Consider the following 57671-nt stretch of genomic DNA (forward strand, 5'->3'; position numbering starts at 1 on the left):
GGTATACGGGAAGCAAATTCAACCATTGCCGATATTTTGGTTAGACTATTTGATTCTGCTACTGGTTCATTTGACCTTTATGTTTGTTTTGCAGAAAAGGGTCTCAGCCTAACTCATCCCAAAGGTTTACTCAATTTTATAATGCCAGTCAAATGGACTAATTCTGCTTTTGGAAAGGGTTTAAGAAAAGTTTTATGGCAAAGTAAGGCTGGGCAAAGAATCATATCATTTAGCGCACATCAAGTATTTAATGCATCAACATATACAGGAATTCAGTTTTTCCAAAGAAATACTAAAAAATTGTACTATGTAGAATTGAACAAAGATTTACCAAATAAATCTGATCTAGAGGGGTTCATTTCTGAATTGAGCGAAAAAGATTTCAATTCATACGACACAAAACACTTAAAAGAAAGTGCCTGGACATTAACTAGTAACAAAGTAGGAAAAGTACTTGACAAACTTTCCAACAACATAAATAGTGTCGATAAAACCTTTGCTAAAATATTCCAAGGCTTGGCTACAGGTAGAGACCCAGTGTATTATTTAGTAGATTGTAAAAAGATTGGAGAGCATATTGAAGGATATTCGAAAGAATTGGATCGCAGAGTAATTATCGAGCGACAATTTACAAAGCCATTACTGAAGGGAGACCAAGTTCACAGATTTCAAAAATTAACGCGGGAAAACTATGTTGTTTTTCCCTATGAATTCATAGAAGGAAGGGCTCGATTAATGGAGGAACAAGCGATAATAAAATCCTTCCCTAAGGGATATGAATATTTAAAGTTTAATGAAAAAATACTGAGAAATCGGGAAAAAGGTCGTTTTGATATTGATGGTTCTTGGTTCCAATTTAGTCGTGGACAAGGATTGAATTACGGAACTATTCCCAAACTTTTTTGTCCCGACATTTCATCAAACGGAAATTTCACCTATGATAAGGAAGGTGAGTTTTACGGAACTGCGACTTTGTATGGATATATAAAGAACGAATCCTCATCTCACCCTTATGGATTTTATCTTAGTATACTTAACTCAAGTGTTTGTTGGTATTTCTTAAAAAATACTGGAACTGTTTTGGCCAATGGATACTTTAGATTTAAACCCGATTATCTAAAGCCATTTCCAATTCCAGAGGTGAAAGCAGAATTTGCTGAGTTAATAAATTCTATTTGCAATTACCTTTTGTTTTTAGATTCTCAAAAAAGAGTTTTATATGATTTTTTTGAACTTTTATTAGATTCAGTAATTCTCGAACTCTACTTTCCAACAGAAATTCGATCTGCGCAAAAACAAATCATTCAACATTTAGAAGGAATTCAACCCATTTCAGATGAGATGACTGAGGAAGAAAAATTCTCCATCATCCAATCCGAGTTTGATCGGCTCTATAGCTCTAATCATCCTGTCAAAATAGCTGTGGAAACCCTTGATAGTGTGGAAGAAGTCAGAACCATTAGAGAAGCCTTGAGGAAATGAAAATACAGAAGGTCACCATTGATAAATACAAGGCTTTCAGGGAACCTGAAACACTCCACATATCCGGGAAAAATACTTTTATTTATGGAGAAAATGGTTCGGGTAAAAGTTCCTTTTACTATGCTCTTAAGGATTTCTTTCAGTCCAGCGTGGAGGACATCCCTATGGCTGAACTTCGGAATATATTTCTTAATGATGGTCTTCATGATTGTGAAATAGTGGTTGAGTTTGAGGATAACATCAGGAAAACGCTAAATGACCGTGCCAAGGATACTAATGTCCCTCAGATTAAGGATGCCAATAGGCTTAAGAGTTTCCTGACCTACAAGAGTTTGCTCTCAGTCCATAATGTGAAGTTGGGTGAAAAGATAGATGTTTTTGATCTGATAATAAAGGGTGTTTTAAAACATTACAAGTCTCAAACCATCACTGGAGGTGTGGAGCTTGGTGTACTCTGGGAAGAACTGGAAGAGGAAAGCAAGCAGAACTATGGAAGTGGTCAAAAATATTACCGAAAATCCAAAAAGAAGTGGCATGTCGAACAAAAGGCAAAGGCATTTAATGATGTCTTGAATAAGCTCTTTTTAGATAGCTCAGCCGATTACATCGGTGGTGATGTAAACACCATGCTTCAGGTCATGATGCCTGATTTGGTCATCAAATTCACCAGGCATACAGTGGTGGTAAACGATTGGGGATATATTTCCGGTGGCGCAATTTTGATAAGTACGGATTTTGAAGGTTGGAATATTGACCAGCTCAACCCTCAGTTCATTCTTAATGAAGCCCGTTTATCTGCCATTGCCATTAGTATCTTCCTTGGAGTAATCAAGAAGCAAGAGAACTATTCACCGGATTTAAAACCGCTCTTTTTAGACGATATACTGATTGGTCTAGACAATGAAAACCGGATTAAACTATTAGAAATTCTCAAAACACATTTCACTGGGTTTCAAATTTTCCTTTCCACTTATGACCGACATTGGTATGAAGTGGCAAAAGTAGAACTAGATAATGGCACCTGGAATTTTATAGAGTTTTACAAGGGAGATGATAAGCCAGCAATATTCCAGGAACAAAAACCTCCAATTGAAAGGGCGAAAGTATATTATGAGGCTTGTGATTTTCCTGCTGCTGCTAATCTGCTCAGGAAAGAGTGCGAACATCAATTTCGTGAGTTACTTTTAAAAACCCATCAGGTAGCTGACGGGATAAAAGGATTAATAAAACCACCTAATCTCGAGACACTTATTGACAATCTTAAAAAATACTATGAGAAATTGGGAGTAGTTCCACCCCAAGAGCTGATTGGTGCCTTGTATAAATTCAAGCGGATTCTTTTCAATCCCATGTCCCATCATGATATTGAGAGTCCTATTTATAAAAACGACCTGAAGGACGCATTTAAAGTGATTGAAGATTTAAGACAGCTTCAAATACCGCAACGAAATCTTTTGATTGAGAAGAACCTTCGATTTATTCTTGAAATACCTCAACTCCAATATAAAGGTGCTTTTGAGGTGGCAGAAAATGTATATCGAGTAAGTCACCAGGGCGTAGATACTATCAGTCCGATCAGGTTTCATATAAAGGTATGGAAACGTGAAGGAGTGCTATTTGCCTCACCAACTGGCAGCCCTCCTACTTCTATTACTGATCACGATAAATTGGAAAAGATCAAAGCCAACCCTGAAAGTCTAGAAAGATTGATCGCAGGTATTTACAATCCGCTCAAACGGGCTGAGCCGACCATCGAAGAGTTCATGAAGTTGATTTCTAGAGATAATATCACATTACTCGAACTAATAAATTAAATCATGTCATTCAATCCAAAACCTGAATACACCATCGTTCCCACGGAAATCAGCATCAAGGATTTTCATGAATACAAAGAAGACTTTGTTACACGACCTCCTTACCAGCGAAAGGTGGTTTGGTCAAAGAGTAAAAAGCAATCGTTGATGGATAGTCTTTTCCGTAGATTCTATATTCCGAAATTGGTGATTAGGGAAGTACGTCTATCGGATGATCGTACGGTGAATGAAATCATAGACGGACAGCAGCGAATTACCACCGTACAGGACTTTTTTGATAATCTATATCCACTGCCAAAGGACTTGAAGGACATTTCCCTTGATCTACCAGGCAAATACTACAAAGACCTGGATACAGATGTTCGTAAGTTCATTGACAAGTCATTGAAATTTCAGGCAGATGTGATCAAAAATATCGAGCAGCCGGATGATGTGTCCCATCAAATCACCGCTACCAAGATATTCTGGAGACTCCAGCAGGGTGAATCCCTGAACTACATGGAGGTAGCACATGCGCAGCTATCGAGCCTCACTAGAAACTTCATCGTCAAATATGCTGATGACCAGACTTTTGACTACCACACATATGAGCCAATAGACAACAATCCAGACAAATTGCCTTTCTTTTCGTTGCTCAGCGTTGACAATACCCGGATGAAGCACCTTCAGTTCATGGCGCGTTTTTTATTGATCGAACAGGGAGGCGGTTATGCTGACCTGAGTGATCGCAAGATTGAGGAATTCATCAACAGTGCAAGAGCTGAAAATGGGATAGGCGATTATTCTTTCGAAACGAAACCGGAAGCAGTTTCAACTATCAAAAGCCTGAAGGCATTTTATGGTATCTTCAAAGATGATCCGATGGTCGATGAAAAATCAGGCATTAAAGAACTGTCCGTGGAGTATTTCATTATTTCGATCTACATGCTCATCCGACACCTGCGCAAGCATTATATCCTTTCAGAAGAGATCAAAAATACTGTACGGGAATTCGTTTACTACTTTCATAATAGATGGAAGACATTTGATGAATCGGTAGACACTGACTTGCTCACATTCAGCAATAGAAGGCAACAAGGTGAACATGACTTGGAAATTAGAGATAGAATTTTGCGTCAAATATTCTTCCAGTATCTAGCCGATGAAAAAACCGAGCTTCTGTCAAAAGATGAAAATCGAGCGTTTTCTGAACTCCAACGAATACAGATTTATCGACGAGGCAAAGGGCTTTGCCAGCAATGCTTAAGAGAAGAAAAACCTGAAAAGGAAGCGAGAGTGAGTTGGTCAGATTACCAGGCAGACCATGTGTTTCCCCACTCCAAAGGTGGCCAGACAATGCTTGAAAATGGTGAATTGTTGTGCCGTTATCATAATCAATCAAAGGGAGCAAAATTTAAGATATGAAAGCCTATAATGCGAAATTCAAGTACGGCTTCCTTTATGATCAAGAAACTGGTAAACGGATTATTCTGGCGGAGGGAAGTGAACTGACCATTACCGTTGAAAATTCGGATGTTTTAGACCAAGACCCCTACAACCATCCTTATAATCCCCAGAAGGAGGAGGATAAGATGTCTGAACTCAAAGGAAAGGGATATAAGGAAGTCATTATCCTCAAGGAGAAATCTAAACCATTATTCTTTGAGATCAGTGCCGGATTCCGATCTAAGTCGCATGAACCTATCAAATCGCTTTTTGAAATACAGCTATTGGAAAATTTATATGGTGCAAGAAAAGAATTCGACAAGGACTATGACTTGTTAAGTTGCCACTGTGTAGTAAGCAAATGCATATTCAAGAATCTAGAGTTCTTTGAACCCATTTATGCCTATTCATTAAATGATGCCTATTCTAAAACCTATGATTTTTATTTTCGCTTATATGGCAAGCAAGCTGCTAATGCAAAGGAAAAGATTATGGAGGACTGGGATGGAGAAAAGAACTTTTTGAAGCGACTTTTGAAAAGTTCAACATCTCCTGATATTACCTTATAGTGCGATGTGTAAGTATCCCATTATATCTGGTTATGACATCCAAAGAGAACTTGGCCAAGGAGGTTTTGGCAAGGTATATCTTGGGAAGGACAAAATATCCGGAGGGCTGGTTGCGATCAAGTTCTTAAAAGACGAGAACCCAAAATCACTCAATGACCTGGTCAATGAGATCCAACTTATTGATTCTTTTGACCACCCCAATATTGTCAAGTACCGCACTCATATACAAAATGGAGAAAGCCTGTGCTTTGTCATGGACTACTGCGAGAAGGGCAATCTCCATCAGGCCATGGCTGGCACTAGCCTTGAACAAAAAGTACAATGGATCATAACAGGTACCAATACCATTGCTCAGCTCCATGAACGAGGGGTTTACCATAACGACCTGAAACCGGGGAACCTGTTAATTAGCAAATCCGGTACCTTGAAAATTAGTGATTTTGGTTGCGCCAATCTCTCCTGGGGGACACGGGTGTTTCTACCTCCTGAAATGTTGATTGACCAATACCCTTCAAATGATGATCCCCGAAGGGACATATATGCCTTGGGTGTTACACTACTTGAATTAGCTACAGGAAGTAATCCTTTCTCAGGTTTAACAAATGAGCAGATTTTCCAGAAACACCTTAGCGGTGATATCATTAAGGGAGATGTTCCACAATGGTTGCAGGAAGTGATCCTGAATGCCATTCATCGAATCCCTGAGTTACGATTTCAGAATGCGTCTGATTTTGTTGAAGCACTTTCGGCAAAGCATGTTCCCACTGTGTTGAACCAGCGCAGGTTGATAGGCGGCAGCATAAGTAATAAAATTAATGGTTTGATCGCACGAAAGAAATGGGTAAAGGTAGCCGGTCTGGTAGCAGAAGGTCTCAACAGGTATCCCGAAGATGTATCTATTTGCCAGGCAGCAGGTAATTATTATCTCAACAGAAACCAAATTGAGAAAGCACAACAAACGTTATTGCATGCATTATCACTGAATCCCCGGATAGATGTGCAGAAAGAGCTAGGGATTTGCCAATTAGAGCTTGGCAATTTCCCGCAAGCCATCAGTTTACTCAATGACCACCTTTCCCGCAGTGGATTAGATAAAGAAGCCTATAGCAGTTTGATACGGTGTTACTATGAAACGGATAGGTATGAATATGCCATTCAGTTATGTGACCAGCTTTTGGCCAATAGAAATTTAAGGTTTCCATTTCTTTACAACAATCGACTCATTTGCCAGATACTAATGGGGGTAAGTGATTTTCCTGAATTCGAGAATTCAAACAACCCATTCATCGCTTATAATCTGGCCTTGCTTCAACCTCAAAATGAGTTTTACAATGATGAGAAGGGGCCAAACCTGAAATCAAAATTACTTTTTCAGGAAGTGAGGCATGAAAGCCTGAAAGATGACATGAATAAGTTTTGGCTGGACAATTTGGATCGCAATAATCAAAAAGAAGTAAACAAGGCCATAGCAACAATCGGCAGGACCGGCTATCAAAATGATATTGAATTTGGAAATACCAGAGTAAGCCGTAAACATGCCATTATTATCAATCAAAAAAATGACCTATGGATTTATGATTTGAGTAGTACCGGAACATGGGTAGATGGGAGTCGGGTAAAAAAACGTGCCCCATTACTTTATAATTCAAAAATTGAGTTTAACGGATTTTTTGGGAGGTTTATTTACTCGCTGGACAAAGTAATATGAAAAAGAAAGCTGGATAATGTGATTCCTACTGGGGCGATATTGTCAGAAAGGGATGAAAGGGAGGGGTACGATCAATATACAATGTAATAGTACTTGGAGATTTTAATGTCTCCAGATTGGTTGTCATAAATTAGATAGTAATAGCTCGGCAAGCTACTCAATTAAGTGGTGTTTTTTAGTGATACTTAATTTCAAGTGAATTTTCAATTAGAATATCAATATTCACGTACCTATAGTTACTGGGCATAAAACTATTCCTATATTTTTTTACTAATATTAGTTCATCAGAGGAAATATCACTTATTAAAGTTGGATACGCTGGGTCATCTGCAATTAATACTACTTGTTTTAAACTTTCGTCTTTTATTTTATTTGTTATTTCAAAACAATTCATTTTTTCCGTTCTTACGTAATAACAATTAATTATATAATTTTCGATTTCAATAAAATCTGTATCAAATGAAAAACTGTAAAAACTATGATGTTTAGATATATAAATCGTAAATTCTATGAAAATTTTACCTTCAAAATTTTTTTCACATTCAAAATGCCCAATATAAGGAACTATATATTCTAAAAAAATTGATACTTTTGCGGACTCATTGAATTCTTTGATACTACTTTCATTTTCTAAAACTGCTTTTGTTTTTCTGATTTGAATATCTAGAAAAATCCCATCTGCAATTATATTTACACATGATTTCTGTACATTTATGGTTTTTAGAAATTTCAAATAAGTCTGACGATATGAGTCTGTTGCCATGGTGCTTGCTTCATAAAAATCCCATGCTTTAACAATATTAAGCTCATCCAATTCGTGAAAACCTTCAATCCATATATTTTCACCTGTTAAATTTCTTATATGCTCAGAAATAATCTTACAGCATAGTTCGGGATATTTTGTTATTTGAATTTCTGCAAACCGAATTATGCTCCATCCCTTATTTAAAAAATAATCATTTCTTTTTTCATCATCAATATGAATTGGTTTTTTGCTTATATACGCATAAGGCTCATCTATTTCGATATCAATAAACAAATTATGTTCTGCATAATGAAAAACATAGTCCGGTTGGTAAGGGAATTTTCTTCCATCATTTATCACAACATCTTTTAGAATGTGTGATTTGAAATATTTTTGAAGTTTCTGTTCAAAGAAGCTTTCTGTAAAACCAGTTTTGCTATTTGGGTAGTCAATCAGTTTTTGCTCCGTAACTGGGTTTTGAGAATAAAATATAAGCGGATACTCTTTCGGATTATTCATTATTTATTAGAATTAAATTTCTATCTTCAAATAACACCTACTCGTATATACTTGATAGTTTAAGGTTGTAAAAAATGATATATTGTGTAACCCTTATAAAATTGTCTTTTTATCAATTTTTAATATTACTGATTATTTCTCAAAAATCAATACAGTTTTTGTACTTGAAGAAATTTTTCGGGATAATTTAGGACCAATTGCATATCCAATTTTCCGCCCCTGTGAGAACATTTGGAATAAAGATTACATCGCTAACCTCCCATAGATAGTTGATCACGTTGCCCCATTGCCAAAAGTTGAAATTCTGAAATACGGACAAATCGGACTACCTATAAAATGAGCAGGCCCACAACCAGACCAAAAATCAAAGAAAATATAAATCAAATGGAGAATGCTGAAGGCCTGGCAGACTTGGAAATGATGGAGGCACAAATAAAGTAAAAAATATGCCTTATTTCTAATTTGTGTTACAAATTGGTTACAGGAATAAATAAAAAATGGCTACATTTCTGTAACCATTTGATTTTCAGGCTCCTCCTCTTGGGCTCGAACCAAGGACCCTCTGATTAACAGTCAGAATATTATCTATTTTTATACTTATGGTTTATTAGTGCTAAATATTGATTTACAGTATTTTAAAGGCATTATTTAATTGTATGCTAATTGTTAATTTATGCAAATTAGGATACATATTTGTGCAAATGGTGTGCAAATGCTTATCTTTGACAAAAGCTACTTCGACATGAGAACAACGAAAGCCAAAGAAGCGGTAAAGGTGAGCTTGTACCTTGATACCAGACGCAAAAAAGACAACGGATTATTTCCGGTGAAAATCAGGGTTTACGATTCTTCCTTAAAAAAGGCCCGGCTTTACACCACCGACTTTGAACTGACAGAAAAAGACTTCGACCGAATTTTCCATCCTGAAAAAGGTCAACGGTTCAGAAAAGAGGAGACGGAGATTAAAGATGATCTGAACGACCTGAAATTTTTCTATCAGGAAAAGATCCAGGCAATCAAAGCATTTACTTTCGAAGCACTTGAAAATTCCCTATCCATTAGGACGGGAGAGCAAAATAATGCCTTTTATCATTATGAATGCGTGATTATGGATTTGAAGGAGCAGGATAGATTTGGCACAGCTTCCAGCTATGAATTGTCCATGAAGTCCCTGAAGAGGTTTCTAACAAAAAAGAGAGGTAAGGAACCAAAACAGCTTTTATTTCAGGAAATAACGGTGAAGTTTTTAAACGATTATGAGGCTTGGATGATTAATGAAAAGGAAAAAAGCCCATCTACGGTTGGCATCTATTTGAGAGGGTTAAAGGTAGTATTTAACAAAGCCATCGATCAAAATGCTATCGACAAAGAATTATATCCCTTTGGCATTAAAAAATACCAAATACCTGCGTCAAAAAACACTAAGAAAGCATTTAACAGCAAGCAGTTAGAAACTTTATTTAAGGCAGTTCCAAAAACTGATCACCAAAAAAAGGCAAAAGACTTTTGGTTTTTTTCTTTTGTCTGCAATGGAATGAATATAAAGGACATCCTTTATTTGAAGTGGAAGAATATTGAGGAGAATCAAATCATTTTTGTACGAGAAAAATCTAGGCGAACCAAAAAAGCCAACAGTAAACCCATACAGGTTCCTTTAATAGGTTTTGCCAGAACATTCATTGAGAAGTTTGACAATCCAGAGAAGAAAAAAAACGATTTTGTTTTTCCAATCCTAAAGAGCCACATGACTGAGCAAGAAAAATTTAGGGTTAAAAATAATTTTATCAAATTTTTAAACCAACATATGAAGCAACTAGCGGAAAATAATGGCCTGATCGGGAACGCTTCCACCTATTGGGCTAGGCATTCTTTTAGTACCTCAGCGATACGGAAAAAAGCAAGTATTGAATATGTGAGTGAAGCCCTGGGCCATTCAGACTTGAAAACCACCAAAAATTACTTTGCCGGTTTTGAAGACGAGACTAAAAAGGAGATATTGGAAGATATCACGGATTTTATGCGGTAAAAAAAGATTGTAAAAGGGGCTCATTTCATTCATTTTATTCATTAGCTCTCTATTTGATGCAAATAAAATAGATTTAAAATTTTTTCCAAACCAAAAAATCGTATTGGTTTTTATGAAATAATCAGTATTATTAAATTTTGACTGAAAGTTGATTTTAATAGGGTTATCCAACCCAAACTGGTTGCATAACCCTGACTCAAACAGGTTTATACACAATAACCAGCAAGCGTAAAAGAAGGGCTACCTAAAATAAAAGAGAATATAATTTTCAATGAAAGACAGAAATAAAATACCTGCCGTTTTTAAGGAGGACTTGCAAAAGTTGCTCCAGTCAATTAATGAAATGGAACCGATTGAGAAAGGAGAAAGACTTTGCAAAGTTTGTTCTAAGGTTATTTCATTGGAAAATATTCAGTTAATTATTCCAAGACAACCCAATACTTTTGATTTCATCTGTAACAGCCCCGTTTGTGTGGAAGAGTATAACCGTAAAAAAGAGATAAAAAAATGATGGAATTTCTAAAATATCTAATCCCATTCATTGGCGGTGTTGTATTCTCCACATTGATTGTAATTTGGGTTTTAGCGGATACCATTGCTAAACTCGCAATTATAAAAAGCGAAATTCTTAAGTTTTTTGGATGGGCTGGCAAGGGAGTTAGAAAGTTTAGCGTAGAGCAGGAATATCAAGGAACAATCAACAGTATAATCCAAGATCACAATAAGAATTTTGAAAATCCAATTTTACCAAATTGCAAAATTGAATGGGTAACTGCTGAAAATCAACGAAACATCTTGAAAGAGGGGGAAGCAATCATTTGTTTGAGTTTCGACAAGAAAGACCATAACCTTAACTTTTATAATGCCACTTTAAATTTTGTCCAAACTGGATTAATAGCAAAAGCAAAAGACTATTTGAACAAGTCATCATCTATGGCAATTGACTTACTTACAACTCACATTATTTTAAGAAACAACCGGAAAGAAGTACTTACAACATTCCGTAAAAAACTAAAAGAATTTGATGATGAAACAAAAAAGGAGTTTGAAACACTTGCTCCAACAAACGACAAAGGACTTTTTCTAAATATTCTTTTACCCGAATTTCATTTTTACGGTGAACTCATTGACACTTTACCACCAAGTTCTGAATACAATATAGAAGCAAATGGTTTATTACATTGGTTCAAAGAATTGGCAACAAGAGAATTTGACGATAGAACCAATCTAAAATACATATCCAAGAACTTAAAGGTTGGAGTAATACTCGTTGGAAAAGATGAAACTTGGGAAAGTCAAGGTCCAGCTGCATATACAAAATGGGCTGATTATTACGCAACCGAGAATTACAATTCGGTTTATGTTTTGGCAAGAGGCAGCAACGGTTATGAAAGAGCAACAACTGTTATCAAAATTCTAACCCATTCAAAAGGATTTGACCAAATAAACAAGAACCCGACAATTAAATGTTTATCAGCAGAAGGTCAGGAATATATAGTTACTTGCTATTCCCTCAGACCAAACAAAGCAACGATTGCATATTTGGCTTGGGAAAGTTTCAAAGAGTATAATTCAAATGGAAGTTTAGTTCCTGCAATTGTAGACAGCGTTCAAAAAGAAACGGTAGTTGTAAATGTTTTCGGATTGAAGTTTGAACTTCCGAACAATTTGTTTTCTGATATTGAAATTTCAGATGCGAGAAAAGTTTTTAAAGTTGAAGATGAACTGTATTTGAACATTACAGAGTTCGACAGCGACAAACAGCATATAGTTCTATCAAACAAGGGAACTGTTTCCGACCCGAAACATTTTATTGAAGCCGTATTAAATGCAGACAAAGTTTACACTTGCAAAGTTGAAAGAATTCAGGTTGATAAACAGGGATTGCAGAGAGGATTGAAAGTATCAACCCCTGAATTAAAGCACTGGGTTTATATTCCAAAGTTTAAAGCAACACCAAGTAGATTTCTTGACCTTACAACCAAGTTTCCCTCAGGAACAGAGGTAAGCGTAATAATTGACAACTATTCTTCTTTTTCTTCCAATTTCGTGGGCTATTTAGAGACATTAACTGACCCATGGGAAGGCAGCACTTTCAAGAAACTACAGTCATATGATATTTTAAATGTGACAGTAAAGCAGATTAATGAGTTCTCTGTCATTTGTGAAATTGAAGAAGGTCTTGAATGTGGATTTTTAAAACAGGAAATTTCGTGGACACCTGAGGAGTGCAACACATCCAAATTTAAAGTTGACGATAAGATTGAAGTAATAGTCGTTGCAATTGATACTGACAAAAAGCGAATTGATGTTTCGATTAAACGACTTTCCAAAACTCCTGAATTAGAATATTTTGATGAAAATGGCAATAAAGTTGTTGATGTTGAAATTGTAAAGGTTGTTCCCGGAAAAGGCATAGCAGTAAAATATCCAGGAAGCACAAATACTGGGTTTATTCATTGGTTTGAAATCGGTTATGGATCAGTCGGCAGGTTTGAAAAAATTTACAAACAAGGTGATAGGATAAAAGCTGTAGTATCAGAATTTGATGCTGAAAAAAACAGTTTGAAATTTAGTATCAAAAGACAATTCACTCACCAATTTGATGAATGGGCAGCAGCAATTGATGATAACGCCCCACTAAAAGGAAAAGTAATTGGCTACTTTGAAAATGCGGCACATATTGAGTTAACTCAAAAAGGCTTTACCGTTCAGGCATTTATTTTAAGAAAGTCAGTTTCAAATTTTGCCTTTGTGGAAAGTGAAGATTTACCCTATTACTTGCCAATTGGAGAAAGTTTTCACTTCTACATTTTTGAAATAAATGAAGACCGCAAAACCATTTCATTGGTAAGAACAGAATATTTAGAACAATCCGAAGAACCAAACTATGGCGAAAAAATCAAAGTAAAGTATGTAAAGGAAAACCACTCAAAAGGTTACTTCTATTCAGATGAATTGGAGGGCTGGACAATTGTTCCTGAGAAAGACATAAAGCTAGGTTCTACAATAGAAGTAATACCAATTTCACATTCGACAGGTGAATATGAAATTTCCTGACAAAACAAGAACGCCAGCTAGCATCAGGCATTTGGCTAAATGGCGGGTGACGTGGTTAATTGAACATTCTACCTCGCATCAACTTTTTTAGTGTATAGACAGTTTTGTGCTCCGAAATCCGCCACTGTGCCAAGCGCCAAAACGTTAGCATGCATAGGTGAAACACCACAATAAGAAAGAACACTAATTTTGACAGCCGAACCCGCTTAGCCTTTTAAACAGAGTAGGGAACAATTTTAAATAAAAAGAAATGAAAAAAGCAAGTTTAATTTTAAGTACAGTATTGATGACTGCAATGGATGACTGCAATGAAGGTAACATCCTGTGGAGGGGATGACTCCAATGAAAGAAGTAACCATAGGCACACAAGTGTGGATGTCCGAAAACCTAAATGTGGAGAAATTCCGCAATGGTGACACTATACCGCATGCCAAAACGGACGAAGAGTGGAAAAAAGCGGGTGATAATGGTGAGCCCGCATGGTGTTATTACGATAACGACCCATCCAATGGAGAAAAATACGGCAAACTATACAATTGGTATGCGGTAAATGATCCACGAGGTTTAGCTCCAAAAGGCTGGCATTTACCCAGTGATGAAGAGTGGACAACGCTAACGGACCTTTTAGGCGGTCTAGATGCGGCAGGTACAAAAATGAAAAGTAAGAGTGGTTGGGAAGATGAGGGCAACGGCACTAACGAAAGCGGTTTTTCAGGTCTTCCGGGCGGTCTCCGTTACAGCCTTGGCACTTTCGATGGCATTGGCGGCTACGGTCGCTGGTGGAGTTCTACGGAGGACTACGCAGACTATGCTTGCTTCCGCTCCCTGGGGTACAGCAATGGTTATGCATTCAGGCACATCTTCAATAAGGAAGAAGGGTTCTCTGTTCGCTGCCTCAGGGATTTAACGGAAACAAGCCCTCGGTGCAAATCCTGATCCTTTTTTTTCTATATTTCTGATTGCTTAAACTAAATGTTTACTATTTTTGGTTAGATTCCCGCCAACACTCGGTGTATTTTGAATCGCAGGTAATAAGAAAATCGAAGCAATGGAAAAAAGGAGAGGCGAAATAGTACGTTGGCAAGGCAATGGAACAATCAACCGGATCACTATTCACTATTTTTGCCTTTTCAAAACATCTAAATGTTTCACTACCCACAATACCCACCTTAGATTTTTGCATCGAGTGATTTCTGGATCAATTCCTCTTCCCGGAATACCTGTACGATCTGGATTTTTCCAATACAACTTTCACTGGGAAGGGCAAACCAAAAATACTTGATGATGTATGATTGATAAGAAAAGCCTGTCGGAGCGAGATATATGTACCAAATTCATTACGCCTGCCATTGAAAGAGCGGGATGGGATAAAACCACACAATTGTTGGAAGAAGTGTCGTTTACTGATGGGAGAATTTATGTCAGAGGAAAATTAACGGCTAGAGGAGTAAGAAAGCGCGCAGATTATATCTTGTATTACAAGCCGAATATACCGATCGCCATTGTTGAAGCGAAAGACAATAAACATTCCGTACGGGCAGGAATTCAGCAAGCATTGGAATATGCCAAAATTTTGGATATTCCGTGTGTGTTCAGTAGTAATGGAGATGGATTTGTATTCCATGACAGAACAGCAATTGACGGGAAAATTGAAACGGAAATTGACAATGACAACTTCCCTACTGCGGAACAACTTTGGCAGAAATACAAGAAATACAAGGGCATTGAATCGCCTGAAGCCGAAAAAGTAGTTGCGCAGGAATACTATTTCGACGGAAGCGGAAGAAGCCCCCGGTATTACCAGCAGATTGCCATTAACAGGACGGTTGAAGCGATTGCCAAAGGGCAGGACAGAATTCTATTGGTCATGGCCACCGGAACCGGAAAAACGTACACTGCATTTCAAATCATTCACCGGCTCTGGAAAAGTGGGAAAAAGAAAAGAATTCTATTTTTAGCGGATCGAAATGCGTTGATTGACCAAACCCGCCGAGGCGACTTTAAGCATTTTAAGGATAAAATGACGGTGGTAAAACACCGCATGATTGACAAGAGCTATGAAGTGTATTTAGCTTTATACCAAGGTTTGTCTGGTGCTGATGAACAAGCAAATGCTTACAAACAATTTTCGCCTGAATTTTTTGATTTGATTGTCATAGATGAGTGCCACAGAGGAAGTGCAAAAGAAGACAGTGCCTGGAGAGAAATTCTGAGTTATTTCAAGAAAGCGACGCATATTGGCTTGACTGCAACGCCCAAAGAAACCGACCATGTATCAAACAGCGAATATTTTGGTGAGCCTCTTTACACGTATTCATTGAAACAAGGAATTGATGATGGATTTTTGGCTCCCTATCGGGTGGTGCGTGTAAATTTGAATGTGGACGCAGAGGGCTGGCGACCGGACCGGGGGAAAAAAGACAAGGAAGGCAATGAGGTTGAGGACAGGGTTTACAACCGAAAAGACTTTGACAGAAATCTGGTAATTGAAGAACGCACCCAAACAGTAGCACGAAAGCTAACCGAATTTTTAAAAGGGTATGATCGTTTTGCGAAAACCATTGTATTCTGCGCCGATATTGACCATGCAGAACGAATGCGGTCTGCTCTTTCAAATCTGAATGCAGACTTAGTGGCTCAAAACTACAAGTATATCATGCAAATTACTGGTGATAATGATGAAGGAAAACGAGAACTCGACAATTTCATTAACCCTGAAGAAGTTTACCCAGTGATTGCGACTACTTCTGAATTAATGACCACCGGTGTAGATGCCCAGACTTGCAAGGTTATCGTTTTGGATGCCGAAATCAAATCCATGACCAAGTTCAAGCAGATTGTAGGTCGAGGAACCCGGATCAACGAGGAGTTTGGTAAAATGTATTTCACCATTCTCGATTTTAGAAATGTAACAGACCTTTTTGCCGATAAAGATTTCGATGGAGATCCCATCCGAGTCAAACCAGTGGCGGAGGAAACAGATCTAAGCGGAATTGTGGATGAAGAAGAAAATTTTGATACACCTGTCATCGATGAAGAAACAGGGGAAGAAATAGCGGTCAAACCGGATATTCGATATCCCGCACCACAAACACCGACCGGTAGAGTTCACGAACCCAGGCAAAAGGTCTACGTAAATGGTGTGGATGTTTCGGTATTGATTAGCCGTGAAATGTATTTTGACAATGATGGAAAACCCATCACCAATAGCTTAAAAGACCACACCAGAGATTTAATCAAAGGTAAATTTGCCTCTTTGGATGATTTCCTGAACAGATGGAATAGCACAGACAAGAAGGCAATCATTATCAAAGAATTGGAAGACCAAGGTGTGCTGGTGGAAGCCCTGCGGGATGCGGTAAATAGAGAGGTTGATTTATTCGACCTAATCTGTCATGTAGCATTTGAACAACCACCGCTTACCCGAAAGGAAAGAGCGAATAATGTGAAGAAACGTGACTACTTCACCAAATACGGCGAAAAGGCTAGAAAAGTGTTGGAAACGCTGCTCGACAAATACGCTGATGAAGGAGTGACCAACATTGAAAGCATGGACATTCTGAAAGTGAAGCCACTCACCGATTACGGTTCTGCATTGGAAATAGTAAATGGGATTTTTGGAGGGAAGAAAAAGTATGTGGATGCAGTAAAAGAATTGGAACAAGAACTTTATAAAACAGGAGCATGATCAAAGAACTTGGACAGCTGAAAATCGTGGATTTGAGAAGTGTATGGGGGCATGAAGCACTACACTTTACAAGATGGCTAGCTCGAGAAGAAAACATCAATATTTTGGCTGATGAATTAGGGGTGGAGGTTGAAAATTTAAAACCAGAAGAATCTGCCGGAAGATATTCGGTGGATATTTTAGCTGACGAGGTAAATACTAAAAGAAAGGTGATCATCGAAAACCAATTGGAGTCAACGGATCACAAGCACCTTGGGCAACTATTGACGTATGCTTCTGCTCATGAAGCAAGTATCATTATTTGGGTGGTGAAGGATTATACAGAGGAGCATAAGCAAGCCATTGATTGGTTTAATAGACATATGCCAGAGGATATTTCGTTCTTTTTGGTTAAAATTGAGCTTTGGCAAATTGGCCATTCAGTTCCGGCACCAAAGTTCAATATTATTTGTCAGCCTAACGCTTGGGCTAAAACCATAAAAAAAGCTGCCAACCAAGAGAAAGGAAGTCCCTCAGATTTGAAATTGTTACAACAACGTTTTTGGCAGTCGTTGAAAGAGTATGTAAATGATAAGCCAGAAAAAAACAATGTTAATTATGGTAGAACTCCCAGACCTCAACACTGGTATGACATTAGTTTTGGCACATCAAAGGCAAACCTGGCTTTGACATTTAATTCTCGATCAAGTCAAATTGGCTGTGAACTTTACATTAAAAGTGATGAGGACATGTTCAACAAAATCCTTCTTGATAAGGAAAAAGTGCAATCAGAATTAGGATCGGATCTTGAATTCCAAGATTTACCGGACAGTATGGCTTTTCGAATAATAAAAACGCATGAATGCGACTTATTTGATGAAAATAAGTGGAACGAATACTTTGAGTGGTTAAACACTCAAGCAGCCAAATTTCAAAAAACGTTTAAAAAATATTTTTAATGGCAAACCTCAAAGGAATCATAGACAGCATCCGCAAAATCATGTGGCAAGACACCGGATTGAACGGTGATGCACAACGCATTGAACAGTTGGGATGGATGCTGTTTCTCAAAATATTCTCCGACAAAGACAAAGAACTGGAAGTACTCAATGACGAATACGTAAGCCCAATTCCTGATGAACTGCATTGGGAAGCCTGGGCAGGTGATGATGAAGGCATGACGGGTGACGAGCTGCAACAGTTCGTTGACCAAAAGTTATTCCCCACACTCAAAAACCTAAAGGTGGGCATGAGTGATGATTTAGCCAATAAAAGGGCGTTGATTGTGCGTGAAGTGTTCGAAGGCAACAACAACTACATGAAAAGTGGCATCAATATCCGCAAGGTATTGAACAAGCTCAACGAGATTGACTTCAACATTGCCAAAGACCGCCATGCTTTTGGCGAACTCTACGAAACCATTTTGAAAGAACTGCAAAGTGCGGGTAAAAGTGGGGAGTTCTACACGCCCAGAGCCATTACTGAGTTTATCTGCGAAATGATCAATCCACAATTGGGTGAAAAGATTTTGGACCCAAGTTGTGGAACGGGCGGTTATTTAACGGCTGCCATTGAGCATTTGAAAACCCAGGCCAACAGCATAGAAGAACGGGAAAGCATTGCCAAAAACATCATTGGTTGGGAATACAAACCGCTTCCGTATTTGTTGGCAACCACCAACCTGATTTTGCACGACATGGAAGTGCCCAACATCAGCTTCCGTGACAGTTTGGACCAGCCGCTGAGCAACTACACCGAGAAAAACCGGGTGAATGCCATTTTGGCGAACCCGCCTTTTGGAGGCATTGTAAGCAATAACAACGAAAACAACTTTCCGCAGAACTTCCGGACCAAGGAAAGTGCCGACCTCTTTTTGGTCTTAATGATTCACTTGCTGAAAAATGGCGGGCGGGCAGGTATTGTATTGCCGGACGGCTCCCTGACCGGTGATGGCGTAAAGCAACGGGTTCGTCAACGACTCCTGGAAGAATGCAACCTGCACACCATTATCCGCTTGCCCAACTCCGTGTTTCAGCCATATGCCACGGTAGCCACCAACCTCTTGTTTTTTACCAAAGGCACGCCCACCAAAGAAGTGTGGTACTACGAACACCGCCTGCCCGAAGGACAAAAAGCCTACAACAAAACCCGACCTCTGCAGCTCAAAGAGTTTGACCCCATCAAAGCCTGGTGGAACGACCGCAGGGAAAGCGAGCGAAGCTGGAAAGTGGACATCCAAACCATCATTGACCGCAACTATGACTTGGACATTAAAAACCCCACCCAAAAAGAAGAAATTATTGAGCATTCGAGTTCAGAATTGATGACCATGTTAGATGGTTCTTTTGATAAGAGCCATGAATTACTCAACCAAATAAGAGCAGCCGTACAATGAGTTGGGCGAAAAAAACAATCGGAGAACTGTGCCTAATAGAAAAAGGCAAAATCGGAATTCAAAAGGCAACTCCCGGAGAATTCCCTCTTGTGGTTACAGCAGAAGAAAGATTGTCCCATAACGAGTATCATTTTGAAGGACATGCGGTGGTGATTCCTTTGGTTTCTTCAACAGGTCACGGACATAGAAGTCTAAAGAGGATTCATTTTCAATCGGGGAAGTTTGCCGTAGGCAATATTCTTTGCGTTGTAATGCCGAATGACGAAAACATTCTTAGAGCTGACTACCTATACAGATTTCTTGACCTAAATAGAGAAAAGGAATTGGTTGGCCGTATGAGAGGTATGGCAAATGTGACTTTGCCAATGAAAGAAATTGCTCAGATTGAAATTCCTGTACCTCCCGTTGAAGCTCAAATTGACTTTGTAGAACAGTATTCAACATTAGAAGAAAAAAGTAATGATTTGGGAGTAGAACTCACCCACCAACTAGATTTAGTAAAGCAACTCCGCCAGGCCTTTTTGCGGGAAGCCATGCAGGGGAAATTGGTGCCACAAGACCCGAATGATGAACCTGCTTCAGTGCTACTTGAGAAAATCAAAGCCGAGAAAGTCCTTCGGCAAGCTCAGGGCACGTTGAAAAAACAAAAACCAATGCCAACCATCACCGAAGAGGAAATTCCTTTTGAAATTCCCGATAATTGGGTTTGGTGTAGGTTGGGGGAATTGTGCAACACTATCACGAAGGGTTCATCACCCAAATGGCAAGGAGTCAATTACGTTGACACCTATGAAAAAGGCATTCTTTTCATTACAAGCAAAAATGTTGACTCATTTAAAATTGATTTGTCTGATTCTTCATATGTGGAAGCAAAGTTCAATGAAATAGAACCAAGGTCAATGCTAAAAAAAGGGGATTTACTCACAAACATTGTTGGAGCGTCAATTGGACGTACAGCACTCTTTGATTTGGACCTTGTCGCAAACATTAATCAAGCTGTTTGCATACTACGAATTGAGCATGAATATGTTGACAAGCCTTACTTGTTGAACTTGATGAATTCTGAATTTGTGATAAACCTGATGTTGGAAATGCAATTTGCTCCCGGTCGTGCAAATTTGAGTATGTCGAATCTTGCAAATTTTCCTATCCTACTTCCCCCACTCTCCGAACAACAACGCATAGTCGCCAAGTTGGATGAGTTGATGCAGTATTGTGATGAGTTGGAGATGAGTATCAAAGAAAGTCAGCAGCAGAATGAGTTGCTTTTGCAGCAGGTGTTACGGGAGGCGTTGGAGCCGGAGGAAAAGGAGGTTGAAAAGGTTTAGGTATGAAAAAACTTTACTCAACACCTGAATATAAAAAACGCAATACCAAACGGGCAAAAGACCGTTTGAAGCAACAACTATTGAGTAAAGAAAAGGCTAAGGCAAAAAGACGAGCAACAGATGGAGTGCCTATTGCCGTGCAAAGAGAGCGTAGGGTTATCAGTAAGTTCGAGAGTTTACCTGCACCTCCAAACTTTTCATTTGTAGAAAATACAGTTGCCGTTCTAGCATATTTGGAAAGAATTCAAGATAAAATCAAACAAAGAATACCAATCCTGATTAACCTAAAAGACATTACCAATCTTACCAATGACGCAATTGTATTGTTGCTTGCGATTGTAAAAAACCCAACGATTACAAACGGAGTACCCATTAAAGGGAACTATCCCAGAGATGAAGAATTAAGAAAAATTTTTCAGGAAAGCGGAGTTTTTGGTGCTAATGGAAATGATGGTGAGCATAAAAACTACATTCTCACAAGACAGAACAAAAAAGCCGAAGGCGGTATTGCCAACGAATTAATAAAAAGAGCAACCTTAATCGTATTTGGTCAAGAAGCTAGATGTCCTGGAGTTTACCGTGCTCTAATGGAAAGTATGGCAAACACCTGTTATCATGCAAAACCCGCACAGATCGGTCATGAAACTTGGTGGTTAACAGTTTATCACGAAAGAGCATTGAACAAAGTCTCTTTTGCTTTCATTGATATGGGCGTTGGAATATTCAAATCATCGAAAATGAGTGGTTTTAGAAATCAACTATCGACATTTTTTGGCATTACTGATAATCGAGATGTACTTAAAGAAATTATAAATGGCCGTAAAATGTCAAGCACAAAAATCCCATACAGGGGAAAAGGATTACCTAATATTTACAAAGGCTTGGAGCGGAACTATTACAGCAATTTAAAAATCATTTCGAATGATGTAAAAGCAGACTTGAGTGCAGACAAATTTGAAAAACTATCAAAAGAATTTAGCGGAACGTTCCTTTATTGGGAATTAAACAATACAAACAGATGGACAAGCTAATTATTAAAATCGCAGACGACTATACCACCATTCCGGGTGTACGTGAGGAAATCGAAGGAGATTTCCCTGGAGAGGAGTTCTTAGAAAAGATTCTTCTTCCAAAATTCAAACAAGCCCTTTCTGAAAAGAAGAAATTGCTTATTGATTTAGATGGCACTGCTGGTTATGCCACTTCCTTTCTTGAAGCTGCTTTTGGTGGACTTGCAAGGGAATACAATGATTCAAAAATCGTATTGGCCAATTTAGAGTTCAAATCGGATGAGGATCCTTTCTTGGAAGATGATATAGCCGAATACATAAAAGAAGCCAACGACAAATGATAAGATACTTTATTGGAGGTATTTTGGTAATTGTAGGCGTTGTAATCGGAATGGGATTGCAGCATTATTACCCTCTCTTTTCATTTGAGGAACAAATTGACATTGTTAGTTTAGCAACATTGGTGGTTACAATTTTCTTGGCCGTATACATTCCAGTCTTTCTTGAGCGCAACATGCATAACAAAAGAAGTGAAAAGGATGTGATTATACGCAAGATTGAAGGGTTGCAAGCTACAATTCGGACTGTCAATCATACTGTTGCTGAGTGCGTTCAGAAACAGGCTGTTTCTACGGCAAATACCTACCGACTTATTAGCTTGTTCACAGCCATTTCAAATGAACTGGATACGATAATTACGTTATCAGAACATTGTGGTAAGAACAAATTCAAAGATGACTTTGATGAAATCAAAAAATGTCGATTCCAATATCGAAAAATGGTAACAGGTGGTGACTTTCAGAAAAAAGGTTTTAAATACACAATACTTGACAAAAAGGAGGAAGAGAAAATTTATCACAAGTTTGACAAAGCATTATGTGTACTAATTTTTAATATAAATGGATTATAGCAATGTAAAACTTAAATGGATCTTACAGATAGTACATTCAAAACCACCGAAATAAGATGTCAGTACGATAGCTGGTAGATGGAAAATAAAATTTAGACTAAAATTTAAGGTGGAATCGGTAATCTATACTTTTGGGTCCTTTCACTTTCCCGCCAGTCACTTATTATTCTCCCTGTTTTTTCTTAAATTTAGAGGGGATAATGATACGTTGAAATGAAAAAAGTATTTGACATAGGGGGCAGGGAGGTACGCCTCACCGAAAAGGAATTCCGTTTTGCAGAGCATTACCTTTGTTCATTCAATGCTGCGGAAGCAGCCAAGGAGGCAGGTTACAGCATGAATTGCGCACGGCAGCAAGGCCATGAAAACCTGACAAAACCTTACATCAAAGAATACCTTCAGTACCGCGCTAAGCCTCATTTGGAAAGCCTGGAGGTCACCCAGAGAAGAATGATTAAAGAATTGGCCACCATTGCATTTTCCAACATGGGTGATTTTTTAAATCCGGATTGGTCGCTCAAAGACCTGAAACAATTAGATTCCGAAAAAACAGGAGCCATTAAAACAGTTCAAAACCAAGCGAATGGATTTGGTCTCCAATTGTACGATAAAATTAGAGCTTTGGAAATGCTTTTGGGATTGGTTACGAATGATGAAGCCTAACCCATTAAACGCATCAGGTTTAAAACACCTGTTCAAATAGCTTCTTTTTGATTTAATTTCGAAAAACTGATAATCAGTAAACAATGTGGGAAAACTATATAAATGAAATCAATGCCACCCTTGTAAGGTTTTTCAACAAGGATTCACCAGATCTCCCCACTTATTACGATATTCAGGAATTGGTTGCCATAGGAAAAGACTCCGGTGAAAGGTCACTGATTTTATCGCATTTAAGTTTTGCTTTAGATGATTTAAAAGCAAATTGGTTTGAATATTTTGATCCGGAACATTGGGACAAATCTGAAAATTATGATTGGGTCGAAACGGAGTTTTTAGGCCATTTTGATTTATTTAATAACCTTGACGCTTTGTTTGAGGATGTAAAAAAAATTGGCAGCCCACTGAATTTTGAAATGTACATCGATCGGTATTGTCGCAATCCAGAAGAGAACCAAAACTTAAATCGTGATGATTTAATCCCTCCTAATGATAATAAATTCAATACAATGCCCATTGAAGATGTTAGAAGTTTCTTTAAAGTGTTGATCACAAAAAAGAATCGGGATGGGAAATTCTGGATGAATGAATCAGAATTCGAAACCTTTATTAAGAGATCCTTTGGTCTTCAAAAAAATTTAGATAAGCCGATAATCAATATTGGTCGTATGGGTAAATATGCTCTGGTAAAATTATTTTGGAAGTATTATGACCTATGCCAAAAAGAAGACATTGCTCCCAATAGACTTCGGAAACCTTACCTTGAATTATTGAAAAATGCCTTCGATACTAAGAAATTTGATGATTTGAGAATCGATAATTTCAAGAAATCTAGGAGTGATTATGATTGGGGTTTGTAATTTGATTATCAATTTCAATATTTTTTTTTACCCTATTTACCTTTGTTTTTACCCTATTTACCCTGAGCTAAAATCCATTTTTTAACCCCACTAAATTTGTTCCAACAACTTAAATCAATAAGTAATGGAACAAAATCAAATCAACTTCGAATCGCTACCTAAAGCGGTGGCCTCTCTGTTTGAAGAGGTAAAACAAATCAAATCCCTAATTTTGGAATCGGTCGCCACCGACACTGGAGACAGGCTAATGACCATCCAGGAAACAGCTGAATTTCTGCATGTAAAAAAACAAACGCTTTACGCTTATGTGTCAAAAGGAGTGATACCCCACCATAAACGAGCGGGGCGGTTGTACTTTTCTAAAAATGACCTGATCCAATGGATTAAAAAGGGCAACAAACGGTCCTTTGATGTGGAGGAGGAAGCAAAAAAAATCATTTCCAAAAGGAAAGGAGGAAGTCATGGATAGGGAACCAAAAACTTCCTCCTTAATTGTCAAAGCTACTCGACGGGATAAAGATACGCATTTTAGCGGCCTAATGGAAAAAATACCATGGGTAATTTCTCTGCCTATACAGCCTATAACCTTCAATCAATTTATGGAATTAATGGCCTTGATAGGTATGGTTTTTTGCCTGCAAACCTTCATGGATTGGGCCTATCCATATATCCAGAAAATGTTCATTTACATTAAAAAGCTACTTCGACATGACAACGATAAATAAAGAAGGCATCAATGCACATTTCAAAGAACTGCAAAAAGTTGCAGATCCAAAACCACATGGGAAAATACTAAAAAAAATCCTGGCAGATGTGAAGACAGTGGACTTCGAAAAAAGAGCCAAGGCAGAGTTGGAAAATAAATTAAAAAATCCTGGATTAAGTAATAAACAAAAGGAGCGTATTATAAAGGAACTTGGTAATTTCAAGCTGCTTGAAAAGCATTTCCTAATTATTACGATAGAGGAAATTATCAACCTAACAAGGCGTAAAAACTGGGGAATATGTAAAAACCAGGATTTCATTTATCTATTCAATGGGGCCTATTGGAAGAGTATTGACAAAGAAGAATTTCAAAAATTTCTAGGTGAAGCCTCAGAAAAAATGGGTGTAGGAAAATATACGGCAAAGTATTTCCGGTTTAGGGAAAACCTATTCAAACAGTTTCTCGCTTCCGAATACTTTCCAGCTCCGCTAAAGCCGAAAGATAGCGTATGCATCAACCTACTGAATGGAACCTTTGAAATCACAGACAAACCCCATTTACGCCCATTTTGTCCAGGTGATTTTATCAGATACCAATTGCCATTTGCTTATGATCCGAAGGCCACTGCTCCAAAATTTATGGCATTTCTGGACAGGGTTTTACCAGAAAAGGACAAGCAAGCAGTATTGGCAGAATGCCTGGGATATATTTTTGTGCCGCATAGTCAATTGAAGTTAGAAAAAGCATTATTCCTCTTCGGGAGTGGTGCCAATGGAAAATCTGTTTTATACGAAATCATCAAGGCACTATTGGGAAATTACAATACCAGTGAATTCACTTTGCAAAGCCTGACCGATACCTCAGGATATTACCGTGCGATGATCGCGGACAAATTGGTCAATTATGCCAGCGAAATAAACGGAAAGCTAGACAGTGCAAAATTTAAATCATTAGCTTCCGGAGAGCCAATGGAAGCCAGGCTTCCCTATGGCCAGCCCATGATTATCGAGGATTACGCCAAGCTGATTTTCAACACCAACGAGCTTCCAAAAGACGTGGAGTTTACCAATGCTTTTTTTCGCCGCTTTGTTATTATTCCCTTTCAGGTTACCATTCCGGAAAATGAGCAAAATAAAAACCTTCACAAAGAGATTATTGAAGGGGAACTTCCAGGCGTATTTAATTGGGTTTTGGAAGGACTCAATAGGTTATTGGAACAAAAGAAGTTTTCCGATTGCGCCTCCATTGACCAGGCCCTTGACCAATTCAAGACCGAATCCGATACCGTAAAACGATTTTTGGAAGAGGAAGGCTACAGGTCTGATCCGGATAATAAAACCCTTTTGAAAGAGCTTTACCGTGAGTATAGGGAATATGCCCTGGATGATGGAAACAGGGTTTTGGCAAAAGGGAATTTTAAAAAGCGTTTGGAAGCCCTTAAAATATTCATCAATCGTGAAAGCCTGGGAATTCAGGTTTTTATTTCAAAAAATCAGGAATTCAATGGAAAATCTCCGATTTGACAAAATAAGGTCCCGAGTAAAATATTGCCCCTGTGGCAAATCCAACAGGGATGGGAAATTTGTGCCTTATGAAGGATTTGAGGATAAGGGGTATTGCCATTCATGCGGTGAAACATTTTTGCCGAAAATTGAGAACGATCATGATGGACAAAATGTGAAATTTGTTTCATTTCCCCCGAGACCCATTTCTTTTGTGGATCCTTCTGTTTTGGAAGCCAGCCTAAAAGGATACGATCAAAATAATTTTGTGCTATTCCTGCAAACCAGATTTGGAAAAGCTAATGCCATGAAAGCAGTGGAGGCTTACAAGGTAGGCACCTCCAAGAGATGGCCTGGTGCGAATATCTTTTGGCAAATTGACCCGGAAGGAAAAATCCGAAGTGGAAAAATTATGCTGTACAACCCTTCCACCGGTAAGAGACAAAACAAGAACTCCTGGGTGCATTCGGCTTTAAAGGAGGTAGATTTCAATTTGAATCAATGCTTATTTGGAAGCCATTTACTAAAGTACGATTCGTATAAGCGTGTTGCCATAGTCGAAAGCGAGAAAACCGCCATTATCGCCAGCATTTTGAAGCCCGAATTCATTTGGTTGGCCACGGGTGGAAAGAATGGATTACAGCCAGACAGGTGCGGAATATTAGCACACAGGAAAGTGTTTCTTTTCCCTGACCTTACCAAGCCAGGTGATAAGCCAAATTGCTTTGAAATGTGGACCGAGATGGCAAAGGGACTGTCTGAAGAAATAGCGGATGCTTCATTTTATGTCTCCGATTATTTGGAAACCAATGCCACCGAAAAGGAGCGGAACCAAGGATTGGATATTGCAGACTATTTCCTTAAATGGGAATGGGAAGGTGAAAAAAATGAAGAAAATGAAGTGATTCAAAATCATTTTATTGCAGAGGATGGCAATCGCAATGAAAGAAATGAAAAAGATGAAGCCTTAAAAAAAAACCTTTTTCTGAGCCGAGTGAAGAAAGGAAGATTAGAGATGCTGAACGAGCAATTATCCGAACTCAAATGGAAATTGAGCGAGAGGAGACAGCGATCCAGCTACTTAAAGACGAGATTAGAAATTGTGAAATTCCAGGCGAAGCAATACGAGCAAATAAGGAGATTCTTAAAGAATACAGGCAGAAATATGGGTATTAAACGACCCACGACATTTTTAAAAACTCCGGAATTTACTGTTAAATACTGGAAAAATGGTGAAAGTTGAAAGGTTATTCCCCAAATATGAGGTTGAATATAAAACTGTGTGATGTTATTTACCAATAAATATAACCGAATATGGAACATGAAAGCTAAAATCCGGTTAAAATTACTAGATTAACTAATATTTGCATGGCGAATAAAGTGCACTGTTTAGGTTAGCTGTAGGCAGTCTATCATTGAGAATGGGCTCTTGATCATTTTTTGTTTAACTGCCTTGATTATTCTGCATAGGTATAAGTCACGAACAAAAAAAAAAGTTTCTAACTTCGCATTATGGCGACAAGAATTCACGTACGACCCGAAATGTTGACTTGGGCTATTGCTCGCGCAGGGTTTGACTTGCCCGAATTTGTCGAAAAAAATCCTAAAGTCGCAGAATGGATTGATGGAAAAAAGCAACCGACGGTAAAACAGTTAGAAAATTTTTCCAAAAAAGTGTTTATACCCTTCGGCTACTTGCTTCTTCCAGATCCTCCAAACGAGGAATTACCAATCCCATATTTCAGAACCAATGGTGGAGGTAGTGATAAGATTCACATTAATGTCTATGATACGATTCTGAATATTCGCCAACGACAAGAATGGTTGATAGACTACCTAAGAGATAACGAGTTCAAAAAACTTGACTTTGTTGGCAGATTCAATGAAAACTCTGATGTCGAGACTATCGTGGCTGATATTAGAAGAGAGCTTAATCTTGATGAGCAATGGGCAAGTCATTTTGCAACTTGGGAGGAAGCAAGAAAACATTTAGCCAATACAATTGAAAGCATAGGGGTGGTGATAGTTTTCAATGGAGTGGTTGAAAACAACACCCACCGTCCAATTCCTGTAGATGAATGTAGAGGGTTCGTGTTAGTTGATGAAATTGCTCCTTTCATGTTCATAAATAATTCTGACTGGAAATCTGCACAGATGTTTACGATGATTCATGAAATTGCGCACATATGGACTGGTGAGAGTGCTGGATTTGACTTTAAAAATTTTCTTCCAGCAAATGATCCGATTGAGATTTTAAGCGATAAAGTAGCTGCCGAGTTTTTGGTTCCGCAGAAATCATTTCTTGAAATGTATACTCCGCAGAAGGGCTATCAAGCAATCGCAAGACACTTTAAAGTAAGTGAGATAGTAATTGCAAGAAGGGCATTGGATCTTGGCGTTATATCCAGAAAGGAATTTTTCGCATTTTACAATGAATACAGTCAAAGAGAATTTATTAAGAAAGAAAACCAAGGGTCTGGAGGAGACTTTTTTGCAACTGCCAACTGGCGGGTAAGCCTAAGTTTTGCGGCGCATGTAAAGAATGCGCTAAATAATGGCCAACTTTTATACAGAGACGCTTATCGTCTTACGAATTTGAAAGGTGATACTTTCTCCAAATTCCTATCTACTCAACTTTAAAAATATGAAAAGTGGAGTACGTTCTAGATAGTAATTTTTTCATTCAAGCACACCGAAGCACTTATCCTTTGGATGTTGCACAAGGCTTTTGGTTAAAACTTAAAGAGTTAGCGAATTTGGGTTTAGTTGTGAGTATAGACAAAGTGAGAGATGAGCTGTACGATAAGAATGATTTATTAGAAGACTGGTGTAGGGCAAACCTGCCTCAAAGTTTCTTCAAAGATTCTTCCGAAGTAATTGCGGAGTATACAACAGTTGTGTCGTGGGCACCGACCCGTATCCCTCCTTATATGCAAAGTGCTTTGAATGATTTCATGGATGCTGATCGTGCCGATGCATTTTTAGTAGCCTATGGACTTGCCGATTCAGCAAATAGAACTATAGTAACTCAAGAGGTAAGTAGCCCGAATAAGTTGAATATTATCAAAATTCCAGATAGTTGTGAAGCGCTTGGTATTAAATATCTCAGCACCATCGAAATGTTCAGAGATATCGGAACAACGTTCTAGAAAGGAAAAACCAATCGAGGACAAGACCTAAAAATACATGCCCTTCGGAACACATTTCTTAGCCTGAGCGGCACAAAAATCTAAATTATGCACTTATTTCGAGGAGACAAACTAGCGAACAAACTAACGGACCCGAAAAGGTATCGATTTGACGGAATAAGGTCAAAGGCATTTGGTAAAGGAGATCCTGCATACATCCAACGAACAGGCTTAGTGGAATCGTTGAGACAACACATAAATCCAGAAACGCTTGACGATAGGGAGTTTTATCACAAAACCGACTTTATTTCGTTTTCAAGAAGCAGTGATAGGTCGATGTTTTGGCTTAGAGACAAAAACTCTATCGAAATAATAAAATCTAATGAATTTGATGAAACAAGATATTTGTTCATTCTCGAGGTTGAAGATGAAAAGTTAGTCGAACTTGAACCTGGAATTTATTTATATGCATTTGCATGTAACCCAAAGCTCAGAAAGATGAATTCGGATGATATAATATCAAATTCTGTACTTCATTTGACTTATTCATATAACAACTGTGAGATTTGTAAAGGGTCTTTTTCTGCCCACAGAATTATACTAATTGATACGGTAAAATTTTTGATGAGTAAGGATTTGCCCGAAAAATTTCAAGGTGCCTTAAATAATGCAATTCTGGATAAAGAATGGCTAATTCTCCCACTTGACAAAATGAATAAAAAGGTAAATTTTACTTCTATTCCACGGGCTAATTTTTGGAAGGTGGAACACTTTAAAGAATTGTGAAATATATGAGTAATTGAGTGGAAAGCAGGGTGAATATCGACAAGAAAATAAGACCGCAAAACGGCGGCACAAACTAAAAGGAAAATTATTGGATTAAAAGACCACTTGCCTATAGGTTGCCAAAGATTGAATGGGGAAATTTTTACGTTTGATAACCTCGGGTATGACCCCTATGCAGATATTTGACTAAGTTAAATTCGGATTTTTCTGCCCGATAAAAAAGACCAATAATGAGGCAACGAAATAGGGTTAAGGCCCTTTTTTTGTGCAAATGGTGTGCAAATGAAAAAGCCACCCCGAGAAAAAATCTCGTAAGTGGCTTATTTTCAGGCTCCTCCTCTTGGGCTCGAACCAAGGACCCTCTGATTAACAGTCAGATGCTCTAACCAACTGAGCTAAGGAGGAATTACACTATTTCAATTTAAATTTCCAATAACCCATTCTTGAAGGACCCTTCCCGAATAATCGGGATCAGATGCTCTAACCAACTGAGCTAAGGAGGAATAGTTGCCATTTAAGGGCTTTTCCCTAAACGAGATGCAAACATAACAGCTTACTTAATTTTTTCCAAATATGGACCCAAGGATTTTTCAGTAATTTTATCTCCTTTCATTCTTTCGCTTCAATACCAGATACTTAAATTTCAAACCAGGTAACCCATAAATAACAAAATTCCAAGTCAGCCATTTCACACCTCATTTCTTTTAATTTTTAAATCCCAGCCCTTTTTTTTACATGAAAAAAGTATAAATTTGCCAATTCATTGAAGGAAGGAATGTCCAGAAAAACAATTCTTCTCCAAAATTGAGGAAATTTCTTTTCTAATCTCGGGGTGTAGCGCAGCCAGGTAGCGTATCCTGACAAAGGTCAGGAGGGTCGATGGTTCAAAACCCGGATTGAGATTGAAATAATGAAAAGTAATTAATAAATCTCGGGGTGTAGCGCAGCCAGGTAGCGTGCTTGCATGGGGTGCAAGAGGTCGTCGGTTCAAATCCGGCCACCCCGACGAATGTTGAGCCAGGCTGGTTTCCCAGTCTGGCTTTTTTTATGGAATATTATGTTTACATACTGTACTCCGCTTCACTGGATCGTTTCTACGTAGGCCAGACCCAGGATCTTGAAGCGCGCCTTCAGCGTCATAACTCCGGGCGGAACAAATCCACCAAAGCAGGTGTCCCCTGGGAAATGGTCCTTTTTGAAACCTGCGTGGACAGAACTGAAGCTGTCAGGAAAGAAACAAAGATCAAAAACCTGGGAGGTAAACGATACCTTCAAATGATCGGTAAAGTTTTCAACCCAGAGCAGCCAGGTAGCGTGTCCTGACTGGGGTCAGATGTTCAAATAGAGCGAACCCTGACCCAAGTCAGGGCACCCCGACGAGAGTTGAGTCAGGCTGTAAATTCAGTCTGGCTTTTTTTATTCCATACCAACAGTCAGGTAGCGTATCCCGACTGGGGTCGGGAGGGTCGTGGGTTCAAATCCCGCCACCCCGACGAGAGTTGAGCCAGGCTGGATTCCCAGTCTGGCTTTTTTTATGAATTTCTTTGCATACATATTATATTCCCCCTCCCTGGACCGCTATTACGTAGGCCAGACCCAGGACCTTGAAGTGCGCCTTCAGCGTCATAATTCCGGCCGGAACAAGTCCACCAAAGCAGGTGTCCCCTGGGAAATAGTTCATTTTGAAACCTGCGTGGATAGAACTGAAGCTGTCAGGAAAGAAACAAAGATCAAAAACCTTGGGAGTAAACGATACCTTCAAATAATCGGTAAAGATTTCAACCCTCAGCAGCCCTATCCTGACTGAGGTCAGATGTTCAACTAGAGCGGACCCTGACCTAAGTCAGGGCACCCCGACGAGAGTTGAGCCAGGCTGGATTCCCAGTCTGGCTTTTTTTATGGAAAATTTTGTATACATACTGTACTCCGCTTCACTGGATCGTTTCTACGTAGGTCAGACCCAGGACCTTGAAGCGTGCCTTCAGCGTCATAATTCCGGCCAGAACAAATCCACCATTAGCTTAATGTCTTCAATGCTGGTAATTTCTTTTTTTTCCTGCATCAGAAAAAGGATTTATACAGTTCCGGGTTCCAGAACATGGTGAAATAAAATGCGGCAAAACCAACAAAAGAAATGATAAGGGCCCAAACCCATGCGGGAATCGCATTTGGGGTCTCTGAGCCTCTAATCATAAAGAAATCGTTACGCTCACTTCCGTACGAATTTACCGTAATTGGAATTTGTTGGTTGACGACTTCCCCTTCCTTAATTCCGAGAACGGATATATCCGGTCCGTTTCTTACTTCAAATGGAATTGTTTTAATCCCCTCCTTACCTGAAGTGGATTTGGCGAGGATTTTTAGCGTATGCTTTCCGTCCGGGATTTTCGTCGTGTCCAAAACAAATTTCACAGGGGGTGCAAATTCCGCAAAAGGCTTGGGATCCGAATCAAGAAATATTTTTACCGTTCTGTTATCTTCCATGGCTTCAATTTTATTATTCCAAGACAATGTTTTTGATATGCCCGGGCCTGTTTTCCTTGGGCTTAACAAGATATTTGATGCTGAAAAACAAGGTAAAAGCAACTATTACCGCAGCAGACCAGGTGATCAGATAGTCTGCATTACCCTGGGGCCCTTGTCCGTGGGTAATGTCCTCCAGCATTTTGGGCTGGTTTGATTTACAAACCTCACATGCAAAACTTACAGGTGCATAAATGAAAAGGACAAGGCTGACCAAAATGGTTTTTACTTTTCCCATCATTTCCAGAAATTATTAGCCATGGCAATGGTTTGGAATTCTGTGGCTATTACCTGCGATGAAGCAATCAGTTGTGCAGTATCCTCTGCATAGTCACTTCTGAGTTTTTTACGGGTTTCGCCATCCGGTTGGATGGCGGCAATTGATTTACGAGCAAGTTTAATGGCCAGATCGCGGCCTTCCTGAGGGGTACCGGTGATCAATGATTCCAGATAAATTTCTTTTGTTTCCATGATGATTATTATTTAAGTGAATTTACAAATGACCTGATTTCTTTTACCTCGTCAATAGTGACAGCATCGGCAGCATTTCCCCAGCTTGAGCGTTCATGGTTAACAATCGCCGCAATTTCCTCATCAGAAAGCGTCTCCTGAAAGCCTGCCATTACCCCAAATTCTGGTCTGGCATCATAGCCCTCCATGATGATTCGGATCAAAGTTTCGGGATTTTCATCATTGACAATGGTGCTTCCGGCCAAGGGAGGAAAAGCTCCCGACAATCCGCTCCCATCAGCCTGATGGCAGGCGGCACAATTATTCATATACAAATTCTCGCCATCCGGAAGCAACTCCTCGTCTGAATCGTCGAAAGATTCGTTCTCTTTAGAGGAAGGTATGAAGCTTACAGAAGTATTTTGAGGCATTTCGGCTTGCTTCAGAGATTGAAGATAGGCCACCAGGTTCAAGGCTTTTTGGGAAGCAACCACCTTTTTCGTTGATGAATTTAGGAATTCTTGTGGAACAGGAACCAAATGGTCTGTATCCCGTATTTTCGACTCTTCTTTAAGGTCGAATAACCATGGATAGGAAGGCATAATGGATTCCTTGACTACAATTCTTGGATTATAAAGGTGAAGTAAATGCCATTCCATTCCAGATTGCCTTTGCCCCACGTCCGTGAGATCGGGACCGGTTCTTTCACTTCCCAAAAGTGATGGAGATTGCCTCCATAGATCCTGCCTTTGCTTGCTGTAGTAATAATCGGAAGGGATGGAAGGCCGTTTGCCCCAGGTATTGTCCATTTCTATATTTCTCACCTGTTGTGTGTGGCATGACATACAGTTTTCCTGTACATAAATGTGCAGGCCTTTTAATTCCTCCTCCGAGAAGGTCTCCATACTGGGGAGGGGCTGGGTTTGTTGGATCTGAAAGGCAGGTACCAGGGCAACAAAAGTACTCAGCATCAAAAATCCGAATAGCGCTGTGCCCACCAGGAGTTTATGATTCTTATGAAAATCTAACATTTCAAATTCAGTTAAAAGGTGACTGTTTTGTTCTTTGGGCCTGGATAAATTGTTTCCCGATTTTCCGTATCTGGCCCATTTATTTTTGGATGTAGCATTGGATTTCTTTGATTTCCAGTTATATAGAAGAAATTATAGGCAAAAAGCAGGTGGGAGATGAACATAAGCGTTCCACCGATAGCCCTCCAAAGCCAGAAAGGTTGCATCAGGATGACGGATTCAATAAACGGTTTACCTTCTATCCAACTCAGTCCCTTCATGGTTCCCCCAACCATCAGAGATACCATGTAAGCAAACAGGCCAATGAATGCCATCCAGAAATGCATCCCCACCATGATTTGCTTAGGTTCTCTGCCTGTTATTTTAGGAAGAATGGCGTACACGCAAGCCCAAAGGATAAAGGTGATGATGCCGTACATGGTCATATGCGAATGGGCCACATTAAAGTCTGTAAAATGCCATATGAAATTTGTGAATCGAAAGGCTTGCAGACTCCCCTGGGCGGATCCGACAAAATAAAATACTACTCCAACCAAGAAGAAAGGTAGTACATAGCTCTTGGTAATTTCATTCCAACTACCCCTCATGGTCATCAGGAAGTTGGTTGTTCCGGCTACTACCGGTATCAGCATACCGGCACTGAATACGATGGCTACCGTCTGTAGCCACCAGGGCAAAGGGCTAAAAACAAAATGGTGGGTACCAATGAGTGTATAAAACAACATCTGGGTCCAAAATGCCAAAACTCCCAGCGAATAAGAATAAATCGGCTTGTTAAGAGATGACGGAAGGTAATAGTAAATTAGGCCTAAGGTAAAGGTCATAAACCACATGCCCACACCCTGGTGCATGTAATATCCCTGGATCACGGTCTCTCCCAAACCATCCTGATACATGGGTAGATAGCCGATTATAACCAGAATTATGGTCCACCCCAGACCTCCCAATAGGTACCAGTTTGACACGTAGATTTCATCTATTTTTCGATGGGCCACCGTTTGGTAGAAATTGTAGAACGTCAGGACCATCCCAATGGCAAAAAGAAGGGCCACCGGCCATATATATTCTCTGTATTCACCTCCACCGTTGTTAACTCCAGACATTAACAACAGGCTGCCTATTGCAACACTGCTGTTCATCAACCACCAGGCATACCAAGCAAGTTTATAACTGTATAATTTGTTATTGGAAGTCCTTGTGATCACAAAATATCCCAATCCGATCATGGCAAGGGAAGCCCAACCCCAAAAAACCGCATTGGTATGTACTGGCCTCAACCTTCCAAAGGAAAGCCAGGAAATAGCATCCATTTCGGGCCAGATAAATTTCAACCCCAGGTATTGACCGATTAGCGTACCGAATACCAGCCAGAAAACAGCCGCTCCGATATACCAGGTAATCATTTTTTTCAGGTGAAAGGGTGTATCAATGGTGATGGGGGACTTTTTCTTTTCATCTACAAGGGGATTGCCAGGCTCATGAGTTATCGCTGCAATGATACCCCTGCTGTCATCCACTTCCAGATTGCTTCCCAGTTCATCGCCGGACAATCGATAGGAAACTGCTTTCTTGCGTTTTTCCAAAACGCTGTCAATCTCCGTTTCGTCCATTTCCAGAAGCCTTTCACCGAATTCAATTTTCTTATTTCTTTCAGTCCTGGTTTGAAGCTGGGTGAAATAGGCCGAAGCCTTCAGGGTCAGGATGAATATGGCGATGACAAGCACTATTACTACCAGCAAAATAGTGCCTATTATTCCAGGGCTTGACAGCCAGTTCGAGGTATCTGGGTTTGGAGTAGGTTGAGCGAATACCACCTTTGGAAAAAGGACAAAAATAGCTAATAGACTGATATAAAACTTTCTGATATACATTTTGGATAAAATTATCGGAAATAGGTTGAAATTTTTTTTATCTGATCAAAAGGGTCTTGCCTGATTTTAAACCAGTGGCCAATTCAAGAATAGTAGTACTTTCAAGCATCTCTCTAAGTTCTTCTCTTATTTTGACAAACTTATCATGCATAGGACAGGGTTGACTACTGTTACATTCCTCAAGACCAAGGCCACAGCCTATGTAAATATCCTCACCATCAATGGCTGAAACGATTTCACTGACTTTAATTTCCGCTATCCTTTTTATGCTAATGATAAAACCTCCATACGGTCCTTTTCTGGACTCCAGGATTTTCTTTTTAATCAAGGAAGTTAGGATTTTGGCCGTAAACGCCTCAGGAGCATTAATTCCTTTGCTCACCTCTCCTATTTTAACCCTTTCACCCTCCAGCGATCTGGTGGCGATATAGATGATGGCCTTGATACCGTATTCACAGGACTTGGAAAACATGATATTGGTCAGTTATTTTAACAAAAATAGCAACTTTTTCTATTTACGACAAATTTATCGTAAATAAAACTGCTTCCTTTCCAACCTAAATCGCCAAGGACCAATTTAATGAGGATAATAACCCCGGTTAAAACCGCATTGATTACATAAAAACAGCTCATTTCCCTAATTTCCGAAGAACCTGTATTTGCTATTAAAGCGATAGCTCCTTCAGACGAGTGTAATGTTTTGGAATATTGCATGGCTAAAATAGATAGCGCAACAGCCTGGGCCGGGGTCAATCCTATGGACCACTTCATTTATGCTCGAATTCCTCCATTGTCCGCGAATTAAAAACCAATCTATTTGGGTTTTCTTCGCAATGTTCCGGCCAGGAAATTACCCCCCACTACTCATCCATTTTTCTACCGCTTCCCGGTAGGATTCACCAATGGAAAACTCCTGATCTCCTAAAAATAGGCTGTTTTTGCGGATGGCGGTAATTTCGGACAGGGCTACCGCATAGGACTTATGGATACGAATAAATTTATTTGGTGGCATTACCTTTTCAAACTCCTTAAAGCTCATCCGCACCACAAGGGGCTGAGCGGCACTTTTAAGGTGAAATTTGATATAATCCCCATAGCCTTTCAGCCAAAGGATATCATCAAACCTGATTTTGAACTGACTGTAATCTACCTGGGCAAAAAAATGGTCGGCAACAGGCATAGCTTTGGAAGTAGGGGAAGGGCCCGTTTTCAATTCATGAAGTTCCTTCGCCCGGTGGCAGGCTTTTACAAAGCGCTCCAAAGCGACGGGTTTTACCAGGTAATCCACCACATCAAGGTCATAACTGTCTACGGCGTATTGTTTGTAAGCAGTCAAAAAAATGACCATCGGTTTTTTCTGGAGACTGGATATCAGTTCCAAACCTGACATGCCGGGCATTTGAATATCGGTAATCAACAGATCTACTGGCTGTTCACGCATGGCCTCCATAGCCTCAAAGGCATTGCTGCAGGTCGCTACTAATTTTAAAAAGGGCACCTTTCTGATGTTGTCCTTAAGTAATTCAAGGGCCAGGGGCTCATCGTCTATGGCGATACAATTGATCATGGCTTAAAGGTTAATTGTAGGTTGACGGTAAACCAACCATCGGTTTTTTCAATGCTGAGGCTGTGGTTGCTGCCATAGAGCAGCTCCAGCCTTCTGCTCACATTGGCCAGGTCTATCCCTGAAATAGGGTCCCTGGTCTCCTCCTGGTTACTATATTTATTTTTTACCGAAAAATGGAGTTGGCTATCTTTTGTTTTTAGGCTTATGTAGATGGCGGGATCGGGGATCATTCCCGTACCATGTTTCAGGGCATTCTCCACAAAAGGAATAAGGAGCATGGGCTCGAGGCTATGCCAGTCTTCTGTGGCCTGCAAATCTGCCACCAGTTTTAAGCGGCTTCCGATCCGTTGTTGCTGAAGGTCCATATAGCTTTGCAAATATTCCAACTCAGTTTTCAATGGTACCTTTTCCTCGTCAGTCTCGAAAAGCATGTACCGCATCAGGGAGGAAAGCTTCATCAAAGAGGGTTCCAATGCCTCACTTTTCATGCGTGCCAAGGCCACCATATTATTCAGTATGTTCAAAATAAAATGGGGGCTGATTTGGGAACGAAGAAAGGCCAGTTCGGTCTTTAAATTTTCCTTTAGCCTTTCGTTGGCCATGCTATCCGATTTGATCTTGTCTGACACAGCCCTGAAGGCTATGGCGGCCAGTACCACAAAAATAAAGGGAAATCCATTATAGAAGGCCGACCTGTAAAAAACAAAAGATAAATCCGGTAACAGTAAGCCAAACAAGAGCCTGTGAAAATATATGACAAGGAGGAAAAAGCACAAATGAATCAAAAAGTACCAAAGGAATTTTTTATGGTAGAGCAATTTTGGAATCAGGATGAGCGTATTCAGGTAGAAAAGCAGGACCCAAAAAACACTCGTCAGGGTATTCAAGCTGAGAAATTCGCCACTATGGACGGAACGAGACCGGTCATCCTGATACCCCTGCTGGAAAATTACAGGTAGCAGAAAAAAGATAGACCAGGCCAGGACATGGATGATGGCGGTTTGGTACTTTTGAAAAAAAGTTTTTGGGCTTCTCATTCGGTTGGGTTGGTATTTAGAGGCAAGATAACGAATAGTAAGATAAGCATTTTGATGCATTTTTTTGGCGCAAACCTGGCGGATCCCCGGATGGTACCTGCAGTAAAAAAAGAAACCGGTCTGTTTAGACCGGTTTCACCAGGGCAGTCAATGTTTGATAGCCGAAGTTTCAGTGGTTAACCTACCGTAAAATGTTGGAGATAGGTCTTTTTTCCATCCTTTATGCTGATGGTGTATTGGTCTTTGATGGCTTTTTCAAAATTGAAAACCTTGTCAAAGCTTCCATCAACGCTTGCTGATTCTCTGAAAACTTCGTCTTTGTTGCTATTGGTGATTTTTATGTCCACCTTTTTGAGGTCCTTGTCTGATAAAGTGAAAATTACTTTATCACCAACAACCTGAAAAACAGATGAATTGATTTTCTCCTCTTTTTGGGTGATGGCTATTTTATCCCCTTTGAGCTCCAGGGTATAAGTCACACTGGCCTGAGGGTTGTCCACCGTAAAGTAATAGGTGCCTGCTGCCAATTGTTCCAGGTTAAACTTTTTTGCATAGTCGTTGTCGTACACGGTGGTATAAAACAGGGTATTGGCTGTTTGGTCTGAGATTTTTATGGTAGAGGACTTTGAATGGGAGTCTAGGCTAAAGTACAGGTTCTTACCTTCGTTGCTACTGATCAGGCTGTTGGGGGGTACTGGTGTCATGCTGGTCAGGGATACAAGTACAAAAGCTGCTATTGCGGAAATTTTCATTAAATTTTTCATGTTTTTACAATTTTAGGTCTGCCAACTGACAGACTGATGATGAATGTATTACATGACAAACATAAGGAGTATGAAAGGCTTAAATCCGGGAAGGAGATAAACCGGGGAAAGTTTGCGATGAACTCTAAAAAGTTTGCGGTGAAAGTTTCTGCGAATCTGCTGTGGATAGGAAAAAGTACTTTTTTCCCAGAGATAAACCCAAGGTATTAACCCCATTTATCCGGATATAAGATGAATCACAAGTGGTGTTGCTGGAAAAATAGCATTTTCTACGGATGGTTTTTTCCCTATTTTTAGTCGATGGAACATTTGTCCAAATAAATTTGGAGGCTAATAAACAAAAAGAAAATTTCATTGATGTACGAAAAGAGCGTTGGGCTGACAAAAAACCGACCTGTCCTGAATTTTCTCAGGAGGTGTGCGGCAGGATGGCGGGAGGAAGGATTTTTTTGTCTTGAATTTTTTGTTTCTTTTTGTTTCAAGACAAAAAGAAAGAGGAAAGAAGAATCAATTCACAAGATAAAGGTCTAATTTATAAAACCAGGATAATCTAATTAAGCAAACTAATGATTAAAAGACAAGTGAAAAATATTTTTTCAAAATTCGATTTGATTTAGGTATTTAATATATTCCTATCGGTTTTTAAAAGGGATAAACCGGGAAAATCTTGCGGTAAAAGTTTTTGCGAACCTACAGAGGATAGGATAAAGTACTTTTATTCACCAGGGAAAACCCCAATGTTTTAACCCAAATTATCCGGATTCAGGCCGGAAAATAATTAAGATACCCTAATTTTTTACCTGGGCAGGTGGTAAAAATGTCCATCCTCGGCTCCGGCCAATACCTCTGGAATACCATCATTGTTCCAATCCACAAAGGTAGGACTGGTGGTGTGTCCGGCCAGCATTTTATCCGTTAAAGTGCCTTTGTGTTCGAATACTACTTTGTCCGGGTTTTGACTGATATTCTCAAATAAAGATACGTTCAGGCTGTTGACCAACAGGTCCAGGTCCCCATCATTGTCATAGTCTACAAAACTGATTTTCCTTCTGCCGCTGCTTCCCGCCTCAGCGATATTTAACCTTAAAAGTCCGTTTCCGGTGTCCTGTACTTCATTTTTATTATTGAAAGTAGCTCCATTTTCTCCATAAAAGATTCTTTTTCCGGGCTGCAGGATGGTTTCACCCGCTTTGCTGTCGCCCTGATACCAGGTCAAATAACCATCCTGGTCCAGCATGATCAGGTCCATGACACCATCCTCATTCCAGTCAATGGCATAGGGAGTGGTCCGCCATTGACTGACCAGTTCGTCCGCTTCCGGCTTCCACCAGTTCCAGGCAGGGTAGGGTGGATCCTGTTTGCCCCAATCTACCTTCACAGGCTGGGGCGCTTTTAGTTCTGTGCCGGTATTCCGGATCCATTCCACCTTACCCCAGATGGAATTGAAAATGATATCCTGATGACCATCTCCATCCCAGTCGGCAACTGAGAGGGTGGTATAGCCCCACTTGGCTTCCGCCGGACCCTGAATGGAGCCATTCTCTCCGGCCTGTATGCGAATGGCTTCGCCATTGACTTCCAATAATTCGGGTTCAGCCCAACTTGGATTGGGTCCCCCAGTCAGGTTTTCTATAAAGGCAATGTACCCGGCGGAATTTCCAGCGATCAGGTCTTCATCTCCGTCATTGTCCCAATCCACGCTTACCGGAGTGACCAGGGCTCCGAATTTTAAATGATCCGCCTGTTGACGGAAATACCGGGGTGAAGTAAATTCCGGGATGCCATGATGCATTTTTCCGGTATTTCGTATCCAGGCTACCCTTCCGTCTTCATCTCCTACGATCAGGTCCACATGGCCGTCCTGGTCCCAGTCTACGGCAACTGGAATGATCATCTCCAGGTCCATTTTGATAGGGCCTTGCTGGTTTTCCATAAACACACCGGCGGCATATTCGGGTTTTTCACGGGTACCCACATTTTCAAAGTAAGTCAACCGATCTAAAAATTCTCCACAAATCAAGTCCAGGTCCCCATCCCCGTCAAAATCGGCCAGGTTGGGAGAAGGGGCACCGTACACATCTATTTCTTTTCCCCTGGCCTGGAGTCGTCCCCGGTTATGGTATTCCCCGTCTTTGTTCTCCAATAGGTATACATAGCCATGCAGGGGACCGTTTACCCAATTCCCCGTGCTGTCGTAGGCATTGTCCCAGCCATAGTCTGACCAGTCGTCCATACCCACCAATATATCCAGGTCTCCATCTCCATCGTAGTCGGCCATTTTCCATTGATTAAAACGGGGGTTTTTCCCCAAATCCTTGGTGAGTTCCTCGACTGGAAACAATGCCTCTGGAAGGGAATCCAAGGCAGTCAGAAAGTTCCGGAGTACAGCCCCTGGAATGGTTACCTTAGGCTCTCCCAATCCGGTATGGGAAACCTGAACCTTGGGAATGGCATCTCCCAATCTGACGGGCGGAGCAAAATCAGGAAAAGCCGCTCCGCTGGTATTTTCGAAAAAGTAAAGCCCGTTAAATGGCTTATCCGGACAGGAAACCAGCAGGTCCATGTCTCCATCCCCATCGTAGTCCATGGGCAGGGGCCAGGCCCAAAGCCCCACTCCCAGAAAGGAGGTGGCATCCGGACGGTTGTAATTGACCCGGTAGAATTCAGAGTCGACTTCAGTTCCTATTGTCTGCGGTTCCTGACAGGCTGAGCCCAGCATCAGGGTGGAGACAAGAAGTACGAGGCAATTACGAAAGGAGGTTGACATAAGAGAATCTTTTAACCGGGGTATCAATGAAGAGAATTTTAAAATGCGTTTTTTATATGCTACCACGGTAGGAGTAAAATGGGCCATTATCCCCTACCCATATAAGGCATACCATTGGCCATCAGGGTAATCCAGGGGATATTGGTGTCCAGCGGCAAGCCCGCCATGTACACCACTGCCCGGCCTACCTCTGTTACATCCATGGTGGGTTCTATCTTGTGGCTCCCGTCAGCCTGCAGGATACCCTTTTCTATCTTTGTGGTCATCGCACTTCTGGCATTGCCAATATCGATCTGCCCACAGACGATATCATGTGCTCTGCCGTCCAGATTGGTGCAGCGGGTAAGACCGGTAACGGCGTGTTTGCTTGCAGTATAAGCCACTGATAAGGGCCTGGGAATCTGTGCGGATATGGAGCCGTTATTGATGATGCGGCCGCCTCTGGGCTGCTGCTTTTTCATCAACCTGAAGGCCTCCTGTGTACAAAGAAAAGCTCCGGTCAGATTGGTGTCAATAACCATCTTCCAATCGGCAAATGCCAGCTCTTCTAAAGGTACTGATGGGGCATTTACCCCGGCATTGTTAAACAGCAGGTCCAGCCGGCCAAAGTTTTTTTCGGTCTTAAGAAAGAGTTGCCTGACATCGGCGGGGTCGGTGATATCTGCGGGGCAGACCAGGTGAGTGTTCCCGGCACAAAGTTGGGCTGTTTCTTCCAGTTTTTCTTTTCTTCTTCCGGTGAGTATCAGGGTCCACTGTTCTTCAGCCAGGGCTTGAGCCACTGCTCGTCCTATTCCCGAACCGGCACCGGTGATGATGGCAGTTTTGGTTTTTTGAGTCATGAATTTTGAAGTTGTATGTTTTCTTCCCGGACATAGTTCCGGATAATTTCCTCCACATCCCTGTCGGCTGTAAATCCAAGTTGATCTGCTTTTTGGGTATTGAAATGGGGAGGCCAGGTCAGGACGATACTTTGGAGAAAGTCATCCGGCTTGTGGTTAAGGAGTTGGGTTATTTCCGGACCCGCTACTTTTTCCAGGCAGTCGATCATGTGTTGCACAGAAACGGTAAGACCCGGCAGGTTAATGGTCCGGTCCTCACCGATCACTTCAGCCTCCAATGCGGCCGCATGGATCAGGTTTTTTACCACTTGTTTGGGAGACAGAATCCAGAACTCGGAGGCAGGATCTACCGGATAGCTGGCTTGCTGCCCGTTCAGTGGTTCGCGGATAATACCGCTTAAAAAGGAGGAAGTAGCGGCATTGGGTTTTCCGGGGCGCACGGTAATGGTGGGTAGCCTCAGGCAGCGGGCATCTACAAATCCCCTGCGGCTGTAGTCATTCATCAGCAGGTCAACGATAGCCTTTTGAGTGCCATAGGAGCTTCTGGGTTTGGGGGCGGTGTTTTCTGTAATGACCTGATGGACATCTCCACCAAAAATCCCGCAGGAACTGGCAAAAACGATGCGGGGCTGATGTCCCAGCTCCCGGCATTTTTCCAACAGGTGCAATGAGCCCCTAAGGTTGACCTGCATGCCCAGGTCAAAATTCTTCTCTGCTTCCCCGCTTACCACGGCAGCCAGGTGGAAAATCAAGTCAGGTTTTTTTTCCAGTAGGGGGTCCGTTTGTGCGGGGTCCCCAAAATTTCCGGTTATACAGGAAAAACCTGGGTTTTCTTTCAATGCCTCAGGAATGTGGAGGTCAAAAAGACTGATGGAAGCATTCGGATTTTTTTGCCGGTATTCCATAGCCAGCCGGCTACCGATAAATCCTCCTGCACCGATAATCAATACATGCATGGTTAATGGGTTAATTTTAAACTAAAGGTATTATCCAGGTCAGCAGCCAAACTTGCAACATCCCTGCCAACGATATGATGGCCAATAAAAAGGTCCATGTTTTAAGGGCTTCTTTTTCGGTAAGCCCACTCATTCTGGCCACTACCCAGAAGGCACTATCATTCATCCAAGATACAAAAAGGGAACCAAATCCCATAGCCATCAACAGGTAAACAGGATGATAGGGCAGGTCAAAATTGTTTCCCAGCAAGGCCGTAATGATGGCTGCACTGGAAATCATGGCTACTGTGCCGGAACCCTGAGCGGTTTTCAGCACAGCGGCTATGAGCCAGGCCAGGGGCACCAGGTGCAGATCAAGTCCTGCTGTGGCCTGTTTGATGGCATCCCCAATACCGCTTTGTCCGATCATGGCTCCGTATGCCCCGCCTGCACTGGTAATCAAAATGATCAGACCGCCTATTTCCAGTGGTTTTCCGATTTTGGTCCAGAGGTCATTTGCACCAAGGTTTTGGGATCTGGCCCATAAATACAGGGCAAGACCCGTACCGGCTGCCATGGCCGCATTCTTATTTCCTATTAGGGCCAGTCCCTCCGGTATTTGACCCGTAATGGCTTCATACAAAGAGGCGGTTCCTATCAGAATGATGGGAAGAATGATGGGTGCGAGAGACAGAGAAAGTGACAGCTCTTTGGCAACTTTGGGTGAATCATTTGAATGGATCCTTACTGGAATATTGAGCCTGCGGTTCATCTTTTTACCTACCCAGATTACCAAAATTGCGGGTAAAATACCCAAAGCCAGCCCTGTAAGGATCACGATTCCCAGGTCTATGCCCATGGTTTCAGCCATAATCAACGGTCCCGGAGTGGGAGGCACAATGCTGTGTGTAATGGCAGCACCTCCCCCTATGGCGGTGACATACAAAACGTAGTCTTTTCCTGTTTTTAAAGCCAGGGTGATGCCCAGTGGTATCAGCAAAAAGAACACCGTGTCCAGAAATACCGGCACAGAAAGGATAAAACCGGCAAGCATCAAAGCCAGGGAGGCCCGTTTTTCTCCCATCGTTTTAAGAAGCTGGTTGACGATGTTTGCTGCTGCCCCACTTTCCATCATGGCCGATCCGATGATGGCTGCCAGGGCGATGACCCATGCAATATTGCCTGCCATGGTACCCAGCGCTTGCATGGGTGACTCGAGCGCTGCTACCAAGCCACCTTCTGCTATCAGATCAGGGCTGAGCAATCCTACATACACCGCTGCCAATACCAGTGCAATAAACGGATGAAACCGCCATTTTGAAATCAGCAATGTTACCAATCCAATACTGGATAGCAGGATGACAAATGGCCAATAAACGGCATGGAAAATTGAAAACATGCTTTAATTAAAGAAAAATTTCTTGGATTTAAACCATTTTTATGTTTTGATACAGGTTTTTTTTGAAACGGAGAAATGGATAGGAAATCGAGCCTGCCTGAGACAGACAAGCATGACGAAAATGTTACATGGTGGAATGCCTCGATAGCACCGACAGTTATCGACGGGAAGCATGCGGGGTGCTCCTGGTTTACGATCGGGACAGGCTATCCCGATCTTCGTCGCTCCAGGACAAGCTGAAACATCTGAAAGAAATTTATAAAGACATGAATTCTTTGCTTGCTTCCTTTGTTTTAATCGGATATATTGACTGGTGAACAAGCAGTAATTTTGTAATCTGGATTGATTTTTTGAAAATCGAAAACATGGAGCAGTTGAAAGAAGAAGATAAGATAAAGAAAGCTTTTAAGGAAAGAGACTGGGCAGAAATAAAAAGTGCAGATTCCTGGGCAGTATTCAAAGTCATCAGTGAATTTGTCGAAGGTTTTGAAAAGTTGGCCAAAATCGGACCTTGTGTGTCTCTTTTTGGATCCGCCCGAACCCAGTCAGACAACCATTATTACCAGGTAGCAGAAGCCATTGCAGGCAAATTGGTAAGACATGGCTATGGGGTGATAACAGGGGGAGGCCCGGGGATCATGGAAGCCGGAAATAAAGGTGCCCATACCGAGAAAGGCAAGTCTGTGGGTTTGAATATCCTATTGCCCTTCGAACAATTCAATAACATCTATATCGACCCTGACAAGTTGATAACCTTTGATTACTTCTTTGTCCGAAAGGTGATGTTCACCAAATATGCCCAGGGTTTTATTGTACTTCCTGGCGGTTTCGGCACCCTAGACGAATTGTTTGAAGCGTTGACCCTGATCCAGACCAAGAAAATCGGCAGGTTTCCTATAGTACTGGTGGGAAAGGGTTATTGGGGGGGACTCATTGACTGGATCAAGGAGGTGGTGCTGAGTGCCCATCACAACATCAATAAAGAAGACCTGGACCTATTTGCCCTGGTAGATACTGCGGATGAGGCGGTAGCTGTCATTGATAATTTTTACAGCAAATATCTTTTATCTCCAAATTATTAAGCAATTGGACTCCAAACACCTTAACTATTTATATTTTCTTATCGCCATACAGTTTGTACTGATCGGATATTTGTTTTTCAATCCAGTTGGCAAGGAAAAAGAATTTCAAGCTTCCGGCGACAATGTGGCTGAAATAAGGGAAGCTCAGGCGAGTCAACTTCCAAGGGTAAAAATATTCGACCTTCTGGAAGCACCCGAATTTGCCGGCGAAAAAGTACCCATGGAAGACCCTGAAGTCTATGAACGCTACGAAAGAGAAGTTTATGTCAATGCCTATTGGGAATCCAATACGCTTTTGATGATGAAGAGGGCCGGTAAATTCTTTCCATTCATTGAGCAAACCCTGAAGGAAAATGGCATACCAGAGGATTTTAAATATGTAGCCCTGATAGAGTCCGGCTTGATGAATGTAACTTCCCCTGCGGGGGCCAAGGGTTTTTGGCAGTTTATGAAAGGTACCGCAGGTGATTTTGGTTTGGAAGTAAGCAGGGATGTAGACGAAAGGTACCATTTTGAAAAATCAACCCTTGCTGCCTGCAAATACCTCAGGTCATCCTATGGAAAGTTTGGTAACTGGACCAGTGTAGCGGCCAGTTATAACATGGGTATCGCAGGAATTACCCGAAGGAAAAATCAGCAGCTGAGTCCAAATTACTATGACCTGTACCTGAATGAAGAAACCAGCAGGTATTTGTTCAGAGCACTTGCACTGAAAGAGATTTTTGAGCATCCGGGCAAATTCGGCTTTGAGCTGCAACAGGATGACCTGTATGCACTTCCTCCCCTGAAGGAGATTGAAGTCTCAGAAAGCATCAGTGACCTGGCCGAATGGGCAAGGTCCGAGGGCAGTAATTACAAAGAAGTGAAAATCTATAATCCATGGCTGATAAACAGGCAGCTCAGTGTGAGGAGAGGCCGAACTTATGTCATAAAACTACCTGTTTAAGAAAAAGTTATTGAAGGATAAAAATTTATCAGTATCTTAACAGGCAATCCTTACCTACATGAAAAAGCCTGTTATTCTGCTGCTCATTTTCGCCGGGGTACTATTTGCCCTGTTTCAGCTATTGCCCTTGCTCGTAAACAATTACCTGAACAACAATGCCGAGAGGATTGTCCGCAACATGATTACCCGGACAAACGATTTTGCCGGGCATGAGGTGCATTTTGGTAATATCCAATTAGATTACGACTACAGGGGAACATTTTTAAAAATGGAATCAGTCGATATCATGCCGGGGGAAGGCCTGGAGGATGTTGAGAAAATCAAATTTCATTTAAGCTTTGAAGAGGCCAGCCTTACGGGCTTTCGCTGGGTGGATTTTTTGTTTTTTAACAGTATCAAATTAGACTCGGCTTATATAGAAAATGTCCTCTTGGAAACGGTAACTCCTGATTGGGAAGAATTAGGTAAAGATGAGCTGGAAGGGGGTAATGAAGGTAAGGATTACCAAAATATAGGGTTAAATCACTTGCGGGTAAATCAGGTATCCTTCGAAAACAAGGATGCTGCCACGGATTCTGTGAGATTGTCCATCAAGGATTTATTTGTTTTTGCAGATGGATTTAACCTCAGCAGGGAAGATAAAGAAAGTCCGGAGGCCCTTTTCTCCGTAGACAATATAGAAGGTTACATGGACGAGGCCCAGGTGCATGTCAACGAGTACATGAATACGATCAGTACGAAAGATCTTTCTTTCAATACCACGGATCAGAGGATGGTAATTGAGCAGGTCTCCTTTCATAACAAACTGGATAAATACGAATACATCAATAAATTTGAGAAGGAAACCAACTGGATGGAGTTGTCCAATGCCCGGCTACAGGTAGAAGGGATGGATTTTCAGGAATTTTTCAGAAAAGGCAGGATTATGGCAGCTAGCCTTCACCTGGACCAGATGGAACTGGAGGTATTCAGAGACAAAAGGAAACCCGAGGATACCACCAAACGGCCTAAAATGGTCCATGAAATCCTTGGTGAATTGCCCAGGCAGCTAGATTTAAAGACCATATCCATCGATGGGGCCTATATTGCCTATGAGGAGCGGCCTGATACCAAAGCCCCATCCGCAGGCAAAATATTTTTTGATCAGGTCAATGGGGAAATAACCGGGTTTTCTAATGTCAAGGATGAGAGCGCTGACAACGATACCTTGAAAATTCTGGCCAAGGGTCGACTAATGGGGACGGGTCTGATAGACATGCAGGCCAATTACCTGATCAATGATGAAAACGGCAAGTTTTTTATGAAGGGGAAGGTGGGAGGAATGGTACTTGCCCCACTCAATGATCTGATCATGCCTGCCACCAGAGTGGCCTTAAAAAGTGGTAGGTTAAACGATTTGTATTTCGATATAGAAGCCGACGAACTGGAGGGTACCGGGGAGGTGATTGTCAAATATGAGGACCTGGAAATTGAGATCCTGGATAAAAACTTCGAAAGGGACCAGAATATTTTCCGAAAACTGGGTGCATTTTTAGCCAATAAGGTGGTGATCCGGTCTCAAAATCCCAATAAGTCGGGTAATCTCAGCAAAGGGGATGTTTATTTTAAGAGAGCGCAGCATAAATTTATTTTTCATTATTGGTGGAATCTGGTATTGAGTGGATTAAAATCAACCCTTACCGGTGAATCGGAGGAGGAAATGAGAGAAAAATGAGCGGCCTTGCTGAAAGTGAACCTTATGCCCCTTTTTGAGTTTATTTGATTTGGATTAGGGGCTTTAGCTTCCTAATGCTTAATTTTGTTCTTTCGATTCAACTATTGCGCAAACCTTTACCTATGTCAGCAGAAAACCAATCCTCACAGGACCACATAGAAATATTTGGTGCGAGGGAACACAACCTCAAAAATCTGGACCTGGCAATTCCCAGAAACAAGCTGGTAGTCTTTACAGGATTAAGTGGAAGTGGGAAAAGTTCGCTGGCATTTGATACCATTTATGCGGAAGGACAGCGGCGCTACATGGAAAGTTTTTCTGCCTATGCCCGTTCATTTTTAGGTGGTATGGAGCGGCCAGATGTGGATAAGATCAATGGTTTGTCTCCGGTTATTTCCATTGAACAGAAAACCACTTCCAAAAATCCAAGATCCACGGTAGGCACGGTAACGGAGATTTATGACTTTATGCGCCTGCTTTATGCCCGCGCAGGTGAAGCTTTCTCCTATCTCTCCGGGGAGAAAATGGTGAGGCAAACAGAGGATCAGATCATAGATCAAATTTTCCAGGGCTTTGCAGGTAAGAAACTATCTATCCTGGCACCTGTGGTAAAAGGCAGAAAAGGGCACTACCGGGAGCTTTTTGAAACAGTAAGGAAGATGGGCTATTCCAAGGTTCGGATTGATGGATTGCTTGAGGAGGTGCAGCCTAAAATGCAGGTAGACCGCTATAAAATACATGACATTGAGGTGGTGATTGATCGGGTAATTGCTGAGGAGGAGGACAGGTACAGGATTAGCCAATCCCTGAAAACTGCCCTGCAAATTGGCAAAGGCATCATGATGTTATTGGATGAATCCGGCAAAATAGATTATTTCTCCAAATTCCTGATGGATCCGAAAACAGGTCTCAGTTATGATGAACCGGCGCCAAATGCCTTTTCTTTCAATAGTCCCTACGGGGCCTGCCCCACTTGCAATGGACTGGGAATCATAGAGGAGATCACCAGGGAAAGCGTGATTCCGGACCCCTCATTGAGCATCAGCAGAGGAGGGATTGCTCCCCTTGGCGAATACCGGGATATCTGGATATTCAAGAAAATTGAGGCCATACTCAAGCGCCACAAGGGCAGTCTGGCCACCCCCATATCAAAACTTGACGATAAGGTCGTCCAAACCCTGCTTTACGGTGACAAAACCGAAGTCGCAGTAGATTCCGTAAAGTATCCCGGAACCAAGTGGACCACCACTTTTGAAGGCATACTTAATTTTTTGCAAAAGCAGCAGGAAGGCGGCTCTGATAAAATACAAAAATGGATCGCTGATTTCACCAGCAGCCGTACCTGTCCTGATTGTGAGGGATATCGGCTGAAGAAAGAAGCCCTTCACTTTAAAATGGCAGGAAAACATATTGGTGAACTTGCACAAATGGATATCAGTACTTTAGGAGTCTGGTTTTCTGATCTGGAGGAACGGATGACGGAAAGGCAAAAAATCATCGGTGCGGAAGTCCTTAAGGAGATACGAAAGCGCATTGGCTTTTTACTAGACATAGGCCTGGATTACCTTTCCCTGAACCGACCCCTGCGTACCCTTTCCGGAGGTGAGGCCCAACGGATTCGCCTGGCTACCCAGATTGGCACCCAGCTGGTGGGGGTGCTTTATATCCTGGACGAACCCAGTATTGGATTGCATCAAAGGGACAATGTAAAGTTAACGCATGCCCTGAAAGACCTCAGGGATTTGGGTAATTCGGTGATCGTGGTAGAACATGACCGCGACATGATGCTCGAAGCCGACCACGTGGTGGATATCGGACCCGGGGCAGGCAGGCATGGAGGACAGATCGTGGCCAGTGGTACACCCCAGCAACTCTTATTGTCTGACAGCTTAACAGCCAAATACCTCAATGGGGAACTGAGTATACCGGTACCTGGGAAAAGAAGAAAGGGAACAGGCAAAAAATTACAATTAAAGGGGGCTAGCGGGCATAACCTCAAACGGGTCAATCTGGACATTCCTTTGGGAACCATGGTCTGCGTCACGGGGGTCTCCGGGTCAGGCAAAAGTTCTTTGATTCATGAAACCCTTTATCCCCTGCTCAACAGGCAATTTTACAATTCCAGGAAGGAACCCCTGCCCTATAAGGAGATCAGGGGATTGGAACATTTGGACAAGGTGATAGAAGTAGACCAGTCTCCCATTGGCAGAACCCCCAGATCCAATCCGGCCACCTACACAGGAGTTTTTACCGATATCAGGGCACTTTTTACGGAACTTCCAGAGGCCAAAATCAGAGGATATAAACCCGGGAGGTTTTCATTTAACGTAAAGGGAGGCCGCTGCGAGGATTGTGGAGGTGGAGGAATGAAGTTGATAGAAATGGATTTTCTTCCGGATGTGCACATTCCCTGCGAGACCTGTAAAGGTAAGCGGTACAACCGGGAAACCCTGGAAGTAAGGTTTAAAGGTAAATCAATCGCTGATGTACTGGACATGACGGTGGAGCAGGCAGTGGAATTTTTTGAAAATCAGCCTAAGATATTAAGGAAGGTCAAAACCTTGCATGAGGTAGGTCTGGATTACATCACCCTGGGCCAACATGCCACCACTTTATCCGGAGGTGAAGCGCAACGGGTAAAATTGGCCACGGAACTTTCGAAAAAAGATACCGGCAAGACTTTTTACATTCTGGATGAACCCACTACAGGCTTGCATTTTCAGGACATCGGGCACTTGCTGGAGGTGTTGAACAGGTTGGTAGATAAGGGGAATACCGTTTTGATCATCGAACACAATATGGATGTGATCAAAGTGGCTGACCATATTGTGGACCTGGGACCTGAGGGGGGAGAGAAAGGTGGAGAGATATTATTCAGTGGAAAGCCCGAAGATATGGTAGATCACCAAAGCAGTTATACAGCCAGGTTTTTGAAGCCGGAGTTAACAGGAAAAGTAGATGTAGAGGCTTGATGCCCGTTTTTTAAAATTAATGTTAACATAAAATTAATTTTCCGAAGATAATTTTAAAATTTCATAATTTACATTTCTACGGGAGTTATGATTTTTAAGTCAACTTTGTGGCGTTATTCAAACTGACTTACTAATCTATTACTCATTATGAAGAAAATTTTCAAAGGATTGACCGCTTTGGTACTGGCAGTAAGTTTACTTGCCGCTTGTGGAGAAGAGGAACAACCCAACAATTTTGTATCGATAACGGGAATACCGGCTACTGCCGTGATCGAAGCAGGTGAAACCGTAGGCCCGGTAACTGCCAGCATTTCTGCTAACGATGGTTTGGCCACTTTGGTGATCCGAAAAGATGGATCCACTCTTGAAACCATAAATTTTAATGGAGAAACTTCTGCAAGCCATGAATTTTCCTATACTTCTACCGATGAAGATGCCAACAGCAATGTGGTTTTTGAGTTTGTGGCTACAGATAGCAATGGAGACACGCAGACGGTCACACACGTACTTACAGTAGGGGCTGTGGCGACTACCATTAGAATTGCCGAAAATATTGAAGAGGATGCGGTATGGGAAACAGGAAAAACCTACATCTTGGGTGGTAGAATTACTGTAACCAACGGAGCTACGCTGACCATCGAACCTGGAGTGGTGGTGAAGGGAGAAACTGGCTCAGGAGCCAACGCAACAGCCTTGGTCATTGCCAGAGGAGCTAAAATCAATGCAGCAGGAGAGCCAGATCAGCCCATTATTTTTACTGCAGTGGCTGATGAAATCGAACCCGGCATGGTAGCCAGTCCAAACATGGATCCGGATATTGATGGCCTTTGGGGTGGTCTGCTTGTCTTGGGAAAGGCCCCCAGTTCTTTCGCTGGTGATGTGTCGGAGATACAAATTGAAGGCATTCCTCCTTCTGATACAAATGGACTTTATGGGGGAGATGATCCTGAAGATGATTCCGGAGTATTGAAATATATCTCCATCCGGCATGGCGGAGCCAATATAGGAGAAGGTAATGAAATCAATGGCCTGACACTGGGTGGCGTAGGCTCTACTACAATAATAGAGAACATTGAGGTCATTGCCAATCAGGATGATGGTATTGAGTGGTTTGGAGGTACTGTTAGTGTGAAGAATGCAATTGTATGGAATTCAGGTGATGATGCATTGGATACGGATCAAGCCTGGTCCGGTACGATGGATAATTTTATCCTGCTCTGCGGTGCCAACACCGACCATGCCCTGGAGATTGACGGTCCCGAAGGATCATTCAATGCTGCCCACACCCTCACAAATGGAACCGTAATAGGGCATCCAGCTTCTGAGTTAGGTGATTTTCGTGACGGTGCCAGGGGTACATTCGAAAACATATATTTCTTTGGATTTCCCGATCCGGCCGAAACTGATGGAAGGGGGGACTTGTCTTTAAGTGGAGATGTAAGCCTTGCCAACTTCGAGAACGGTATACTGAATTTTAACAACCTGGAAGTTACCCTGGCAGCCGGTGTGACCCTTGAAACCGTTTTCCGAAACGGTACCCATGAACATGCCAGTGAAGTGGCTCTTGGAGAGAACACTGTAGGAGCAGACAAATCAGCATTTGAAGGCTGGTCCTGGGCTGCTGTTGCAGGACAATTAGACGATTTATAATCACTGAAAACCAAATCATTTTTTAAAAGGGATGCCTCAGGCATCCCTTTCCTTACTTTTTATCATTACATCGCTGTATTTATTAAAAACAAAAAAATGAAAAGATTAATCTTAGGCTGGCTTTGCATGGGAATGATTTTCCTGTCTGCAAATGTGTCAGCCCAAAATGGTACCATCAGAGGGACCATATTTGACGCCGGGACCGGTGAACCTTTATTTGGGGTAGCAGTTTCTGTGGTAGGCAGTCAGACGGGAGCAGTTACCGACTTTGACGGGGATTTTGAAATTCCTATAGCTCCCGGAACTTATGAATTACAGGCTTCATTTATCTCCTTCAACGTCCTAAACCTGAAGGATGTGCAGGTAAAGTCCGGTGAAGTTACTGTTTTGGATAATTTAAAGATGGAGGAGTTTACCTCTGATCTGGAAACGGTGACCATCTCAGCAGAAGCTATCCGGACCACCGAAGCAGCTTTAATGACGGTAAAGAGAAATGCGGCCCAATTGATGGATGGGATTTCTGCGTCTTCTTTCCGACAGATTGGTGATGGTAATGCCGCTGCGGCCATTAAGCGGGTGACAGGGGTTTCCATTGAAGGAGGCAAATACGTTTACATTCGTGGATTGGGAGACAGGTACACCAAGACAGTACTCAATGGGGTAGATATCCCGGGGCTGGACCCTGACAGAAATACCATACAGATGGATATTTTTCCTACCAATATCATTGACAATATCATTGTGTCCAAGTCCTTTACCAGTAACCTGTCCGCAGACTTTACGGGTGGTGTGGTAGATATTGAGACCAAGGATTTTCCGGAGGAGAAAACCATGAGGTTTTCCCTTAGTGGAGGATACAATCCTTCCATGCATTTCAATGAAAACTTCCTGACAGCCTCAGGCAGTACTACGGATTTCCTTGGTTTTGACAATGGATACCGGGCAATCCCTACCAAAGGAGAAACCGATATTCCGCAATTTGGGGATGTTATCGGTAGTCCTTCCGGAGAAAGAGGTCAGCTGTACCAACGCATCTTAAGGGATTTCAATCCGGAATTTGGAGGGAGAAAAGAACAAAACCTGGCTAATTTTAGCATGGGATTCTCACTGGGCAACCAGGTAGGGCTGGGTAGCAATAAATTGGGTTATAACCTCGCCATTACCTATAAAAATACTTCTGAGTATTATAAAGATGCTCAGTACAACCTCTATGGAAAGCCAAGAGGTAGTGGAGACTTTGCCCTGGAGCCACTGGAACAATCCATGGGAAATTTTGGGGTAAACAATGTATTATTGGGAGGCCTGGCTGGACTGGCCTATAAAACAGACTTTTCAAAATACAAACTAAACCTGATTCGCCTGCAGAATGGCGAATCCAAAGTGGGTGTTTTCGATTTTGTCAATACCAATTTGGGAGCGGTCTTTGAAGCTGATCAGTACAACATAGAATACAGCCAGCGTTCCCTGACTAACCTGATGCTCAGTGGAGCTCATTTTCTTCCTGGAGGTGATTGGGAGGTCCAATGGAAGGTTTCTCCAACCCTATCCACGATTGATGATCCGGATGTACGGGTACTCAGGTTTCGCAGGCCAAACAACACCATTTCTTCAGAAGTGGGTTTGCCCCAGCGTATCTGGAGGTCCCTTGAGGAGCAAAACCTGGTGGGCAAACTGGATTTGACCAGAAATCATACCTTATTCGGGAAATCGGCCAGGTTGAGGTTTGGATCTTCCTTGACTTACAAGCAAAGGGATTTTCTTATCCAGGATTTTCAATTTTCCACAGGGAATACCACTTTTACGGGCGATCCCAATGAAGTAATGAATGAAGAGAATCTTTTCTCAGAAAACAATAGGAATGGTGTTCGCTACAACCCATTGTTTATCCCTAACAATCCCAACAGGTTTGACGCCAATTTACAAAATATCGGCATTTATGCGCACAGCGAGTTTTCACCCATGGAAAACTTAAAAGCCATCGTAGGCTTAAGGGCGGAAAAATACGAGCAATATTATACCGGTTCCAATCAGACCCAAACCATTGTTTTTGATAATGAAAAGGTCTTGGATGATTTGGATTTGTTTCCCACGATCAACCTGATCAGCAATCTGAAGGAAAACCAAAATATCCGATTATCCTTTTCCAGAACCATCGCAAGGCCATCTTTTAAGGAAATGTCCTTTGCGGAAATACTGGACCCCATTACCGGCCGGACTTTTATTGGTGCACTATTTCAGGAAACAACCAATGGAGGCGCCGAAGTGCTTTGGGATGGGCAGCTGGAAGCCACCAGGATAAATAATTTCGATCTGAGATGGGAGCAATTTCTTCCTGCCGGCCAGCTTTTATCCTTAAGTGCTTTTTATAAAACTTTTGATCAACCGATAGAAATGGTGCAGTTTTTATCAGATCCGGGTTCCTTTCAGCCCAGGAATGTGGGTAACGGTACCGTTGCCGGAGTGGAGCTGGAGTTGAGAAAATCACTGTCTTTTATGGATCCAAAGTTGGAAAACTTCTTTTTCACTTTTAATGGCACCCTCACTTCGTCCAGCATTCAGATGTCCGCTTCTGAGTTGCAGTCCAGAAGACTAACCGCCAGGGAGGGGGAAGTCATTTCTTCTACCCGGGATATGGCCGGTCAGGCACCCTATATCATCAATTCGGGCATTGCCTATAACAATTACGTATCAGGTCTGGAAGCGGGATTGTTTTACAATGTGCAGGGCGCTACCCTCAATTATATTGGGTTTGGTAACCGTACAGATACCTATACCGTCCCATTTCACGCCTTGAATTTAAGTCTGAACAAGACCTTTGGCGCAGAAGAAAGGGTACAGGCTGGCTTCAATGTTCAAAACCTGCTCAATCAGTCAAGACAGGAAGTGTTCAGGTCCTACAATGCTGAAGACCAGATTTTTTCCAGTCTCAACCCCGGTACATTGATCAATTTGAATTTCGCCTATTCGTTTTAATTCATTTAATAAACCACATGCATGAATATCCCTTCAAATAGGAGGGATATTTTTTTTGTTTTAATGTTAATAAATTGTTAAATTTAATTAACGTTGAATTAATATATACTCCAATGCGTGGTTTTAGCACATGTGTACTCTGGTTTTTTCTTCCTTTGCTGTGGCATGCCTCAGCTTTGGCTGGAGGGAATACGGATACGCACGGGGCGGTTCCCAATACCGGTAAAGCCTGGGTGGACTCCTGGAGGACTGAAAGTGAGCGGTTTGCGGATTTATATGAACTTTTGGAGAAAGATTTCAGGAAATTCGGGAACAGCGAAAAAATGGTCAAAAATATTTTTTACCGTGCGCACCAAAAATTATTTCACCGTTACCAACAGTTTACCCTGGACAAGGATGCCCTTGACCAGGGACTTTACGATTGTGTGAGCGGTTCCCTGATTTTGGCCACCTTCCTGGATTATTTTGGTTTTGCTTATGAAGTGAAGGAAACCACCTATCACGTTTTTCTGCAAGTTGAAGTAGAAGGCAAGCAATTGTTTTTGGAGGTTACCGACCCTCAGGGAGGCTTTATTGCCGATCCGGATGAAAAGGAACAATATCTGAGTGATTTTGCCAGGGAGTCTGGTAGTCAGAAATTATGGGAGGTAGATAAAATGGATCAGTCCCTTGGCACTCCACATATTTACCGATCCATAGACCTACAAAACCTGCTGGGACTGCAATATTTCAACCAATCAATCCGGTATTTCAAGGACGGCAATCCCCTCGCAGCCTACCAGTTTTCCATTACTGCTCTGAAGTACCATGATACCGAAAGGATCCGGGAATTCAGCTGTTTTTTAAAGCAG

49 protein-coding genes and 2 tRNA genes (2 of these 51 only partly in view) are annotated in these 57671 nt (G+C 41.4%); 35 read left to right on the forward strand and 16 right to left on the reverse strand.

The window, feature by feature from the left end; all coding sequences use genetic code 11:
• The 5 genes in view from GL182_RS01535 to GL182_RS01555 are tightly spaced (at most 4 nt apart) and all read left to right on the forward strand, a layout consistent with a single transcriptional unit that may run on beyond the window.
• Nucleotides 1-1482: the final stretch of an Eco57I restriction-modification methylase domain-containing protein gene (locus GL182_RS01535; RefSeq protein WP_163377800.1), read on the forward strand. It extends 2178 nt beyond the left edge of the window; 1482 of the gene's 3660 nt are visible here — the last part of the coding sequence; its start codon lies off the left edge, out of view; its stop codon occupies nt 1480-1482.
• Complete coding sequence (locus GL182_RS01540) at nt 1479-3296, forward strand: AAA family ATPase (RefSeq protein WP_163377801.1); 1818 nt, start codon at nt 1479-1481, stop codon at nt 3294-3296. The genes GL182_RS01535 and GL182_RS01540 overlap by 4 nt, the downstream gene beginning before the upstream one ends.
• Nucleotides 3297-3299: 3 nt before the next feature.
• Nucleotides 3300-4700 carry a DUF262 domain-containing protein gene (locus tag GL182_RS01545; RefSeq protein ID WP_163377802.1) on the forward strand — a complete coding sequence of 467 codons (1401 nt, stop codon included), beginning with the start codon at nt 3300-3302 and terminating at the stop codon, nt 4698-4700.
• Nucleotides 4697-5290 carry a hypothetical protein gene (locus GL182_RS01550; RefSeq protein ID WP_163377803.1) on the forward strand — a complete coding sequence of 198 codons (594 nt, stop codon included), beginning with the start codon at nt 4697-4699 and terminating at the stop codon, nt 5288-5290. Before GL182_RS01545 ends, GL182_RS01550 begins: the two co-directional genes overlap by 4 nt.
• A gap of 4 nt (nt 5291-5294) precedes the next feature.
• The gene (locus GL182_RS01555; RefSeq protein WP_163377804.1) at nt 5295-6998 is read left to right on the forward strand and encodes an FHA domain-containing serine/threonine-protein kinase; all 1704 of its coding nucleotides are present in this window, start codon (nt 5295-5297) and stop codon (nt 6996-6998) included.
• Between the two features lie 175 nt (nt 6999-7173).
• Here GL182_RS01555 and GL182_RS01560 read toward each other — a convergent pair whose 3' ends face one another.
• Entirely contained in the window at nt 7174-8262 is a 1089-nt protein-coding gene (locus GL182_RS01560; protein WP_163377805.1) for a hypothetical protein, read from the reverse strand.
• Nucleotides 8263-9004: 742 nt separating this feature from the next.
• Here GL182_RS01560 and GL182_RS01565 point away from each other — a divergent pair.
• The 19 genes from GL182_RS01565 (at nt 9005) to GL182_RS01655 (ending at nt 30300) form a co-directional block, all read left to right on the forward strand.
• Entirely contained in the window at nt 9005-10288 is a 1284-nt protein-coding gene (locus GL182_RS01565) for a tyrosine-type recombinase/integrase (RefSeq protein ID WP_163377806.1), read from the forward strand.
• Between the two features lie 271 nt (nt 10289-10559).
• On the forward strand, nt 10560-10799 hold the full coding sequence (locus tag GL182_RS01570; RefSeq protein WP_163377807.1) for a hypothetical protein: 240 nt from the start codon (nt 10560-10562) through the stop codon (nt 10797-10799).
• Nucleotides 10796-13348 carry a S1 RNA-binding domain-containing protein gene (locus GL182_RS01575; RefSeq protein ID WP_163377808.1) on the forward strand — a complete coding sequence of 851 codons (2553 nt, stop codon included), beginning with the start codon at nt 10796-10798 and terminating at the stop codon, nt 13346-13348. The genes GL182_RS01570 and GL182_RS01575 overlap by 4 nt, the downstream gene beginning before the upstream one ends.
• A 333-nt stretch (nt 13349-13681) precedes the next feature.
• The gene (locus GL182_RS01580; protein ID WP_163377809.1) at nt 13682-14284 is read left to right on the forward strand and encodes a fibrobacter succinogenes major paralogous domain-containing protein; all 603 of its coding nucleotides are present in this window, start codon (nt 13682-13684) and stop codon (nt 14282-14284) included.
• A gap of 352 nt (nt 14285-14636) precedes the next feature.
• Complete coding sequence (gene hsdR, locus GL182_RS01585) at nt 14637-17036, forward strand: EcoAI/FtnUII family type I restriction enzme subunit R (RefSeq protein WP_163377810.1); 2400 nt, start codon at nt 14637-14639, stop codon at nt 17034-17036.
• The gene (locus GL182_RS01590; protein WP_163377811.1) at nt 17033-17974 is read left to right on the forward strand and encodes a DUF4268 domain-containing protein; all 942 of its coding nucleotides are present in this window, start codon (nt 17033-17035) and stop codon (nt 17972-17974) included. Before hsdR ends, GL182_RS01590 begins: the two co-directional genes overlap by 4 nt.
• Nucleotides 17974-19410 (forward strand): N-6 DNA methylase, encoded by a 1437-nt coding sequence (locus GL182_RS01595; RefSeq protein WP_163377812.1) that lies wholly within the window; start codon nt 17974-17976, stop codon nt 19408-19410. Before GL182_RS01590 ends, GL182_RS01595 begins: the two co-directional genes overlap by 1 nt.
• Entirely contained in the window at nt 19407-20738 is a 1332-nt protein-coding gene (locus GL182_RS01600) for a restriction endonuclease subunit S (protein ID WP_163377813.1), read from the forward strand. The genes GL182_RS01595 and GL182_RS01600 overlap by 4 nt, the downstream gene beginning before the upstream one ends.
• Nucleotides 20739-20740: 2 nt before the next feature.
• Complete coding sequence (locus GL182_RS01605) at nt 20741-21769, forward strand: hypothetical protein (RefSeq protein WP_163377814.1); 1029 nt, start codon at nt 20741-20743, stop codon at nt 21767-21769.
• Nucleotides 21757-22089, forward strand: a complete 333-nt coding sequence (locus GL182_RS01610; RefSeq protein ID WP_163377815.1) for an STAS-like domain-containing protein — start codon at nt 21757-21759, stop codon at nt 22087-22089. The genes GL182_RS01605 and GL182_RS01610 overlap by 13 nt, the downstream gene beginning before the upstream one ends.
• Complete coding sequence (locus GL182_RS01615) at nt 22086-22658, forward strand: hypothetical protein (RefSeq protein WP_163377816.1); 573 nt, start codon at nt 22086-22088, stop codon at nt 22656-22658. The genes GL182_RS01610 and GL182_RS01615 overlap by 4 nt, the downstream gene beginning before the upstream one ends.
• A 213-nt stretch (nt 22659-22871) precedes the next feature.
• Nucleotides 22872-23321 (forward strand): terminase small subunit, encoded by a 450-nt coding sequence (locus tag GL182_RS01620; RefSeq protein ID WP_163377817.1) that lies wholly within the window; start codon nt 22872-22874, stop codon nt 23319-23321.
• A gap of 83 nt (nt 23322-23404) precedes the next feature.
• Nucleotides 23405-24178 (forward strand): hypothetical protein, encoded by a 774-nt coding sequence (locus GL182_RS01625; RefSeq protein ID WP_163377818.1) that lies wholly within the window; start codon nt 23405-23407, stop codon nt 24176-24178.
• A gap of 124 nt (nt 24179-24302) precedes the next feature.
• Entirely contained in the window at nt 24303-24647 is a 345-nt protein-coding gene (locus tag GL182_RS01630; protein ID WP_163377819.1) for a helix-turn-helix domain-containing protein, read from the forward strand.
• Nucleotides 24648-24886: 239 nt separating this feature from the next.
• Nucleotides 24887-26407 (forward strand): phage/plasmid primase, P4 family, encoded by a 1521-nt coding sequence (locus GL182_RS01635; RefSeq protein WP_163377820.1) that lies wholly within the window; start codon nt 24887-24889, stop codon nt 26405-26407.
• Nucleotides 26388-27629 carry a DUF6371 domain-containing protein gene (locus GL182_RS01640; protein ID WP_163377821.1) on the forward strand — a complete coding sequence of 414 codons (1242 nt, stop codon included), beginning with the start codon at nt 26388-26390 and terminating at the stop codon, nt 27627-27629. The genes GL182_RS01635 and GL182_RS01640 overlap by 20 nt, the downstream gene beginning before the upstream one ends.
• Before the next feature lie 269 nt (nt 27630-27898).
• Complete coding sequence (locus GL182_RS01645) at nt 27899-29026, forward strand: ImmA/IrrE family metallo-endopeptidase (RefSeq protein ID WP_163377822.1); 1128 nt, start codon at nt 27899-27901, stop codon at nt 29024-29026.
• Nucleotides 29027-29037: 11 nt separating this feature from the next.
• On the forward strand, nt 29038-29535 hold the full coding sequence (locus GL182_RS01650) for a DUF4411 family protein (RefSeq protein ID WP_163377823.1): 498 nt from the start codon (nt 29038-29040) through the stop codon (nt 29533-29535).
• Nucleotides 29536-29622: 87 nt separating this feature from the next.
• On the forward strand, nt 29623-30300 hold the full coding sequence (locus GL182_RS01655) for a hypothetical protein (RefSeq protein WP_163377824.1): 678 nt from the start codon (nt 29623-29625) through the stop codon (nt 30298-30300).
• Nucleotides 30301-30631: 331 nt separating this feature from the next.
• Here the strand turns inward: GL182_RS01655 and GL182_RS01660 are convergent.
• Nucleotides 30632-30705: transfer RNA gene (locus GL182_RS01660), tRNA-Asn, on the reverse strand.
• A gap of 527 nt (nt 30706-31232) precedes the next feature.
• Between GL182_RS01660 and GL182_RS01665 the strand changes: the two genes are divergently transcribed.
• From GL182_RS01665 to GL182_RS24470, 4 genes are all read left to right on the forward strand, one after another.
• A tRNA-Pro gene (locus tag GL182_RS01665) sits at nt 31233-31306 on the forward strand.
• A 41-nt stretch (nt 31307-31347) separates the two neighbouring features.
• Nucleotides 31348-31623 carry a GIY-YIG nuclease family protein gene (locus GL182_RS01670; protein ID WP_163377825.1) on the forward strand — a complete coding sequence of 92 codons (276 nt, stop codon included), beginning with the start codon at nt 31348-31350 and terminating at the stop codon, nt 31621-31623.
• Nucleotides 31624-31834: 211 nt separating this feature from the next.
• Nucleotides 31835-32107: a GIY-YIG nuclease family protein gene (locus GL182_RS01675; protein ID WP_163377826.1), complete on the forward strand. Its 273-nt coding sequence runs from the start codon at nt 31835-31837 to the stop codon at nt 32105-32107.
• 91 nt (nt 32108-32198) lie between these two features.
• Nucleotides 32199-32405 carry a GIY-YIG nuclease family protein gene (locus GL182_RS24470; protein WP_163377827.1) on the forward strand — a complete coding sequence of 69 codons (207 nt, stop codon included), beginning with the start codon at nt 32199-32201 and terminating at the stop codon, nt 32403-32405.
• Here GL182_RS24470 and GL182_RS01685 read toward each other — a convergent pair.
• From GL182_RS01685 to GL182_RS01750, 14 genes are all read right to left on the reverse strand, one after another.
• Nucleotides 32362-32784 carry a cytochrome C gene (locus tag GL182_RS01685; RefSeq protein ID WP_163377828.1) on the reverse strand — a complete coding sequence of 141 codons (423 nt, stop codon included), beginning with the start codon at nt 32782-32784 and terminating at the stop codon, nt 32362-32364. The genes GL182_RS24470 and GL182_RS01685 overlap by 44 nt on opposite strands.
• Nucleotides 32785-32797: 13 nt before the next feature.
• Nucleotides 32798-33064, reverse strand: coding sequence for a hypothetical protein (locus GL182_RS01690; RefSeq protein WP_163377829.1), 267 nt, complete (start codon nt 33062-33064; stop codon nt 32798-32800).
• The gene (locus GL182_RS01695) at nt 33061-33294 is read right to left on the reverse strand and encodes a hexameric tyrosine-coordinated heme protein (protein WP_163377830.1); all 234 of its coding nucleotides are present in this window, start codon (nt 33292-33294) and stop codon (nt 33061-33063) included. The genes GL182_RS01690 and GL182_RS01695 overlap by 4 nt, the downstream gene beginning before the upstream one ends.
• Nucleotides 33295-33302: 8 nt before the next feature.
• On the reverse strand, nt 33303-34304 hold the full coding sequence (locus GL182_RS01700; protein WP_163377831.1) for a cbb3-type cytochrome c oxidase subunit II: 1002 nt from the start codon (nt 34302-34304) through the stop codon (nt 33303-33305).
• A gap of 11 nt (nt 34305-34315) precedes the next feature.
• On the reverse strand, nt 34316-36175 hold the full coding sequence (locus GL182_RS01705; protein ID WP_163377832.1) for a cbb3-type cytochrome c oxidase subunit I: 1860 nt from the start codon (nt 36173-36175) through the stop codon (nt 34316-34318).
• Nucleotides 36176-36212: 37 nt separating this feature from the next.
• Nucleotides 36213-36647 (reverse strand): RrF2 family transcriptional regulator, encoded by a 435-nt coding sequence (locus tag GL182_RS01710; protein ID WP_163377833.1) that lies wholly within the window; start codon nt 36645-36647, stop codon nt 36213-36215.
• 17 nt (nt 36648-36664) lie between these two features.
• The gene (locus tag GL182_RS01715; protein ID WP_163377834.1) at nt 36665-36946 is read right to left on the reverse strand and encodes an HPP family protein; all 282 of its coding nucleotides are present in this window, start codon (nt 36944-36946) and stop codon (nt 36665-36667) included.
• Nucleotides 36947-37025: 79 nt separating this feature from the next.
• Nucleotides 37026-37742, reverse strand: coding sequence for a LytR/AlgR family response regulator transcription factor (locus GL182_RS01720; RefSeq protein ID WP_163377835.1), 717 nt, complete (start codon nt 37740-37742; stop codon nt 37026-37028).
• Complete coding sequence (locus tag GL182_RS01725; protein ID WP_163377836.1) at nt 37739-38779, reverse strand: sensor histidine kinase; 1041 nt, start codon at nt 38777-38779, stop codon at nt 37739-37741. The genes GL182_RS01720 and GL182_RS01725 overlap by 4 nt, the downstream gene beginning before the upstream one ends.
• 176 nt (nt 38780-38955) lie before the next feature.
• The gene (locus GL182_RS01730) at nt 38956-39543 is read right to left on the reverse strand and encodes a hypothetical protein (RefSeq protein ID WP_163377837.1); all 588 of its coding nucleotides are present in this window, start codon (nt 39541-39543) and stop codon (nt 38956-38958) included.
• Between the two features lie 796 nt (nt 39544-40339).
• Nucleotides 40340-42310 carry an FG-GAP repeat domain-containing protein gene (locus tag GL182_RS01735; protein ID WP_163377838.1) on the reverse strand — a complete coding sequence of 657 codons (1971 nt, stop codon included), beginning with the start codon at nt 42308-42310 and terminating at the stop codon, nt 40340-40342.
• An 86-nt stretch (nt 42311-42396) separates the two neighbouring features.
• Nucleotides 42397-43149, reverse strand: coding sequence for an SDR family oxidoreductase (locus GL182_RS01740; protein WP_163377839.1), 753 nt, complete (start codon nt 43147-43149; stop codon nt 42397-42399).
• Nucleotides 43146-44105 carry a D-erythronate dehydrogenase gene (gene denD, locus GL182_RS01745; protein WP_163377840.1) on the reverse strand — a complete coding sequence of 320 codons (960 nt, stop codon included), beginning with the start codon at nt 44103-44105 and terminating at the stop codon, nt 43146-43148. Before denD ends, GL182_RS01740 begins: the two co-directional genes overlap by 4 nt.
• 16 nt (nt 44106-44121) lie before the next feature.
• Nucleotides 44122-45483, reverse strand: a complete 1362-nt coding sequence (locus GL182_RS01750) for a GntP family permease (protein WP_163377841.1) — start codon at nt 45481-45483, stop codon at nt 44122-44124.
• 365 nt (nt 45484-45848) lie between these two features.
• Here GL182_RS01750 and GL182_RS01755 point away from each other — a divergent pair, with 365 nt between their 5' ends.
• The 7 genes from GL182_RS01755 to GL182_RS01785 form a co-directional block, all read left to right on the forward strand.
• Nucleotides 45849-46565 (forward strand): TIGR00730 family Rossman fold protein, encoded by a 717-nt coding sequence (locus GL182_RS01755; protein ID WP_163377842.1) that lies wholly within the window; start codon nt 45849-45851, stop codon nt 46563-46565.
• Nucleotides 46566-46569: 4 nt separating this feature from the next.
• Nucleotides 46570-47511, forward strand: a complete 942-nt coding sequence (locus GL182_RS01760) for a lytic transglycosylase domain-containing protein (RefSeq protein WP_163377843.1) — start codon at nt 46570-46572, stop codon at nt 47509-47511.
• A gap of 58 nt (nt 47512-47569) precedes the next feature.
• On the forward strand, nt 47570-49225 hold the full coding sequence (locus tag GL182_RS01765; protein WP_163377844.1) for a DUF748 domain-containing protein: 1656 nt from the start codon (nt 47570-47572) through the stop codon (nt 49223-49225).
• A gap of 122 nt (nt 49226-49347) precedes the next feature.
• Nucleotides 49348-52197 (forward strand): excinuclease ABC subunit UvrA, encoded by a 2850-nt coding sequence (gene uvrA, locus GL182_RS01770; protein ID WP_163377845.1) that lies wholly within the window; start codon nt 49348-49350, stop codon nt 52195-52197.
• 147 nt (nt 52198-52344) lie between these two features.
• Nucleotides 52345-53847: a hypothetical protein gene (locus tag GL182_RS01775; RefSeq protein WP_163377846.1), complete on the forward strand. Its 1503-nt coding sequence runs from the start codon at nt 52345-52347 to the stop codon at nt 53845-53847.
• A 96-nt stretch (nt 53848-53943) separates the two neighbouring features.
• Nucleotides 53944-56820: a TonB-dependent receptor gene (locus GL182_RS01780; RefSeq protein ID WP_163377847.1), complete on the forward strand. Its 2877-nt coding sequence runs from the start codon at nt 53944-53946 to the stop codon at nt 56818-56820.
• A gap of 113 nt (nt 56821-56933) precedes the next feature.
• Nucleotides 56934-57671, forward strand: partial view of a hypothetical protein gene (locus tag GL182_RS01785; RefSeq protein WP_163377848.1) — the 5' portion only. Its footprint extends 24 nt past the window's final position; only the first 738 of its 762 coding nucleotides appear in the window; the start codon lies at nt 56934-56936; its stop codon lies beyond the right edge, outside the window.

Origin of the sequence: Cyclobacterium sp. SYSU L10401 (assembly GCF_010993705.1) — a bacterium.
Lineage (GTDB): Bacteria > Bacteroidota > Bacteroidia > Cytophagales > Cyclobacteriaceae > Cyclobacterium.

Bases quoted from the DNA above. Each gene is read 5' to 3' on its own strand.
- GL182_RS01565 (WP_163377806.1), top strand. From the start codon at position 9,005: ATGAGAACAACGAAAGCCAAAGAAGCGGTAAAGGTGAGCTTGTACCTT.
- GL182_RS01575 (WP_163377808.1), top strand. From the start codon at position 10,796: ATGATGGAATTTCTAAAATATCTAATCCCATTCATTGGCGGTGTTGTA.
- GL182_RS01630 (WP_163377819.1), top strand. From the start codon at position 24,303: ATGGAACAAAATCAAATCAACTTCGAATCGCTACCTAAAGCGGTGGCC.
- GL182_RS01750 (WP_163377841.1), bottom strand. From the start codon at position 45,483: ATGTTTTCAATTTTCCATGCCGTTTATTGGCCATTTGTCATCCTGCTA.
- GL182_RS01610 (WP_163377815.1), top strand. From the start codon at position 21,757: ATGGACAAGCTAATTATTAAAATCGCAGACGACTATACCACCATTCCG.
- GL182_RS01690 (WP_163377829.1), bottom strand. From the start codon at position 33,064: ATGATGGGAAAAGTAAAAACCATTTTGGTCAGCCTTGTCCTTTTCATT.
- GL182_RS01710 (WP_163377833.1), bottom strand. From the start codon at position 36,647: ATGTTTTCCAAGTCCTGTGAATACGGTATCAAGGCCATCATCTATATC.
- GL182_RS01685 (WP_163377828.1), bottom strand. From the start codon at position 32,784: ATGGAAGATAACAGAACGGTAAAAATATTTCTTGATTCGGATCCCAAG.
- GL182_RS01570 (WP_163377807.1), top strand. From the start codon at position 10,560: ATGAAAGACAGAAATAAAATACCTGCCGTTTTTAAGGAGGACTTGCAA.
- GL182_RS01700 (WP_163377831.1), bottom strand. From the start codon at position 34,304: ATGTTAGATTTTCATAAGAATCATAAACTCCTGGTGGGCACAGCGCTA.
- GL182_RS01635 (WP_163377820.1), top strand. From the start codon at position 24,887: ATGACAACGATAAATAAAGAAGGCATCAATGCACATTTCAAAGAACTG.
- uvrA (WP_163377845.1), top strand. From the start codon at position 49,348: ATGTCAGCAGAAAACCAATCCTCACAGGACCACATAGAAATATTTGGT.
- denD (WP_163377840.1), bottom strand. From the start codon at position 44,105: ATGCATGTATTGATTATCGGTGCAGGAGGATTTATCGGTAGCCGGCTG.
- GL182_RS01645 (WP_163377822.1), top strand. From the start codon at position 27,899: ATGGCGACAAGAATTCACGTACGACCCGAAATGTTGACTTGGGCTATT.
- GL182_RS01600 (WP_163377813.1), top strand. From the start codon at position 19,407: ATGAGTTGGGCGAAAAAAACAATCGGAGAACTGTGCCTAATAGAAAAA.
- GL182_RS01595 (WP_163377812.1), top strand. From the start codon at position 17,974: ATGGCAAACCTCAAAGGAATCATAGACAGCATCCGCAAAATCATGTGG.
- GL182_RS01720 (WP_163377835.1), bottom strand. From the start codon at position 37,742: ATGATCAATTGTATCGCCATAGACGATGAGCCCCTGGCCCTTGAATTA.
- GL182_RS01545 (WP_163377802.1), top strand. From the start codon at position 3,300: ATGTCATTCAATCCAAAACCTGAATACACCATCGTTCCCACGGAAATC.
- GL182_RS01725 (WP_163377836.1), bottom strand. From the start codon at position 38,779: ATGAGAAGCCCAAAAACTTTTTTTCAAAAGTACCAAACCGCCATCATC.
- GL182_RS24470 (WP_163377827.1), top strand. From the start codon at position 32,199: ATGGAAAATTTTGTATACATACTGTACTCCGCTTCACTGGATCGTTTC.
- GL182_RS01550 (WP_163377803.1), top strand. From the start codon at position 4,697: ATGAAAGCCTATAATGCGAAATTCAAGTACGGCTTCCTTTATGATCAA.
- GL182_RS01555 (WP_163377804.1), top strand. From the start codon at position 5,295: ATGTGTAAGTATCCCATTATATCTGGTTATGACATCCAAAGAGAACTT.
- GL182_RS01590 (WP_163377811.1), top strand. From the start codon at position 17,033: ATGATCAAAGAACTTGGACAGCTGAAAATCGTGGATTTGAGAAGTGTA.
- GL182_RS01670 (WP_163377825.1), top strand. From the start codon at position 31,348: ATGGAATATTATGTTTACATACTGTACTCCGCTTCACTGGATCGTTTC.
- GL182_RS01775 (WP_163377846.1), top strand. From the start codon at position 52,345: ATGAAGAAAATTTTCAAAGGATTGACCGCTTTGGTACTGGCAGTAAGT.
- hsdR (WP_163377810.1), top strand. From the start codon at position 14,637: ATGATTGATAAGAAAAGCCTGTCGGAGCGAGATATATGTACCAAATTC.
- GL182_RS01640 (WP_163377821.1), top strand. From the start codon at position 26,388: ATGGAAAATCTCCGATTTGACAAAATAAGGTCCCGAGTAAAATATTGC.
- GL182_RS01620 (WP_163377817.1), top strand. From the start codon at position 22,872: ATGAAAAAAGTATTTGACATAGGGGGCAGGGAGGTACGCCTCACCGAA.
- GL182_RS01560 (WP_163377805.1), bottom strand. From the start codon at position 8,262: ATGAATAATCCGAAAGAGTATCCGCTTATATTTTATTCTCAAAACCCA.
- GL182_RS01605 (WP_163377814.1), top strand. From the start codon at position 20,741: ATGAAAAAACTTTACTCAACACCTGAATATAAAAAACGCAATACCAAA.
- GL182_RS01540 (WP_163377801.1), top strand. From the start codon at position 1,479: ATGAAAATACAGAAGGTCACCATTGATAAATACAAGGCTTTCAGGGAA.
- GL182_RS01655 (WP_163377824.1), top strand. From the start codon at position 29,623: ATGCACTTATTTCGAGGAGACAAACTAGCGAACAAACTAACGGACCCG.
- GL182_RS01715 (WP_163377834.1), bottom strand. From the start codon at position 36,946: ATGAAGTGGTCCATAGGATTGACCCCGGCCCAGGCTGTTGCGCTATCT.
- GL182_RS01740 (WP_163377839.1), bottom strand. From the start codon at position 43,149: ATGACTCAAAAAACCAAAACTGCCATCATCACCGGTGCCGGTTCGGGA.
- GL182_RS01580 (WP_163377809.1), top strand. From the start codon at position 13,682: ATGACTCCAATGAAAGAAGTAACCATAGGCACACAAGTGTGGATGTCC.
- GL182_RS01615 (WP_163377816.1), top strand. From the start codon at position 22,086: ATGATAAGATACTTTATTGGAGGTATTTTGGTAATTGTAGGCGTTGTA.
- GL182_RS01705 (WP_163377832.1), bottom strand. From the start codon at position 36,175: ATGTATATCAGAAAGTTTTATATCAGTCTATTAGCTATTTTTGTCCTT.
- GL182_RS01755 (WP_163377842.1), top strand. From the start codon at position 45,849: ATGGAGCAGTTGAAAGAAGAAGATAAGATAAAGAAAGCTTTTAAGGAA.
- GL182_RS01730 (WP_163377837.1), bottom strand. From the start codon at position 39,543: ATGAAAAATTTAATGAAAATTTCCGCAATAGCAGCTTTTGTACTTGTA.
- GL182_RS01675 (WP_163377826.1), top strand. From the start codon at position 31,835: ATGAATTTCTTTGCATACATATTATATTCCCCCTCCCTGGACCGCTAT.
- GL182_RS01765 (WP_163377844.1), top strand. From the start codon at position 47,570: ATGAAAAAGCCTGTTATTCTGCTGCTCATTTTCGCCGGGGTACTATTT.
- GL182_RS01735 (WP_163377838.1), bottom strand. From the start codon at position 42,310: ATGTCAACCTCCTTTCGTAATTGCCTCGTACTTCTTGTCTCCACCCTG.
- GL182_RS01780 (WP_163377847.1), top strand. From the start codon at position 53,944: ATGAAAAGATTAATCTTAGGCTGGCTTTGCATGGGAATGATTTTCCTG.
- GL182_RS01625 (WP_163377818.1), top strand. From the start codon at position 23,405: ATGTGGGAAAACTATATAAATGAAATCAATGCCACCCTTGTAAGGTTT.
- GL182_RS01695 (WP_163377830.1), bottom strand. From the start codon at position 33,294: ATGGAAACAAAAGAAATTTATCTGGAATCATTGATCACCGGTACCCCT.